Here is a 43287-nt window from a genome sequence, read left to right as displayed (position 1 = left end):
CGCGCGGTCTGCTCCGCAGACACGACGCGCCGCCGCTACGCGGCGGAACAGGAATTGCTCCGAAATTCCAAATTCCGGCTCCGCCGGAATGCCTGGCCAACTCCGTTGGCCAGGGCCCGAATTCGCTCCGCGATTCGGGAAAGGGATTCGCTCCGCGAATCCCTCGGGCTGGCTGCAAGCGGGGGCGACGCTCTCCTGACAGCTCATTCTTGACAGGCCGTCACTTACGAGTGATTCCACTGAGTCGTTCTAGTTCGGTCTCTCTGCTCGAATAGAGATCAACTTAATATCCGTAAGTTCGCCATGCAAGAACGTAAGGAAGAAAAAACCCTTCGGATTTTCTGAGAAAATCCCCTCCTCTGGGATCGCCTCTTACGGTCCGCCGCTCCGCCCGGGCGCAGTCGAGGCCGGCCAACCAGCCCGTTCTTGTCCGAGCTTCTGTACGCCCGGCTCAGGCTCCAATCAACCGCCCCTAGTATGGCGTCTGGCACTCTGTCAGAGACGTGGGGTAAGCACCGTCAGCTCGCAGGCTCGGGGACAAGGCTGTGCCGCAGGAAGACGCAGGACTCCCAGACTCGCCAGAGCCGGACGGTCCAGGACTTCTCCAGCTTGCCCTTCTGGCAGGCCAGCACCAGGCCGGAGCGCCCGGGTACCAGGTGGGCCCACCTGCTGTAGAGCCTTTTCAAGGTCACCGTGTGCAGCTCGACTGAGCAAAACCACCACGGGCCGGATGCGCCAGAGTTGGGTGAAGATGAGTTCCTCTGCGTCTGCCAGACGCCGCGGACACGGTCGCCTGGAGTGCATGCGCGGACCCACGCGTCGTGCCTGCTCCGGACGGCGGTGGACCGGTTTCCAGGCGGCCGGATACGTCCCACGATGCCTTCGCATTCTCTTTCTCCAGGACCGAAAAGGCCCGGGAGACACATGCTGTTCACTGAAACGCGTCCGGGCACAGTCACAGAAATAATCACATTCAGGTGAAGACCTCGACTAGGTTTCCTTCAATTAGTGCTCGGGCTCGGGCTCGGACACCACGACCCCCTACTTCCGCTGCCCCTTTCACTAGCGATCCTGCGCCCTCGACTGCCTTCTCTGGAAGAAATACACCCGAATATCGCTGACGACGGTGGTGGAGGGCCGGGGTACGGGTGCCGAGGCGGAACTTCCCGCCGCCCAAGCCCGGATCGCCTCGGCGGCGCAGTCGGCGAGGTCCTCCCTCGGGCGTCGGCTCGTGCGGAGGACCGGAGTTGACGCCGGATCAGCGTCTGCGGGGCCATGTGCTCCCGATTCCCGCAACGTGCAGGGCAAGGGCGGTCAGGCCGAGGAGCATGACGTTGACTGACGAGAACGTCTGATTGGTGCTGATGTCAGCCGCGTTGATGAGGAACGCGATGAAGAACAGCACTGCCGCGACTATGCCGAGCATGACAAGCCCCTCTCCGAAGGAAGTGAAGTCCGTATGCCCGGGTGCCGTCCCCGTAGACGCGGACGGCACCCGGAAACCGCACACGCCCGCCCCGGGCGAAGCTCGACGGCTTGGGCGAGTTGGGGGCGGCGAGTCCTCAATCAGGCGGGGACGTGGTGCGTGTTCGCCGCCGTCCTGCGCGGGGCGGCGTGGTGCGCGGGGCGGCCCGTCGCGGGAACGGGCAGACGCCGCAGGGACAATCCCGCGGTGACGAGGAGGCCGATGAAGACGGCCAGGAGGAGGGCGCACACCCACATCTGGCGGCTCCCGGGGATCTGCCAGGCCGTCCAGGCCAGGGACGCCGCCCACAGCAGCGCGCCCCCGGCGTAGAAGGAGCGGACGCGGTGCAACTGCCGCACGGCCCGCAGGAACTGGATACGTTCGGTCTTCGGTGCCATGCCGGGCCGTGTACCCCGAAGAACCACATTGGTGCGGCTCGGTGCTGCTCGGCCACGAACAGGGCTACGGCATCTGCTTCTTCCTGGGCGTCGGCGAGGACTCGGCTCCCGTGGCTACCACGTGATGATTCCGGAGTACCGTGATCACGGCGCCCAGGAAGAGGTGCCCGACAACGAGCACATCGCTCGGGACGCCGGTGCAGTCCTCGCCGGACTCAAGCGCCGGGCGTCAGTCGTGTCTTCCTCGGTGGGGCATCGGGCGGCGGCGCCCCGGTGGTGGTCGCCGGCGCCGAGGGCCGCTTGCCGGTGGCAGGGCTGCTCGTCATGTCCTCTGCGACCGCGTTGCGGCGGCGACGGCAGGGGCCCCGTCCGCCACGGCGCGAGAGGTTCGGCCGGAGCTGTGCCCTGGCAGGGCCGCCACGAGGCGCTGCCTCGGGGCGGCTCCCGTGAACCGGGTCCTCATGCCCGCAGTCCGTCCAGCGCCGTGTCGATCGCTGCCAGGGCCGCCGTCCTGTCGAGCCCTGCCCTCGACACGAGCGAGAGGCCCTGGACGATGTAGAGGAGGAGTTGTGCCTGGGACTCGGGGGAGCCGGTGTCCGTGACTTCTCCGGCGGCCTGTGCGCGGCGGAGCGCGTCGGCGACGATGTCGGTGAACCGGCGGTACGAGCGGGTGACGATCTCCGTGGCTTCGCCGTCCTGGGGGACGAGTTCGGCGGTCGTGTTGCCGACCAGGCAGCCCTGGGGCACGCCCACGTCGGAGATCAGTTCGTCCAGTCTGGCGGGGTGGGTGAGGATCTCCCGCAGGGCGGGCAGGAAAGGGCTGGTGTCGAGCGCGGCGATCAGGTGCCGCTCGTACACCTCCCAGTAGAGCCTGACGGCTTCGAGGTAGAAGCGGCGCTTGTCGCCGAATGCGCCGTACAGGCTGCCTCGCTCGACCGCCAGTGCGTCGACCAGGTCCTGGATCGACGTCGCCCCGTATCCCCGGGACCAGAAGAGTTCGAGTGCGCGCTCCAGCGTCCGTTCCTTGTCGAACTCGCGGGGGCGTCCGGTTCGTGCCACACCGCAGATACTACGACTTCTTGACTCGGCGTTCAAGAAGTCGTAGCTTCCGTTGCGACACTTCTTGAACGGCTGCACAGAAGTCGGTCGCTCGCCGGCCGGCACGAAGGGCGTAGCAATGGAATTCGCAGGCAAGACAGCTCTCGTCACCGGATCCGGTGCGATCGGCGGACTCGGGCGCGCCACGGCCGAGGTACTGGCCGCGGGCGGCGCCGACCTGATCCTGACCGGCACCGATCCGCAGCGCGGCGCGCAGGTGGTGGAAGACCTCCGCGCAGCCGGTGGCGGCTCCGCCGGGGCGGTGCGTTTCATCGCCGCTGATCTGTCCGACCCGGCCGGCGTGCGGCAGCTGGCCGAAGACGCCGGCCCGGTCGACATCCTGATCAACAACGCGAGCGTGATGACGTTCTCCCCGACCACCGGGCAGGACCTCGTGAGCTACGAGGCCGCCTTCGCGGTCAATGTGCGGGCGCCCTTCCTGCTCACGGCCCTGCTCGCGGAGAAGATGGCCGCGAGCGGCGGCGGCAGCATCGTCAACGTCAGCTCCACCGCGGCCGGCCTCGGCATGCCGGGGATGGCCGTCTACGGCGCCACCAAGGCGGCGCTCGAATCGCTCACCCGCACCTGGGCTGCGGAATTCGCCGGCTCCAACGTGCGGGTCAACGCCGTCGCTCCGGGCCCGATGCGCACCTCGAAGGTGGTCGCGGCGATGGGCCCGGACATGGGTGGCATGGGTCTGACCACCGCACTCAAGCGCACCTCCGACCCGGCCGAGGTGGCGCATGTGATCGCCTTCCTCGCCAGTGACCGGGCCAGTTACATGACCGGCGCGGTCGTGGCCGCCGACGGTGGCCGCACCGCTATCTGAAGAGGGACAGGACAATGGACCGTCTTGCAGGAAAGCACGCACTGATCACTGGAGGGACGAGCGGCATCGGCCTGGAAACGGCCCGCGAATTCCTCGCCGAGGGAGCGACCGTCGCCATCACCGGCCGCTCGCGGGAAAAGCTGGACGAGGCGGCCCGGGTGCTGGGCGGCCCGCTGCTGACCATCGCCAGTGACGCCGGCGACGTACCCGACCAGGCGGCGCTCGCGGCGCGCCTGCGGGAGGAGTGGCCGAAGCTCGACATCCTGATGAGCAACGCCGCCGACGTCACCCACCTCCCCATCGAGGCATGGACCGAGGAGGCGTTCGACAGGCTCGTCGCGACCAATCTGAAGGCGCCGTTCTTCCTGATCAGGGACCTCCTGCCGATCTTCTCGCCGCAGTCCTCGGTCATTCTCGTCGGCTCGGTCTCCGCGTACATCGGACACGACAACGCGACGGTCTACGGCGCGGCCAAGGCGGGGCTGCTCTCGTACACGCGAGGGCTGACCCATGAGCTGAAGGACCGGGGCATCCGCGTCAACGGACTGAGCCCGGGCCCGACGATCACCAATGCGTTCGCGTCCCTCGGCCCCGAGCGTCAGGCCGCCCTGTACGAGGAACTCCGGCAGACCGTGCCCTTGCATCGCCTGGGAACCGCCACCGAGCTGGCGAAAGCGGCGGTCTACCTCGCCTCGGACGAATCCGCCTACACCGCGGGGACCGTGCTGCGCGTCGACGGAGGCATCGGGCAGCTCGCGTACTAGGTTCCGTCTCCGGGTTTCCGGCGCAGCGGTGAACCACGGCAGGCGTGGGCGTCCGCCCTCGCTGAGCAGGTTGTAGCAGTCAGGACGGACAGGTCGGGTCCCCCCGGACCCGGCAGACGCCATGGGCGGACCCCCGACCTACCCGGCAAGGTCACGACAGCGGGAGTGACCGAATCCGCCGACACCAGGAATGCGCGGAGCCGACGCCGGAAACTGTGTGCCCCTGTGAATCGCGATCACGCAGACCGAGCAGGGATTCCGTGAAGGTCGCCGACTCGCGCCGCTCTTCAGGGGCGTCATCAGCCCGTCCGCAAGGACGAGGCGATCTGCCACCGCGACGGTCGCACTGCGGCTGAGGTTGCACGGGCTCCGGCAGACCAGGCCGCCCCGCCGGACGCGACCGGTAAAGGGACACACCACCGGTGCACCCCCGCCGCCCGCAACTGCCGGGGGTGCACCCGACGGAATGATCCCGATGATGTCCGCACCGCGGTACATCCCGTCCGAGGCGAAGAGCGGGGGGGCCACACCGGCGGTCCGCCTGCTCCCGGACCGTCGGTGTGCGGGACGCCACCACGTTTCTTGAACGCTAGATCCAGATACGCTACGATGAAGCCATGGCGAGAACCCGGGAATTCGACACCGAGGCGGCGGTCAGCCGCGCCATGAACCTGTTCTGGGTGCGCGGCTACGAGGCCACTTCGGTACGTGACCTGACCCAGGAACTGGGGATCGGGCAGGGCTCCTTGTACGCCGCGTTCGGCGACAAGGAGGGCCTGTACCGGGCGGCCCTGGAGCATTACCGCACCACTCTCGCGGCGGACGCCCTGCGCAGCCTGAAGGAGGGGGCCGACACCCGGTCGGCCATTCGCGGGATGCTGCTCGGCCGGATCCGGCTCGGCGCGGAAGGCGGCGGCAGGGGCTGCCTTGCCGTCAACGCCGCCTGCGAGCGTCTGCCGCAGGACCCGTCGGTCAGGCGCGTCGTGCGGGACATGCAGGACGCCAGCCGCGACGCGCTCGCCGAGGTGCTGCGGGTCGCGATGGAGCGGGGCGAGATCGCGGCGCGACAGGACCCGTACACACTGGCCGGATTCCTCGTCACGTTCCTCAACGGACTTCTGGTCTCCTCCAAGATCACCCCGGAGGTCCGCACTCTCGAACCCCTCGTGGAGGTCGCCCTGGCCGCCCTCGGCTGATTTTTTCACGCCCGCAAACTGTATCGTCCGATCCATAAAAGGCGGCGAGCCCCTGCAGTCCTGCGACGCCTGTCCCCGGCAATCACCGGAAGAACGCCCGCCGTTCCACGGCCTGCCCGGGCAGCCTCGGGGCCGCCGGGCCCCTTTCCGCCCGATGACTCTCGTCGGGTCTCCACAGACCACTGCTCTGCACACCCCTCGCGATCTGCAACCGAAAGGCAGGCGAACATGATCCTCGACCACCAGGGAACGCCCGTCCGTACGGGTCGAGCCGCCGTCAACGGCACGAGTCTGCACTACCGCACAGCCGGGTCAGGCCCCGCGGTGGTGCTCCTGCACGGTGTGCCCAAGACCAGCTACCACTGGCGCCACCTCGTCCCGGCACTGACTCCGCGCTACACCGTCGTCGTGCCCGACCTCCGCGGTCTGGGCGACTCCGCCCGGCCGTCGGACGGCTACGACAGCGCGACGATGAGCGACGACATCGCCGCCCTGATGGCCCACCTCGGGCACGAGACGTACGCCGTGGTCGGTGAGGACTGGGGAGCGGTGATCGGCTACCAGCTCGCCGCCCGCCACCGCGACCACGTCACCGCCCTCGTGTTCGCCGAGGCTCTGTTCCCCGGCTTCGGTTTCGAGGACCACACGGCTCTCACGCCCGAGAACGTCTCCAGCGGCATGCACCTGTGGCACCTGGGCTTCTACTTCCAGCCCGACGTTCCCGAGATGCTGATCACCGGGCACGAGCGCGAACTCATCACCTACATGATCAAGAACGAGCGCAGTCACCCCGACACCGCCACCCCCGACGCGATCGACGAATACGTGCGCTGCTACTCCATGCCCGGCGGCATCCGCGCGATGCTCTCCATCTACCGGGCGATGCTCGTCGACGCCGAACAGAACCGGCAGGCCGCACAGAAGAAGCTGGACATCCCCGTCCTGGCGCTCGGCGGGTCCGCGTTCATCGGCGACCGCAACGAGTCCCAGATGCGGCTCATGGCCCACGATGTCACCGGACACGTCTTCGACGCGGGCCACGACCTGGCGGAGGAAGTCCCTGAAGAGATGGCCGCGGTCGTCCTTCCGTTCCTGGCCGCGCATCTGTGACCAGGCCGGCGGACTGAAGCGGCCCGCAGGCCGGGGAACCTCCTGGCAGAGCAGGCCGGCCCGGACCCGCTTCGCCAGGAGGCCCATGGCTCGGGACGCCGTGGCGCGTCGGCAGCCCGGGACGCATACCGGTACAGAGATGCGTCCCGGGTGTGCAGGTGCGCGGCGACCCCCAAGCCCCTTGCTCTCAGGCCCTCTTCGGGGCGTCGTCGGCCTGCGGCGCTTTCGGAGCAGGGCGCCCTGACACCCGGAACACGAGCTCAGGACGCGGGGCCAGGCCGGTTGCGCGGGCCGTGGTGAACCGCTGCCGCGGCTGCGGTCCCCCTGCGGTGTCCTACGTCCTGGCTAGGGTGTGGCTGTGATCGATGACTGGAACACCGACAGAGTGCATCGCTTCCGCGCCGAGGCCGCGTCCCGTGGGCTGCCGGCGGAGGAGGCCGAGGAGTGGATACGGGCCGCCGTGCCGGGCACGTTCTTCACACAGGGCGGTGACGGACCGCTCGCGGCGCGGACGGGTGGTGATCCGGTACTCCCGGAAGACGCCCCGGACCCGTGCCACCCCCTGATCGCCCGCGTCGACTGCGCGCTGATACCCCAGGGCGCCACGGGACTCCCCCTGCCGTCAGCCGGCCACCTGCTGTTCTTCGCCGACCTGGAGCTGGGCCTGCATGGCCCGACGAGTGACGCGGTGTGCCACGTCCCGGCCGGGACACCGGCGGCCGTCCGGCGCGTGGACACCGGGTACGGGCCGTTCGAGTCGCAGGACATGCGCACGATGTGGCACCACTTGGCCCCGCCGATGCCGGAGAGCTTCGCGGAGGCCAGGTGGGACGCCCCCGACGACGAGGAGTACGAACTCGCCGAGGAGCTGCAGAGCGCCTGGACAGACGTGGGGGGCTCCTGGCCGACCTGGACGTTCGCACTCGGTGCCCACCCTGTCGTCCTCAACGACGACCCTCTTCTCCTCGCCAGGGACGAGGAGTCGGAGACCGGCGCCGCTGCGGCGGACACCGACGACTGGGTCCTGCTGGCCACCTGGCGTGGCGGTGAGCAGGACCGCGAGCTGGACTCGTGCGTCGTCAGCTGGATGATCCGTCGTCAGGACCTGGCGTCCCTGCGCTTCGATCGCGTGTACTGTCACGTCGACAGGGCGTGACGCCCCGCCCTGCCCGCAGCCGTCGGCCCCACACGCGGTCGAAGTGACGCCGAGGCGCGGGGCGGGACCGGGGGGTGTGACCTCCTGCCCCGTGCCGGGGACGCGGTGCGGCAGACCTGTGCCGGGACGGTGCTCAGGTCACGAAAGCGGGCGGGGCGCCTCTACTTCGCCGTACGGCTGTGTTCCCGTCCGGGCGTGTTGCCGGTGCTGAGTGCTGTCGGCGGGGTGACCCCGGTCGGCCGGGGCGGCGCCATCCGACGCCCCCCGGTGCTCGGCCCGGGAGTACGCCCTGGACGTCGCGGAGAACCCGGTGACGATCCTGTGCACCCGGCGCGAGGCGGGCAGGAGGTCACACCGCTGCTGTGCGGCTTCGACCCCACCGGAGAGGAGACGGACTGTTCCTGCGCGCAGGCCGGAAGGCCTACTCGTCGAGCGAGCGGACTGCCTCCGGGCGGGCGGTGTGGTCGGGGTGGCCTCTCGTGCGGCGCTTCTCCTTCAGCTCCGCCTCGTACAAGTGGGGCTTGCCCGCCACCAGCTCCTGCCGCGCCTGGGCCTCCACGTCCTTGAACGGCTGGTAGTAGGTGGCGTCGTAGGCCTCGATGATCTGGAACGTCCAGTGTCCGGGGATGACGTTGCGACCCAGGATGTCCCGTTCCACCCGCTCCGCCCATCGGTGCCGGCCGGCCTCCCGCAGCAGCGCCACAGCGCGGTCCAGCGCGAAGTCGGCGCCTCCCGTGAGCTGGTGGAAGGAGTAGAGGTGCCCGCGGGCGCGTTCGGTCGTCTCCAGCGCCTCCGACAACGCCCCCAGGGCGTGGACCAGGGTGTCCGACACACCCGGCGGGCGCTGGTGCGCACCGTCGGGGCCGTCAACGTGCTGAGTGCTCATACCTGACCTCTCCCCCAGTCGGCGGACCGCGCACCAGCGGTCGGCTCCCGGGCAGGGGGATTCCACCCGCGCGGCGCACATGTCCCGTGCACCGCGACGGCAGGTACGGGGCAGCAGTAGTGAAGACTCCTCCGGGCAGCGCGCTGGTGGTGCGGGTGAGCGCCGAGCCGGGCGTGGACGTCGAGGGGAGCCCGCTCTCGCCGCGGGAATTGCTCACTGCGGAGGAAGCGGTCGGCTTGCCGTGCAACTCCCGGTGGAACCGGGCGGCTTGAGCAAGGAAAGGTCGGATCGTGGCCGTTCCTTTAGCGTGGGACTGCGATCATGAGGGCTGCGCACAGCTCCTGGGCCGAACCGTCCGGGACCGGCAGGCCGTGCCGGCGACCGGCAGCCTGCTCCGGCCACGTCAGCGCCTCACGAGTGGTAGGTCGATGACCCGCGCATCAGGCCCCGGTGCCGTCATCCGCACCGCCGATCCTTCCCTGGAGCTCATATGCGAAGACCTCGCCCCGCATCCGGTGTGTCCGTGGCCGTTCTCGTCGTGGCGGGGGTGGTGAGCGGCTGGGGAACCGGTGCGGCGGCGGCTGAGCCGAGCCCGGCCGGGACGCTGTATGTGAATCACGACGGGGTGTGCAGCGACACGGCGGCGGGCTCGGCCAGCCTGCCCTTCTGCACGGTGCAGGCAGCGGCGGACGCGGTGGTGCCGGGGCAGACGGTTCGTCTCCAGTCGCCGGACGGCCTTCCCTACGTCGAGTCCGTGACCCTGACTCGGTCCGGCACCAAGGACGCCCCCATCACGTTCACCGGGGCCGCCCTCGTCCCCGGCGGCTCGCAGGCCGTCCTCACGCCGAAGGGATCCACGCCGGCGCTGACCCTCGAAGCGGTACACGACGTGCGCATCCAGTCGCTGGGGATCGGCGATCCGGGCACGGACGCGGTAGCGGTGACGGGCTCCACGGGCGTCAGTCTCGACCGGTTGTCGTTCCGTCGCCCGGTGCCGTCGGCCGAGGGCACCGGGACCGCGGTCAGTGTGGACGGCGCCTCCTCGGACGTGACTGTGTCACGCAACTGGATTCCGGCCGGGTACGCCTACGGCGTGCGGGCGCAGTCAGGAGCCTCGCGGGTCACCGTGACCACCAACGTGGTGACCGAGCCGCGGTGGGGCGGGATCGTGCTGACGGGAACGTCCGGCGCCGCCGTGACGAGCAACACGGTCGCCGCCCGGTGCGCCACCGGGATCTCGCTGGAAGGCGCGAGCTCGGGGACCGTGGAGAACAACGTGGTCACCACTGCGGCGGCGATGCAGACCGACAGTTGCCCGGCGCCCACGGCTCCGCTCTACTCCGTGTCCGCCGCCTCCGCTGACCAGGTCACCGGCGACTACAACGTGGCGGCGAACGGTGTGGGTGCCTCCGCCCGGCCGCGGCCCGAGTACGCGTGGGCCGGCACCCCCTTCACCACCGCCGTGTCACTGCACGACGCGACCGGGCAGGGCGCCCACGACATCGACGGGCTCAACGTGCCCACCGGCACGGCGCCGCCCGAGCACTCCGCGCTCATCGACTCCGCCGACGCCGACGCACCGGGTGAGCTCACCACCGACGTCGACGGCGCCCCGGTCGTGGACGACCCCCTCGTCTCCGACACCGGCAGAGGCAGCGGCACCGGCCCGACGGCTCATCCCGACCGAGGCGCCGTCGAGCGGCAGGACTCCATCACCGTCCCCGGCGACGACATGCCGTCGCCGTCTAGGGGTGTCGCGCCGTTCGTCACCTCGCTGAAGACCGACGACGCCACCACTTCGTGGGGGAAGTCCATCGCGACGTACTCGGTCGACTTCGGGGACGGGAGCGCCCCGGTGACCCAGGCACCGGGCGCCCCGATCACGCACACCTACACCACGCCGGGCGTGTACGCCCCGTCCATCACGGTGACCGACGCCGACGGCTCGAGCCGCACCGTCCGGTTCACGGCCGTCGACGCGGGTACCGCCACACCACCGGCCGCCTCGCTCTCCGGCGCCCTGGTCACCACTGCCTACGGGCAGGTGGACGCCGGGGACGCGTTGTTCACCGTCGCACAACCGGCGAACGCGTGGGAAGTCGCCCACCGGGTCCTGACGTTCGGTGACGGTGACTCCGAGAGCCTGGCCGACGGCCCCCAGAAGATCGAGCACCAGTATCCGGCAACGGGCTCGTACACCGCCACGCTGACACAGACCGACCTGCTCGGCCGCACCACCACCGCCAAGGTGACGGTGCACGCCGCGGACTCCTTCCTGCCCGTCACCGCGCAGCATGACGCCGAGAGAACGATCCCCGCCCACGGCGTGCTGAAGCTCTCCGCGGCCGCCGTGCACGCCGACTCCGAGGGCGTCGACGCGGTGCGCCTGCAGGTCGTCGCGAGCGGTGCCAAGGCGAGGGGCACCCTCACTCTCTACACCGACGGCACCACCCGGCCGGGCACCTCCACCGTCGGCTTCGAGCCCGGCCGGACGGTCTCCAACGAGGCCACGGTGAAGGTCGCTCCCACCGGTGCGATCGACCTCTACAACGGCAGTTCCGGCCCGGTGACCGTCAACGTCGCAACGCTCGGCCTCCAGTCGCACGCGCAGTTCGGCCGTACCTACCATCCCGCCGCGCCGGTGCGTCTGCTCGACACCCGCGGCTCCACCGGCGGCCACACCGGGGCGGTCGCCGGCGGCCACTCGGTCGCCCTGACCGTCTCGGGCGCCCACGGCGTCCCGGCCGACGCGAACGCCGTGGTGCTCAACGTGGTGGCGACCGCCACCAAGGGCTCCGGCAGCGTCACCGCCTCCCCCGCCGGCACCGTCGACTCCGGTGTGAGCGGCCCGTACTGGACCACGGGGCAGACCGCGTCCGCACAGATCGTCGTCCCCATGGTCCCGCTGATCGACGGCAAGGTCGTGCTCCGCAACAACAGCAAGTCCTCGGCGCACCTCGTCGCGGACGTGGTCGGCTGGTACGGCCCCACCACGAGCGGGGCGACGTTCCAGCCGGTCGGGCCGGTCCGGATCCTCAGCACCCGTACGGGGAGCGGCGGGAAGACCGCCAAGCTCGGCGCTCACGCCACGCTCAGACTCAAGGTCACCGGCGCCCACGGGGTACCGGTGAACGCGGTGAGCGCGGTCGACCTCAATCTCACGGTGCCCTCGCCGGCCGGCAGCGGCTACCTCGTCGCCTACGCCGACGGCACCACCCGACCGGACGTGCACTCGGCCGACTACAGCAGCGGACATCCGGCGGCCGGCGCCGCGCTGGTCAAGGTGGGCGCGGACGGCGAGATCGACCTGTACAACGCCGGTTCCACCGCCGTCGACGTCGACATCGATCTCCTCGGTGACTACGGCCTCAACACCGTGGGCTGACCGCACAGCACGCCGTCGAGTCCACCCACGGATGCCCCGGAGAACTCCGGGGCATCCGGCGTCTCACGTTCTCCCGCCGGTCGGGGAATCGGGGACGGCCTCTTCGAGGGACACCCCCGGCGGTCGCGGGGATCACACGGCCCCGCTGGGGTCCGGGACGGCGGGTCTTCGTCGCCCGCTTGCCGCTGGCCGGGCTCTCGCCGACGTCGTCGCCGTCACCGAGCGGCACCCGCAGAGCGCCGCCATCAACGCCCGTCGGGCACCCGCTTGGCCGTCAGGACGGATAGCTGATCACCGCCTTGCCGGAGAACGACCCCTTGTCGTCGATTTTACTGAAGGTGAAGTAGTACTCGCCGTCGTAGGGGGCGTCGAACCTGGCCCGCTGTCCGTCTTCGCACCGGATGGTGGCGTCGCTGAGTCTCGTGTCCCGGCCCCAGCGCGACCGCGAGAACAGCGCATGGAAGTGGTCACTGCTGGAGAACATGGTGCTCCGCCTGCACTTGGCCAGTGTGAGGGTGACGGGCCCCCGCTTCTGCTTCCAGGTCCGGGTCTCCATCCGGTACTGGAAATCGTAGGACCGCGTGACGGTCGCCGCTTCGGCCGGCACCACCTGCGCGAGGGTGTAGCCGGCCGCGCAGAGGACCGCGGTACTCAGCCGAAGAAGCCGCCGAACGGTCGAGGTGCTCACAGCCATGTCTGCCTCCCGACATCCGGTAGGTCACCGGAATCGCGTAGTACGCGCAGGTCCGTCGCTCAGCGCGTCGCTTCTGGCACCGCACTGTGCTGGACCTCGCACCCGCACCCTGGGCGCCACGCTCGCGAGTCAGTGGATCGAGTGAGCGGAGTGTCGGAGTTGACGCCCCGTCTCACCGTCCGCTGTGCGGCAGCTTCTTGAAGACCTGGACCATCTCCTCCCGGCCGAGCGGGCTCGGCGCCAAGGAGAACCCGCTCCCCGCCGGCCGCTGGGTGGCTGATGTCTTGATCCGCGTCATCACCGACTCCCTGGCCGCAGTCGAGAAGCGCATGGGCCGCGGCCCTTCTCGGGCTGTTCCGGAGCGTTGCACTGCAACTGGCCTCGTACGGACCCGTGATGCGCCAATGGAGACCGAAGTGCCCTGCCCGGCTCCCCACCGCGCGTGAGTCAGGGATGGAACCGCCACCGGCCCTCGGAAACGACATCCACCTCGCCGTCCCTGACGCGCACGGCCGTCTCGTCGTCGATGAAGTAGATCGGGAAGTCCGCCCGCGCGGCGATGCGATCAGCCCAGGCGTCGTCCCGCTCGGGGAAATCCGGTGAGTACAGGTGAGGCTTGAGGTACCAGTCGAAGAGGCTGAACGGGGGCTCCACGGTCGTCGCGCCGAGCACGTGGAGGTCCGTGGTGTCTCCGATGACGTCGGCGGAGTGTCCGGTGAGGTGACGGCTGAAGATCATCGACCCGGCGCTGAACCCCACATAGACCCGGCTCTCCAGTGCCTCCAGGAAGCCGTCGGCCAGGCTGTTGCCGGTGATGCTGCGTGCGAGGTGGTAATGGCTGCCGCCGCCGGCATAGATGACGTCGGCGTGCAGCAGCCGGTCGAGCACCATCCGCCGGGGCAGGCCGTTCAGTTCCAGGACGTCGAACTCCCGCCAGCCGAGGCCGTGCAACCGGTTCATGTCCGCGAGGAACCACCCGTGGTCTCCGGGCTCGGCGACCGACGCCGTGGGGATGTACACGACGTTCGCCGATGCGAAGGGCTTGCCCAGCATGTCCCGCAGCGCATCGCGCTGCGACTCGTTGCGCAGACCACTCGCCGTCAACAGAAAGTTCATCGGGCGAGCCAAACACGACTCACGCGCCCGCAACAAATCCAGGATCCATCCACACGGTCACGGTGATGGCATGGGCGCATCGGGGACAGGCAATCGCGGCGTGGCGGCCGTTCCGGGGTGGACTGCAGGTAGGTCGCGAACACGCTGAGGGGCCGGCCCGGTCACCGTGTGGCGGCCGGGCCGTCTCTTCGCCGTAGCGGGTGTGAACCGGACGCGGGCAGGCCCGCACGACGACGCAGAGGACCTGGCTCTCCGCCCCGGGCTCCGCACCGCGCGGGCGTACGCAATCCGGAGCGCCGCGCACCCCGGCACCCGGCTCACCCACCGCGGCGCGGGAACCACTCGGACGCCCGTCGACGTCGTGTTCCACGCCATTGCCCGCACCCATCGCCCGACGGCGCTCCGACACCGTTCAAGGAGGCATCGATGAACGCCCCCTGGGGTTTCACCGGCCCCCAGTTCCTCGGCCTGTACGCCGCCGGTTTCGCGGTCGCCGTGCTGCTCGGCGTGGCCGTACGGCGGGCAGTCCGCCGCTTCTCCTCCGCCACGGACACCAGCTTCGTACCGGACGTCTACACCATCGCCTGGATCGTCGGCGGGGCGCGCCAGGTGGTGAGCACCGCCATCTTCGCCCTCGTCCAGCGCGGCCATCTGCGCAGGGCCCAGGACGGCACCCTCATCTTCTGCAACAGCGTCCCCGACGAACCGGTGCAGCGGGCCGTCCTGGAGGCCGCGCGGACCAGGGAGGCCACCACCGCCACGCTGGTGCACGAGGCCGCCGGGCAGCTGCCGGAGATCCGCCGGGTCGGGGACGCCGCGCGCAGGCTCGGTCTGCTGCCCAGCCGCACACGCCGTCTGGCCGGGCGGCTGGCCGGACTGCCGATGCTGGTGCTGATCGGGGTCGGCATCGCCCGGGTGGTGAACGGCGTCCACCTGGGCCGCCCGGTGGGCTGGCTGGTGACCTTCCTGCTGGTCTCCCTCGTGGTGGCGGCGGTCTTCGTCTGCACACCGCCCCGGATCACCCCCGCGGGCTGGTACGCGGTACGCAACTCCGGAGGGTCGCGCCGCCCGGTGCCCTGGGGACCGGCCGCCGACGGTCCGAAGGTGCCGGCCTCGGTGGTCGCCATAGCCATGACGGGCTGGATCAACCTCCCCGATCCGACACTCCGCTCGTCCCTTTTCAGCGGCTTCTCCTCCTCGTCCTCCTCGTCCTCGTCGTCCTCCGGAGGCGGCTGGGGCGGCAGCAGCTGCGGTGGCGGGTGCGGTGGCGGCGGAGGAGGGTGCGGCGGATGACGGCGGCCCGGCTGGGTCTCGGCATCGTCCGGGGTCCAGGCGGGCGTCGGGGACGATTCTCGTGGGACCGCGCCTGTCCCCCGCCGCCCGCGCTCACGGAGCCGCCGGGTGACGCACCGGCGCACTTCGGACAACGTCACCTGGGACCGCAACCACCCAGCGAGCACGGCGAGTTGACCGTGGTCCCCTAGACTCGCTGCGGTCGCACACTGGCACGGACGCATGGTGAGTGGGGGCTTCATGAGGTACGCGGCGACGCGCTGTCGCACAAGGCGGGGACACGCCGCGGTGCTGACCGCGTGCGGGGTACTGCTCGCGGGCTGTTCCGGCTCGAGCGACGGCGCGCACCCGGCCGGCCCGAGCGCCTCCTCCCCCGCCGTGACCTCACCGGCCGGACGGCGCGGGACGGGTGAGGCCCCCGTGCGCTTCACGGTCGACCCCACGCGCGTCCCCACCACCCCGTCCGCCGCCCTCGATCTGGTCCGCGCCGTCACCGCGGGCCCGGACAGCTATGGTCCCGGCTACGTCAAGCGCCGCCCGTACGAGAGCGACCCGGCCGCCTGGCCCGTCCTCGGCACCGACTGCGTCTGGCGGCAGGAGTCCCTGCCGGGCGACGTCCTGGCCACCTTCACCCGCCACAGCCGGCTGCCCGCGGCGGGCGCGAAGGGCGAGGTCCGCGCCGCCGCCACCGTCACCCTGCACCGCACCGCCGCGCAGGCCGACCAGGAGATGGCCGAGACGCTGGAGGAGGCGCTGCGCTGCCCCGACCAGCAACTGCGTGCCACCGAGCGGATCAGCGGCCTGAATTCGATGGGCTCGGGCTACGGCACGAACGGCAACACCTCGGCCGACGACTACCTGATCGAGATGGGCACGTACGACGATCCGGCGCTCGGCAAGGGGTCGACGTACTACATCTGGAACCAGGTCCGGCTCGGTCCGGTGACGATCGCCGTCGTCGTCGAGGGCGGCAAGGGCTTCGGCCAGGGCGACCTGCTGACCGTCCAGGCACGGGCGGTGGCCGGGATGGAGACCGAGGTACGCACCGCACTGGGGGTCCGGAAGTGACCGACCGCTCCCTGCGCCCCTTCGACCCGTCGTTCGTCGGCGGCCACCGCCTGCTCGCCCGGCTGGGCGAGGGCGGCATGGGCGTCGTCTACCTCGGCCGCACGGAGTCGGGCGCGCTCGCCGCCGTCAAGGTGATCCAAGCCGAGTACGCGCACGACGAGGCGTTCCGCGCCCGCTTCCGCCGCGAGGCCGACGCCGCGCGACGCGTGGACAGCCCGTGGGTGGTCAAGGTCACCGGCGCCGGCCCCGACGCCGAACAGCCCTGGCTGGCCACCGCTTTCGAGCCCGGCCCCTCCCTCGCCGACGCGGTCGGCCGGCACGGCCCGCTGCCCGCGCGGACGGTACGGCTGCTCGGCAAGATGCTGGCCCGCGCGCTCGCCGCCGTGCACGACGCCGGTCTGGTGCACCGGGACGTCAAACCGGGCAACATCCTGCTCGCCGCCGACGGCCCCCGCCTCATCGACTTCGGGATCGCCCGCTCGCCGGACGACACCGCGATCACAGCCGCGGACCTCGTCGTCGGCACCCCCGGCTTCCTGTCCCCGGAGCAGGCCACGGCCGGCGGCGAACGCCTCGGGCCCGCGAGCGACGTCTTCTCGCTGGGATGCGTGCTGGCCTACGCGGCGACCGGCCGGCCGCCCTTCGGCGGGGGCAGCGTCGACGCCCTGCTCTACCGCGCCGTCCACGACAGCCCCGACCTCGACGGCGTGGACGAGGAGATGGCGGCCGTCCTGCTGCGCTGTCTGGCCAAGGACCCCGCCGACCGGCCCACCGCGGCCGAACTGGACGCCGCCCTGGTGGAGGACGCGCCTTCGGGCACCGCCGAGTGGCTGCCCGCCGGCATCGTGCGCATGGTCGCCGAACGGTCGGCCGCGATGCTGGCCCTGCCCGAGATCGAGGCCACGCTCGCCGAGGCACCGCCCGGGGCCGTACCGTCGCGCCGCAGGTTCCTCGCCGTCGCCTCCGGCGGTGCCGCCGTGCTCGCCGCGGGCGGGGGTGTGGCCGCCTGGGCCGCCCGCCGCCGCGACGGCGGCACCGGGAAGAAGCAGGCCGCCCCGCCCGGTTGGGCGCTCGGTGTGCAGGCCGACCTCAGCGGTGCCGGCCGGGCGGCCGGGCAGGCCCAGGAGCAGGGGGCACGGCTCGCGGTGGAGGAGTTCAACGCCCGCCGCGACAAACCGTTCACGCTCAAGCTGAAGACCTCGGACGACGCGGGCCTGGCCGGCCGTGCCGCCGCCGCGGCCCAGCGGCTCGTGGACGACCCGGACGTGCTGGCCGTGCTCGGATCGAGCACCGACGAGACGACCCAGGCCGCACTGCCCGTATACGACACGGCCCTGCTGCCCCTGATCAGCATGTCCGCCGGGCAGAACCTGTACCAGAACGTCCGCTCCTTCGTCCGTGGCCGTCCCCTGCACGGCACCGTCGCCATGAAGCTGGCCTTCCACCTGGAAGCGACCAGTGCGGCCGCCCCCGTCGGTATCCTGCTGGACCGTACCGCCGGTGACGTGTCCTGGCAGACCGTCCAGATGGTCAACCTCATCGTCCGGAAGTACGGCGACGCCACCCACCCCCGCGTCGTCCCCGCGGGCACGGCCGACTTCGGGCCCGTCCTGGACGACATGCGCGGCGCCGGCATCAGGGCGTTCGTCTACGCGGGGCCGTTGGAGGGGGCGATCCGGGCGGCCGAGGGGCTGGCCGGCTTCGACGGGCCGAAGTACGCGGCCGAACCCGCGCTCGATCCCCGGTTCGCCGCCGAGGAGAGCGCGGCGGGCTGGACGGTCGTGGCCGGGGCGATCGGGCCCGGCGCGGCTCAGGTCCGCTCTTTCGCCCAGGCGTTCCGCAAGCGGTACGGCCGCCCGCCCGGATTCTGGGCGGCCGAGGGCTACGACGCGGCGAACCTGCTGATACGGCAGCTCACCGCCACCAAGGGCAGGCGCCCGGCGCGCAAGGCGCTGGTCGCTCCGCTGAAGAACGCGACGTACCAGGGCATCACCCGCGACTTCGCCTTCGACCCGGAGCTCCTCCAGCTCAGCACCCCCGCCAGCTTCGTCCACCAGGTACGCGACGGTGCCTTCCACTACCTGGGACCCGCCCCGGACAGAGCGCCACAGCCGAAGGGCAAGTGACGGTGCGTCCGCTCACCGCGCAGGACCCGGAGTCGGTCGGCGGGTACCGCCTGCTCGCGCGGATCGGCGCGGGCGGCATGGGCGTCGTCTACCTCGCCCGTTCCGAGGGCGGTGCCCTGGCCGCCCTGAAGGTGATCCGCGCCGAACACGCCGCCGATCCGGGGTTCCGGGCCCGTTTCCGCCGCGAGGCGCAGGCCGCCGCGCGGGTCGACGGCCGTTGGACCGCGCCCGTCACGGCCGCCGACCCGGAGGCGGCCGAACCCTGGATCGCGACCGCCTTCGTCCCCGGGCCCTCGCTCGCCGAGACCGTCGCAGAGCACGGGCCGCTGCCCCCGGACACGGTACGGGCGCTGGGTGCGCGGCTCGCCGAGGCGCTCGCGGCCGTCCACGCGGCCGGACTGGTGCACCGCGACATCAAGCCGGGCAATGTGCTGCTCGCCCTCGACGGGCCCCGCCTCATCGATTTCGGCATCGCCCGCGCCGGCGGAGCCACCGCCCTGACCGCGACCGACGTGGTGATCGGGACGCCCGGCTATCTCTCGCCGGAACAGGCCCGCGCCCGCGACGAGGAGGTGGGCCCGCCCAGCGACGTGTTCTCCCTGGGCTGCGTCCTCGCCTACGCGGCGTCCGGCCGGCCGCCCTTCGGCGGCGGAACGGCGCCCGCCGTGATCTTCCGCACCGTCCACGAGGACCCCCGCCTCGACGGCATCACGGAGGACGGCCTGCGGAACCTGGTCGCCCGCTGTCTCGCCAAGGACCCGGCCGCCCGTCCGACCGTGGCGCAACTGCGCACGGAGCTCGGTGACTTCGGCAGCGACGACTGGCTGCCGGCCCGGCTGCCCGCGGTGATCGCCGAACGCTCGGCCCAGGTGCTGCACCTGCCCGAGCCCGAGCGGCCCGCGGCGCCCGGGACGCCGGTGGACGAGCCGCCGCCCGCGCCGAGCCGCCGGCGCCTGCTGGGCATCGGCGGCGCGGCTGCGCTCGTACTGACCGCCGGCGGCTCCACGGCCGCCTGGCTGACCGGCCGCGGCGACGGGCCGTCCACCGCCGCCTCCCGCCCACGCCGTACCGTCGCCGTGCAGGCCGACCTCTCCGGTTCCGGCAAGGCGCTCGGTACCTCGGTCGAGCGCGGCGTCCGGCTGGCGGTGGAAGAGTACAACGCGCGCGCGGACCGTCGCTTCGACCTGGTCCTCACGGTCCTCGACGACGCCGGAGACGCCGACCGGGCCGAGGAGGTGGCCCGGCGCCTCGTCGCGGACGGCCGCGTGTGCGCGGTGATCGGCCCCACGTCCGACGCCACGGCCCTCGCGGCCCAGGACCGGTACAAGAAGGCGTTGCTGCCGATGGTGACGGCCTGGGCGGGCTCGGACGCGCTGTACGCCGCCGTGGACACGGCGAATCCCACGTCGTCCGTGTTCCAGCTGCGCCCCTCCGACAGCGCGATCTGCGCGCCCCTGGTCCGCTATCTCACGAGCCTGCGCCCGGCCCGCCGCACCTTTCTCGTCGAGGACCAGGCGGCCGGGGACTACAGCTGGCTGATCGCCCACACCCTGGTGGCGAACCCTCCGTCCCACGGCACGGTCACCCGGCACCAGGTCGCCGCCGGCACCGACGACTTCGGCCCCGCCGTCGGCGCCGCCCTCGCGGCACGCGCACAGGCAGTCGTCTACTGCGGTGACTCCTCGCGGCGCGCCGCCTCCTGCGCACGCGCGCTACGGGCGGCGGGGTTCACCGGCACGCCCGCCGCGACCCAGGCCGTCCTCACACCCGAGTTCCTGCGGGCGGCCGGCGCGGCGGCCGAGGGGTGGGTCTTCTCGGCGACGTTCGTGGACCCGGCCCGTCTGACGCCGGCCGCCCGTTTCGTACGGTCGTTCAAGAAGCGGTACGGCGTCCAGAGCGTCGGCTGGGGCGCGGCCGAGGCCTACGACGCCCTCGGTCTCGTCGCGCACGTCCTCGACACCGTGGGAACGGGCCCTGTGGACTGGAGCAACCTCACCCGACGCCTGCGGACAGTGTCCTACCGGGGCATCACCCGGACGATCACCTTCCGGACCGGCACCGGGGAGGTGGTGGAGGAACCCGGACTGTTCCTGTGGCGGGTGGAGCACGGGACGCCGCTCTTCCTGGGCCAGTACCAGCAGGTGAGGGTCTAGCCAGGCCCTGTCGTCGAATTTCCGCCTGCCCCGCGACGCCTGGCACGCCCTCTCGCCGCACCGGACGAAAGCCCGGGTACGCCCGACGAGGACTTCCGCCGGCGGGTCCGGTCCTGCCGCTCGACATGACGCCCGCGCTGTTCCGGTGACGAGCGAAGGTCCTCGGCGCCCGCTGTCCGGCCCGCACGGTCGCACCCACCAGTGGCACGGCGCTCGCCGTGCTCATGCTGGCCGGAGTGGCTCGACCATGGGCCTGGCGTGGTCGGTGTCCGCAGGCTGCGAGGCATGGTGGTGATTGCTTCGGCGCTTCGGCGGTTCTCCGCCGGGAAGCGGGCCGGATCACTCGCGTCGTCGGTGCGGGTCATCTCGCCACCGGGCGGATGGCGGGTCATCTCGCTACCGGGCAAGTGTCAGACCGAGCGAAGTCGCCAGGCCTTCCGTCCCCTCGGCCGTCACGTGGACCACGCGCGGCGACGCTCCCCAGCGCACCCAGCCCAGCTCGAACAGCCGGGCCGTCAGCCTCGCGCCGAGTCCGTCGGCGAGGTGGTGGCGGTGTTCGCTCCAATCGACGCAGTAGCGCACTGCCGGACGGCGTGGCGGCAGCCGGTCGGTGTCGACACCCAGTTCGCGCAGCTGTGCCCGGCCACTGTCCGTGAGTTCGTAGCTGATGTCGCTGCCGTAGGAGGCGGGCCGGTCGCGCAGGGCTTCGTCGGGGCGGTGGACACCGTCGTACCCGGTCAGCACACCGCGGTCGAGCAGCGCGCCCATCAGGGCGGTGCCGAGTTGTCCGGCCAGGTGGTCGTAGCAGGTGCGGGCGCGGTGCAGGGCGCCCGCGCGGTTGCTCTGTTTCAGTGAGGTGACGGGCAGCGCCGGCGCGATCAGGGCCAGGGCTTCGAGAGCGGCGCAGACGTCCGGACCGGCCAGGCGGTAGGTGCGGTGCCGGCCCTGCCGTTCGACCGTGACGAATCGGCCCTCGACCAGCTTGGCGAGGTGCACGCTGGCGGTGGCGGCGCTGACACCGGCTTCGTCGGCGAGGACACCGGCGGGCAGGGCGCGGCCGTCGGCCAGGCACTTGAGCATCGGGGCCCGCGAGGGGTCCGCGATCAGCGCCGCGGCGCGGGCGATGTCGGTCTGCTGCTTGGGCGGCTCGTCCATCATCGACGCAGCGTACATCGACACTTTTACCTGTGACGAAGTATCCGACTTGCATGCTCTGTCCATGAGAGCAACGCACCTTGCCGCCCGCGGCGGACCGGCCACGAGGGCGGCGGCCGCACGGTCCACCGGCACCCCTCCGTCCACGCTCGTCATGGCTCCGCTGATCGCGCTCAGCCTCGGCTATTTCCTCGTCATGCTCGACGTCACGGCCGTCAACGTGGCCGTCCCCGACATCCGCGCCTCACTCGGCACCGGCGCCACCGCCCTGCAGTGGATCATCGACGGGTACAGCACTCTCTTCGCCGGTCTGCTGCTGCTCGGTGGCGCGCTCGCCGATCGCATGAGCCACCGCAGGACGTTCCTGGCCGGACTCGGCGTCTTCACCGCCGCCTCGCTGGCCTGCGCTCTCGCCGGATCAGCCCTCCCGCTGATCGCCGGCCGGCTCGCCCAGGGCGCCGGTGCGGCACTCCTGGTGCCCGCCTCCCTCGGTCTTCTCCAGGCCACCTTTCCCGATCGCGCGGTGCGTGCCCGCGCCGTCGCCGTCTGGGGCGCGGTCGCCTCGGTGGCCTTCGGCGCCGGACCCGTCGTCGGCGGACTGCTGGTCTCCGTCAGCGGCTGGCGCGCGGTGTTCTGGCTGAACCTTCCCGTCGCCGCCCTCGCGATCACCCTCACCCTGCGGGACCACCCGCCTTCCTCCCCGCCGCGGCACACGGCGACCAGGGCGGACCCGCTCGGCCAGCTCCTCGGTGTCCTGGGCCTCGTCGCACTGGCCGGCGGCCTCAACGAGGCGGGTTCACACGGCTGGACGTCGCCTCTGGTGCTCTGCGCGTTCGGTGTCGGCCTCACCGCCCTGGCAGCTTTCGCCGCCGTGGAACGCACCCTGGAAGCGCGTGTCCCCGCAGGGGGCCGGCGTGCCCCGCTGCTTCCGCCGTCCCTGTTTCACTCCGCTGTCTTCACCCGCACCGAACTGGAGCGCCGACCAGTTCGTTCCGACGCTCGGTGTGGGAGTTGTGGCTGTTCATGCAGGTCGGAGGAACGGGCAGACGCTTCACTCGATCGTGTGGGGATCTGACGATTACTCGCAGATTCCAGGAGTTCTCTCCGTAATTTCCTTCCTTGTGACGGATTCCGGGACTCGCCGCTTCTCGCTCATCACGGGCGGCGACGTAGCTGTGAAAGAGCGGCCTGGCGAGCACGTGCAGCCGGAGCCGGGCCTGGCTGACGTCCTGACGCTCCAGCGGCAGACCGCAGCGACCGCGTCCGTGGAAGCCGAGCGGGCACTCTTCCAGGACTCCCTCGCCGAGTACGTATGGGCCCGGGACGTTGCGGGCCTGTCACCGCGCACGCTGGAGTCGTTGGTCCAGCCGGTGCTGGAGATCTGCTCGTACTACGACGTCATGCCGTGGCACCTGACCTCGCGGCAGCTGGACAAGTACTTCGCGGGGCCGGGTAAGCGGCCGCGGCACACGACGGTCCGGTCGAAGATCAACCGGATCGACCTCTACTACGCCTTCCTGGAACAGCGCTACGCCGGTGAGATCCACCGCCAGTTCGGCGCGGTGGTCGAATCTCCCGTGGACGCGTTCAATCGGCCCGTCCACCGTGGAGACTTCGGACTTCGGATCCCGCCGTCGGCTCGAGCGACGAAGGAGTTCTTCGCCGCGTGGCGAGAGGCGCTGCCGCGGGCGCGGAAGTATCCGGTGGCGGTCCGGAACTACGTGATGTCGAAGCTCACGTACATCTCCGGGGTTCGGGCGGCGGAGCTGTGCGCGGTGCAGCTCGGGGACGTGCACTGGGAGAACGGACAGTGGGGACGGTTCCTGGTCCACGGCAAGGGCGCCGGCGGCTCAGGCCCCCGGGACCGCGAAGCCTTCCTCTTCGAAGAGGGCCGCGCGCTGCTGTGGTGGTACATCGAGGAGGTGCGGGGCGAGTTTCCCGATGACCCCTGCGACCCGCGGGCGCCGCTGTTCCCCTCCGAGCGGCTGGCGAAATCGCTGGCCGGCATGGACGGACTGCTTGCGCCGCCGGTGGTGCCCGACACCTTCCGGCGCGCGCTGAAGATGGCCTCGCGGGAGCATCTGCGGGGCCCGGTCGGCGAGCTCTTTCCGCATCTCCTGCGGCATGCCTGTGCGACCCACAACTATGAGGCCGGGATGCCGTTGTGGGACGTGCAGGTCTTGCTCGGCCATGTCTGGGCCTCCACCACGGTCGGCTATCTCGCGACCGCCAAGGGCGACCCGGAGCGGGCGAGCCTGGAGTCTTCCCGGCGAGCGGTTCGCCGGCTGAGCACGGAGGCGTGATCCCTTGAAGTGGAACCTGCGCTGGGCCGCGGCAAAGCGCGACATCTGGCGCCCGACCCAGCTGCAGGCGGCCTTCCGAGAGGTGGGGTTCACCCCGTCCTTGAGCAAGGTGGCCGCGCTGTGGTCGGGCAAGCCGGTCACCGTCCGACTGGACGACCTGGACAAGATCTGCGCCGCCCTCCAGTGCACGGTCGCGGACCTCATGGAAGCGGAGCCGGTGGCGCTGGCAGAGGGGCGCCCGGAGACCGAGCAGCGCGCCGTCGGCGAGAGCGGGCCTACACGTCCGGTTCCCAGGCCGGGCAGCGGCGGAGCCCGGCGCTCGCTGCCGCCGAACTGACCCGGTCGGCCGGTGATCAGGGGATTCGGGCTGCTCGGCTCATGCGGGGCGTGCGCGAGCTGGGGAGCGGTGAACGGAAAGGCCATGTGCCCCCGGTGCGCGTGGGCGTGGACCCGCGTGGCCTCAGGCAGGGACGGCTGGAGCCAGGCTCCGTGCCGGCGCTGCGCGTGGACCGTGCCGGTGCCGCGGACCGGGGTGTGCGCGCCCTGTCTCCTCGCCGTCCGCCTCGGGGAAGACGACGCCTGGGCTTGGGGCCAGCTCCATGACGAAGCCCTCGCGCCAGGTCGGCCGCGGCAGCTCGCCCTGGACATCGAGGGGATCTCCCTGCCCGAGACGAGGCCCGTGCGGATGCCCCACGCCAAGTCCGGAAGGCGAGCGGCCATCCCCGCGTGGTTACGGGCCCGGATTCCCCAGCCGGTCCAGGACGATCCCCGAATCTGCCCTGTCCAGGTTCCCGGGCAGCTGGGGCTCTTCCCGACCCCGGCCCGCCAGTTCGCCCGCACCCACGCGGCCCGCATCGCAGACCGCAGCATCCCCGGATTCGAGGCCGTCGCCGAGCAACTGCAGCAGATGGCGGACGAGCGCCGGGTACGCGCCCGGACCATGTGGATCTGGCGGCTCGAAGGCTTCGCCCGCCTGGCCCTGGCCGCCCGCGACCCCGACCAGCACCAGGTCGCCACCGAGGCCCTGAAGGATCTCCTCTACAACGGTCCGATCCTCGGCCAGGCCCTGGACCGTGCCGGTCTCCTTGCCCCGCCCCCACCGCGCCGGATCGTCCCGCCGCGGGGGACTGGGCCCACCCGCCAGGGCGGTCAGCGGGACCCTGAGCTGCGAGGACAGTGTGCGCACTGTCTGGCCTGGGCGAACGACCGTCGGGTCATGTGCGGGGCGTGCACCAGCTGGTGCCACGAGATCCGCAAGCGCGGTGGCAGCGAGGCCGAGTGCGACCGCTGTCACCGCACTCTGCTGCTCAGCGGCGCAATGTGCCGCATGTGCCGGATCATCGTCGCCGAAACCGAGGTCGACACCGACCAGATCGCGATGAAGAACGGCGTCCAGCTGTGGTTCGCCCGCCCCCACGCTGCCGGACTGGCCGTCGGACGCCTGCTGCCCGGCACTGCGTCGCTCCAAGGCCGCTTCGCCCTCAAGCGCCGCCGCGCCCGGGCCCGGGCTGCGTCCGCACGGCGGCTGTCCGAGCATCTCCTCGACCGTGCTCAGCTGGAACTCTTCCCGGCTCCGCCCACGCGACTGGTCCCGACTAGACACCACCAGCCCGCCCGCCCTCACCCCCGCGGCAGCCGCCCTCGTCGCGGACTTCACCTCGTACATGCGCGGCCGCGGATGGAGCACCCACTCCTTCAACGGCAGCACCCGAACCCTGCGCATCGTGACCGGCCACCTCGGCGCCGACGTTCCCATCCAGGAGAGCGACATCCGGGCCCTGGTCTCCACATACCCCAACCTTCACGGCGCCCGAGTCATCAACTACCTCCGCCTACGCGGCCTGCTCAACGCCCGTCCGCCCAGCGATCCGTGCACCGCGCGCGCCCGACACCACGCCACCGCTGTCACACAACCGGCCTTCTCCGCCGCCGTGCACACCTTCATCGACGTGCTCCTCGGCCAGGGCAGCACCTCCAGCCGGGCCCGCAGCCCCAAGACGATCGAGAACTACGTCGCCGCCATCCTGGACACGCTTGAAGCATGGATCGCCGACGGGCTCACCGACCCACGGGAGATCACCAAGAAGCACATCGAGGACGCCCTGGACCCGCTCCGCGGCGACAAAGCCCGCCGCCTGCACACCGCGCTGCGCTCCTTCTTCAGGGCCCTCAAGCGCGAACGCCTCGTCTTTCGCGATCCCGCCCGCAGCGTCTCCCTCACCAGCACTCGATCCGTTCCGACCGCGCTGCCCTCCGACCGCATCGCCGGCCTCCTCGACCGCCTTGACGACCCCCGCGACCGCCTCATGGTCGCCCTCGTCGCCATCTACGCCCTCTTCCCTGGACAACTCATCCACCTCCGACGAACGGATCTCGACCGCAGCAAGGGCCGACTGCGCCTGCGCCGGGCGGGACGCCTGGATCACGTCATCTACCTCGACGCCTTCACCCTGCGGCTGATCACAGCATGGGAACTCCAGCGCCACCGGCGCTGGCCCGATAGCTCCAACCCCCACTTCTTCGTCACCCGCAACACCGCCGTCGACGACTCCGGCCCGCCCATCAGCGCCGGCGTGGTCCAGCACCTCTTCCAGCGCGTCGGCCTGCCGGCCGGTCGGCTACGCGTGGACCGAATCGTCGACGAGGCACGTCACCCGGTCCGGCTGATGGAGCTCTTCGGCCTGTCCAACCTCTCCGCGACCCGGTACGTCCTGTCGGCACACCCAGACAGGAAGAACGGTCCTATCGCCCCGTGAGGGCCGAAGCCAGCATTTTTGATCCTCTGGTGTCATCGGGGGCGGTGCTCGGCGAGGTTGGACCGGTCATGACGACCGCCGACCTTGTTGTTCTCGGCGACGGTGTCGATGACGGTCAGCCGGATGCCGGGGAAGGCGTCGACATGCTTCTTCTCCGCGTCATTGAATCCTGCGGCGCCCGGTCGGGACTCCGCTGAGAAACCGTCTTTGAACCTCCCGCAAGGCCGTGTCGTCAGCTTCGGAGGACGCTGACGACATGCTCCCTTCCAGGATGGGGGGCGTCCTCGCAACCCTTCGGGGTGACGAGGTGGGGGCGACCCGCTTTGACCGAGGCATCCGGCCGATGGTGGCTGCTTGGGCCCCGAGGAGGATGGCGAGTTCTCCGTTGGTCCAGCCTGTGGCCGACAGGCGTTGGTTCGCATGCACATGCGGTCCTGTCGCACGTTTGTGGCCTAGCTGCCTGAGGCTCCTTGCGGGCCCTGATGCGCCGGACGAGGCATCGCATACATGGCCGGTGAGCAGGTTAGGTATTTCCGGACAGGCGTTGCGCGGCGAGAAAAATCATCGCTCTTTGCAATCGACCGCCTGCGGTCGGTGTTCGGCGGTAGCCTTCCATCGCCGGCGTGATGGTCCATCAGATCCACTGCTGGATCAGGTGCGTATCGGCATCACAGGCGCGGTCTGTGACTTCTCGGTTGCCCGTCGGCAGCCTCGTGCGGGCCCAGTAGGAGGGGAACATCGTGACATTCACACCGGGTAGGACGTACCGGATCCGCAACAAGGCGAGCGACGGTCTGGTCGTGACACCCAAGGGTTGGAGTTCGGGCGAGACCCAGCTTCAGATCTATACGCTGGCAAGCGTGGGCGACGGAAACCGCGCCAAGCAAGTCTGGCACGTGATGCCGCTGGACAACGACGAGGTCATGCTCATCAATAAGCGGACCGGCCTGTGCATGAACGTCCACAACAACAGCACGGCTCCATCCATGGGAGTCCAGCAGTACGACATCCAGTCCCCCGAAGTCGCCTCCTCCCAGAAGTGGATGCTCAGGCCCGCGACAAGCGGTTACTACACCGTCGTCAACAAGAAGAGCGGCCTGGAACTGACCCCCCAGAGTTGGGGCACCTCGCCGTCGACCAACCTCCAGCAGTACACCCCCGGCGGGCCCGATACGCGGGAACGGCAGTACTGGGCGCTGGAGATGGAGGACGAGTACCCGCAGATCACGGGACTCAGGCCGATCGACAGGGACCCCAACGACATCGGTGACGTCATCCGACTCACGGGCTTTACGGAGCCCCCGCGGGACACCACACCGGAGGTGTTGATCGGCCAGCTGGCCGTGCCCTTCTTCACGATCGGGGACTCCTCCCCTCAGTGGCAGGTCGACAACAGCCCATACTACATCCTCAAGCGCTACGGCTACTGGCAGAAGGTGTTCTTCTACGAGCACCCTGGCACCAGCAAGGTCACGAAGACGAAGAAGGTCACGGTCGGTCTGACCACGAGCACCGGCAAGACGGTAGAGGAGACGACCGGCATCTCGGTGACCGCTGAGGCGTCGTTCGCCTACAAGGGCTTCTCCGCTTCCCTGAGCACCACCTACAGCCGCGAGCTGAAAGTCACCACCTACACCGGCGAGGTGCACGAGCACTTCACCGAGGACACGATCGAGAGGGAGTATCAGGCCGACGGAGTAAGGATCGCCGAGTGCCTCTGGTACCGGGGAGACCGCTACACCGTGGAGCGCATGGACGGCACAAAGATCCTGGAATGGAACACCCTTAACGCGGCCGTCGAGGTGCTGGACGGCTACCGAGGCTGACGCTTCGCCAGAAGCACTAACGCCTGAAACACGCAGCGGCCGGGGTGGGGCGTGCGTTTGGAGCCGGGCCGCCCCACCCGAGGCGATCAGGACGGATCGGCCCTGAGAATCACGGCTCCAGTTCCAGACAGAGCCCGACTTGGAGCTTGTCGCGCCTCGGCACCGGACCAGGCCCTGGCGGGCCTCGGGAACGTCACACGCTCGGAGCAGTCGCCACGACCAGGACAACGCCCTTCATCAGGGCGAGGTAACCGGCTTCAAGCCGCTCGAAGTGCGGCCTCTGGACGTGGCGCTGCTGCATTGGGATGGATGGGTCGCCGGGTGAGCCGGCGGGCCATCAGGGTGATGGCCGCGAGGGTGAGCATCGCCTCGGCGTGCTGCGGCAGCGTCTCGTAGTCCCGCGCGTTCCGGCGGGCGTGAAGCAGCCACGCGAGTGACCTCTCTACTACCCACCTGCGTGGCAGGACCACGAATCCCTTGGCGTCCTTGGGCCTACTCACCGTCTTGACCGTGAGGTGGAGGAAGGACTTGGCCTAGGCGACGAGCGTGCCGGCGTAGGCCAGGTCGGCCCAGACGATGGTGATCTCGGGGTGCATCAGCCGCAGCCGGAAGAGGACTTCGCGCGCTGCGACGCTGTCGTGCATATCGGCCGGGGTGACCATCACGAACAGCGGCAGGCCCTTGGTGTCCACGACGATATGTCGCTTCCTGCCCGGGATCTTTTTCCCTGCGTCATACCCGGATGTGGAGCGCGGGACGGTGGCGGCGACCTTGACCGACTGTGAGTCGATCACCACCGCCACCGGGTGCGGGGAGGTACCCATGGTCCGCCGGATGCGGCGCCGCAGCTGGTCGCGGATGAGGTTGAAGATGCCGGTCGCGGACCAGCGGGTGAAGAACCCGAAGACCGTCTTGAAGGGCGGGTAGTCCTGCGGCAGGGCGCTCCACTTGCAGTCGGTGTCGACGATGTAGCGCAGGGCGTCGACGATCTCGCGTCGGGGATGTGCCTCCGGGCGGCCGCCGCGTGGGGTCCGGCAGGCTGGCACCGGCAGCAGCGGCTCGATGAGAGCCCATTCGGGATCGGTGGTGTCCGAGGGGTAGCGGCGCTGCCGCATTGCGTCCGCCTCCCGTTTTGTCAGGCGATCAGGTCGAGGGTGGACTCACGGAGTTGAGCTGGGCGACGATGTGGCGCAGGCGTTTGTCGTCGGGGTCCAGGGCGGCGTGCGGGGCGATGGTGCCGGTGATCAGGCGGCGGACCTCGGTGAGCAGGACGTGCACCCGGGCTGTCTCGTAGGCCTCCAGGTCATCGGGGTCGGCGGTGAACTGGTATCCGTCCGCGCGGGTGTAGATCACCGGTGGCCACCCCTTCTTCGTGATGATGTCGCGCATCATCGCCAGCCCCGAGCCCACCTGGCTGCGGGTGAGTTCGGTGGCCCGCATCAGCTGGGGCATGTGGAGTCCGGCCGGGCGGGCCTGCATGAGCACCCGCCAGATGGCTTCCGCGTGGGCGCGTGCCGCATCGCCCTGGCGCTGGGACCGGGGCACGGCTACTCGCCCCGCAGCAGTTTCGCCAGTTCCTCGTCCACGTCGACCTCGCCGGTGTCCACGGCCGTGGTGATCCACTCACAGGTGGCCCGTACGCGGTCGAGATTGCGGTGCACCGTTTCGCGCTCGTCCTCGGAGAACCGTCGCTCCCGAAGTGACGGCACGATCCGGCCCGTGGCCGCGACGAACCGCTGGCAGGCCCCGACCAGGTCCAAGAACTCCAGCGCGTGGTTGATCCGCCGCACCTCGGGTTCGAACGGCCCTTCGGTGCCAGTGAGTTGCTGCTGGTCTGCCTCGCGCGACTGGCGGGCCTGTTCGACTTGGGCGTGGTTGACCTGATGCCGGGCAGTGTTGTCGGTCATGGCCTTGAAGGCGACCGACGGGCGCCGCAGAAGATCGGTCGCCACCTGAGTAGCGACCTGCTCGTCGGCGACCAGGTCGTGCACGGCCTCGATCTTCTCCTGCACCGTCTCAGGTCCCGGCCCGTGGTAGCCCACCCTTTGCCGGGCCGTCTCCGGCGTCCACCGCCGCTTACCGGTTCGCACATCCAGCGGCGGGTTATTGATCGCCGCCCAGCGCTCCGCAGGATCCGAGATCGCGGCGAGTACCTGATGGGTGCTGAAGGCCACCCCTGGGCACCGGTGCCGCTCGGGCCACCGGCTGGCCACCCACCGGTACTCCTTGATCGTGTTGTAAGGCACGTCGATGTCCTCCGACAGCCGGTGCAGCCAGGCGGAAACCCCGAACAAGGTCGTCCCCCACGGACCGGTCGCCGTGCTCCTGCATCGGCACCACTTCCAGCGCGCCGTCGCCGATGATGAACGAACTCTTCGACAACTTCTCGGCCGCCTCGCGCAGTCGCTCCACGATCTGCTCGTACCGGTCCACGCTGACGTTGCCGACCTTCTCCGTACTGGGCACCACGCCCACCCCCTGCCAGGCCGGAGCACGGCCCCGTGGCCGTAAAAGGGGAAACTCCGGCCCGCCCGGTACTGGGCAGAATCCGGCCGCCACCCCACACCCGAAAGGCGTTTCACCACGGCGCGTGGAGCACCGGAAAGCTCTCCGCAAAGCCCTATGCCATACCGCTGAGACCCCACTGACTGGCGGGCCCGATGCGCACCAGGCCGTCCAACGAGGCGCGAGAACAAGATCACCCGAGGTTCAAAGACGGGTTCTGAGGTCGTCGGCCCGTTTGATGGCCGCGGTGATGCGCTTGCCCGCATTTTGTTCCCACAGGAGTGGGCAGTCGGCCTCTCGCGGGGCCTACCGCAACTGACTCGTCGCGGCACTGACGGTCAGCAGTGCCGCGACGACGCCACCGGGCCGAGGAACACGGCCCTAAGGAGCCAGTCAGGAGGAGGCGGCGTTTGCGGTATAGGTCAGCACCACGCATCCGTCGTTTCCACTGGTGCCCTTTCCAGCGGGCTCCTGCCGTGGAACGCTTCCTCCGGAATTGCCGGCGCCGTGCCCTCCGTAACCACCGCGGCCGGCGCCTCGGCAGGTGTCGGGGTACCGGGCGGGCTTGCCGCCCGACCCGCCTGTGCCGCGAGTGTTGCGGACTCCGTCCTCGCCACGCGTGCCACGGTGACCCGACAGGCGTTCGACGTCATCGCCCACGCACCAGCTCTCCTCGGCGGTGCCCTGCCCTGAGTCAGCGCCGCCGTAGCCGCTCTGGATGTTCCCGGATCCTTCTCCGCCCCAGCCGTGCCAGCCGTGCTTGGCAGACACCAGGACGGTGAATCTGTTGACCGCCACGCCGGTGGAGCTCCCGTCCCATCCCGAGCCACCGTTGCTGTACTTGCCGCTTCCGGCCTTGCCGCCGATGCCGCCCTCGCCGACTTCGAGGGACAGAGTCGATCCGCTTTGGACGGAGATGCGGCACGACACCAGGGCGGCCCCTCCGCCGCCACTGCCTCCACCGCCAGTCAATTCCCCCTCATTGTTGCCCCCGCCTCCGCCTCCGCCGCCTCCTGCTCCCACCGCTACGACATGGATCTCACTTACACCCTCCGGCACCGTGAAGGTATGCATGCCACCGGAGTCGAACGTCTTGACCTGAGGGGCAGGCGCGGCGGAGGCCGGGTTCAGCGACAGCGACGACGCTGCTGCCGCTGTGATGAGTGACGCCGCAACCGCGCACCGCAGCCTGGCAGATGGGGTGCTTCTCAAGTCAACCTCCTGAAGGTTTGCAAGGTCCCTTTACGGTCTCCCCCGTCCGCCAACCGATTGTGTGGTTCCCGGCATGGAGCACCGCGTTGAGTTATCTCTCGAAAGAACGTCCAACAGGGCGATGAGCCGTCACCCCCCAGCCGGGCACACGCTGACCAGGGGGCACTGCTCTTGGCGCCGGTTGCTTAGCTGACGAGCTTGTCCAGGCAGTCGCGGTAGGCGTCGCGTGCCGGGCGCACCGCCTTGGCCGCCTTCGTCAGCTCGGTGCGTGCGGCGTCGAGGTCGGCCTGGCGGGCTTCGACGTTGGGCGCCTCGGTCGCGGAGCGCGCCTTCTCGGCGCCCTCACGCAGCGCCTTGACGTGCTCGGTTGCCACGTGGCCCTCAGTGTCGCCTTCATCCTTGAACGCCCGGTCGGTCGCGTCGGCCAGCTTCACCGCGGCCTCGGCACTGGCAACGGCATCGTGCTTCCAGACGGCCTCGTCGAGCACGGACTGCTCGGATTGGATCTTGTCGGCGACACGGAGCGATCGCTCTGAGCGCTCCCAGCGCAAGCGGTTCTCCAGCCCCTCTGCGAGCTTTCCGAGGTGGTCGACCTTCGCCCGGTCGGCCTTGGCCCGGTCAAGGGCCTGCTCGGATGCCGTGACCTTGGCCTCGGCGTCCTCGTGGTGGTTCTGCGCGTCGAGATACGCGATGTTCTTCTTCGTGCACGGCGGGGCCTGAGGAGCGGCGAACGCCTGGGACGGTGCGAGAGCGGCCAAGGCGGAAGCAGCCACCAGGGCGGCGGTGGCTGCGGGGCGGATCTTCACGGAATGGTCCTCCTGATCGGCTGGGCGAATTCGCATCGTGATCAACGGCGTCACCCGCCCCGAGGAAGCGGCCTCCGGGCACGAAGAAACGTTCCCGAAGAAACTGGTCCTTATGTGGGCCCGCCCCCGACCTGTGCTGTGCACGCGTCACCCATACACGACGGCGGGCGCTATCGCGGCGCCCGCTCACTCGGGCTCGCCGTCGTAGTCCTCATCGAGGCCGGGTGCGTCGGGGTCGCGCAGCGGGCGCAGGGTGCCGCCGGCGGGGACGGAGGCGGTGAAGCTGTAGCGGCCCAGCACGTTGAGGTTCTTGTGCTCGAGTGGGGAGAGTCGGGCGATGTCCTCGGCGCGGATACACCGGCAAGCGCATCGGGAGGCGCACCACCTGGCGGCGATCGCCGCCAGGGTCAGTGCCCCGGCCTCGATCAGCTCGGACCGTTCGCCGAGCGGCAGACAGCAGACGGCCGCACGGTTGTAGCGAGCGAACCCACGTCAGGCTCTACCTTGTAGAGGAAGATCGGCGACCGGTTCCCCAGAGGAGTCCTCCGAGATTCGGCGAACCCGTCGGTTTCCGGTCGTCGGCCTGCTGATCAGCCTCGGCTATTACGGCATGCTGTTCCTGATCACCCTGTACTTTCAGCAGGAGCGTGGTTTCAGCGCGCCGGCCACGGCCTCGCCCTGCTGCCGTCGGTGTGCACGGGGCTGACGGCCGCCCCGCTGCTCAGCCGGTTCACCGCCCGCACCGGCCCGTACGTGCCGATGACCGCCGGCCTCGCGCTGGGCGCGCTCGGTTTCCTCGGCTGGCTGCCGGCCTCCTCACACCCCGTATCCCGTGCTGTTGTTCGCCTTGATCGCCACCGGGCTCGGCCAGACGCTGACGGCGCTCGCCGCCACCGCCGCGATCATCGACGCCGCACCCGCCGGGGGCGCGGGCATCGCCTCCGCCGTCTTCAACGTCGCCCGGCAGATCGGCAGCGCCGTCGGAGTGGCCCTGTTCGGCACGTTCACCGCCACGGCATCGGACTTCACCGTGGGACTGCGGCTGTCCGCCGGCCTCGCCGCGACCGCCTTCGCGGCCGCAGGCGTGCTCGCACTGAGCGCCCGCCGCCGTGCCGGCCGCCCCGCCACGGAAGAAGCGGCACCGCTCTGACGTCCGGCAGGCTTGCGAGAAGCACATCAGGAACCCCGTGAGAACCTTCCACAGAACAGGACACTCGACCATGGCGAACCCGACGGAATCCACGCCGACCGAGCCGGGCCGTCCCCTCACCGCCGAGGTGCTGCACTACACGGCCTTCCCCGCCGGCCCGACCGGCGGCAACGGAGCCGGGGTCGTCCTCGACGCCTCCCGCCTCGACGACGCCGAGATGGTGGCGATCGCCGCCGGACTCGGCTATTCGGAGTCCGCCTTCGTCACCGCCGGACCCGACCCGGACGACGGCCGGTCGTTCACGCTGCGATTCTTCAGCCCCCAGGCGGAAGTGGGCTTCTGCGGCCACGCCACCGTCGCCACCGCGGTGGCGCTCGGCGAACGCCTCGGCGAAGGTGAGTTCGGCTTCCACACGGCCGCGGGCCACGTGCCCGTCACCGTCCATGAGGACAACGGCACACTGAAAGCCACTCTCACCAGCGTCGAGCCCTACGTGCACGACGTCGCACCGGCCGATGTGGCGGAGGCCCTGGCGGCGCTCGGCTGGCGGCCCGGCGAGCTCGATGCCGCGCTGCCTGCGCGCATCGCCTTCGCCGGCGTGCGCCACCTGGTGCTCGCGGCAGCGACCCGCGAGCGACTGGCCGACCTGGACTACGACTTCGACCGGCTCCTGAAGCTGATGCGGCGTCTCGACCTGACGACGGTGCAACTGGTGTGGCGGGAAGCGCCGAGCGTCTTCCACGTCCGGGATCCGTTCCCGGTCGGCGGCGTGGTGGAGGACCCCGCGACGGGCGCCGCGGCCGCGGCGTTCGGCGCCTACGCCCGCGACCTGGCCCTCGTCCCGGCGAACGCGAGGCTCACCCTCCACCAAGGCCACGACATGGGCCGCCCGTCAGTGCTGGAGGTCGGCCTGCACGCCGGCGATGCGCGGATTCGCGTCACCGGAGCGGCGAGCGGCATTCGGCAGGACCGACAGCTCCGGGGAGCGGAGTGAGGAGAACGTGCCACCTCGTCCACGGCGGCGGCGACAGCGCCCACGCCGTCGCCGCCGCCGGGCAGCCCACTCGGGTTGCCGCACCTGCATGAGCACCGCTGCGATCTTGCTCATAAATGGCCGCCAGAAAGGTCTGTTGGACGTGGGTGACGCCCCGCCTCTCGAAAGGCGGTCGAGTGCCGCACGCGAGTCCGGACCTGCTGCGTTCCGCCGGTGAGTCCGGTGACACCACGCGTCCGGGGTGTGCGGCACCAGCAGATTCGCCGGGGTGAACGGGCCGAGGCGGTGCGTGCCGAACCGCGGCTCGAACCATTCCGCTGTCCGACCTGGTTCGGGTGCCGAGGTGGAGGAGCACCGGCATCCTGCCCACGCCTGACGCCCGGGCGAGAGCCGGACCGAGCGTCAGGCCGGCGGCGTGTCGAGTCTGACGGCCACGGCGTCGAGGACCCACTCCAGACCGGTCGCGAAGGATGCCTCGGCGTCCACGTCCGTGCCGTCGTGCACCGCCTTGGCCAGGGCCGGGAAGCGGCCCGTGGCCAACATCCTCGTCACATGCGGGCCGGAGGCGCGCTGCCAGTCACGCTTGGACAGGCCGGTGGCGCGCTCGGCCCGCAGGTTCGCGATCTCGCGCCTGATCGCGCCGGTGACATAGGCGCTGACCGTCTCCACAGCGCGCATGACGGTGTCGATGTCGGCGAGGCCGTCGAGGGCGGCCAGCGTGGCCTCGGTCACGGCGAGGCCGTTCGGGCCCAGGGCCGGGCGGCGGCCGAGCAGGTCGGCCAGCCATTCGTGACGAAGAGCGGTCCGCCTGGTGCGGTGGGCGAGGACGCGCAGCGCCTCCCGCCAGTCCCCGGGCTGCTCCTCGGGGAGGATCTCGGCCTGGACGTCGTCCACCATGAGGTCGAACAGCTCCTCCTTGGTGGAGATGTATCCGTACAGCCGCATCGGACCGGCGTTCAGCCGGGCGGCGACCTTGCGCAACGACACCGCCTCCAGCCCGCCTTCGTCAGCGAGCGCGACGGCGGCGGCGACGATCCGCTCCCGGTCGAGCGGCACGGGGCGAGGCGACGGCTCCGGCCGGTCCCACACAGTCATGGCGATATCGTACTGTTGCGATACGCCATCTCGTGTCGATACGGTGTATCGCCATGAGACGACGAATCGCGGTGGTCGGGGGCGGTCCCGGCGGCCTCACCTTCGCCCGCGTCCTGCACCGCCGCGGCCACCCCGTCACCGTCCTCGAACGAGATCCCGCTCCCGACGCCCGCCCTCCGGGCGGCGCGCTGGACCTGCACGAAGGGCTGGGCCAGCTCGCGCTGGGCAAAGCGGGCCTGCTGGCGGAGTTCCAGGCGCTGTCCCGTCCCGAGGGGCAAGCCATGCGCATCCTGGACACGGACGGGACCGTCCTGCGCGACTGGCGCCCCCGCCCGGACGACCGGGCCAATCCCGAGATCGACCGCGGGCAACTCCGTGACCTGCTGCTCGGCCCTCTCGACGTGCAGTGGGGCCGGAACGTGACCCAGGTGGTGCCGGGGACTTCGAACGGCGTACTGGTCCATTTCGCGGACGGGCGCCAGGAGACGTTCGACCTCGTGATCGGCGCGGACGGCGCCTGGTCCCGGGTCCGTCCGGCGGTGTCGTCCGCGACGCCGCAGTACACCGGCGTCACGTCGGTCGAGACCTCCCTCGACGACGTCGACACCCGCCACCCCGGCCTCGCCCGGTTGATCGGCGACGGTTCGGTGGCTGTGTACGGTGCGAACCGCTCCCTCGTCGCCCAGCGCAACAGCGGCGGCCACGTCAAGGTGTACGCCAAGTTCCGCGCGCCGCTGGACCGGCACCCGAACCTGGACGTGGCCGACGTCGAGGCGGTGCGATCGAGCCTGCTGGCCCTGTTCGACGGCTGGGCCGCTCCCGTCCTCGACCTCCTGCGCCACAGCACCGCTTTCGTCCACCGCCCCCTCTACGTCCTGCCCGTGTCCCACACCTGGAGACACGTCCCCGGGGTGACGCTCCTGGGCGACGCCGCCCACCTGATGCCTCCCTTGGGGGCGGGCGCGAACCTCGCGATGCTGGAAGGCGCCGAACTCGCCGAGGCGGTCGCCGCCGGCCCTGAAGACCTGGACGAGGCCGTCCGCGCCTTCGAGGAACAGATGTGGGCACGGGCCGGCAGATGGGCGAAGATCACGACCGCCGGTCTGGAACGCCTCGTGAGCCCGGACCCCGCCGAAGCCCTCGCCCTCTTCGACCAGGTCCAGCCTTCCTGACTGCCGAACGCGAGAGCAGCGGTACCGACAGGGAGGCAGGAGGCCACCGCTGTCCGTGCGGGACGGCGCTCCTGTCGTCAGGCGGACGGTGCGACGAGCCGTGGACACGCGCGGCGAACGGGTCCTCGCGGGCGCTCGCCGCCGCGTCACGGCGGTTGACGTCACGCCAGGCTGCGTTGGGCAGGAGGGAGTGATGTCGCTGTGCCTCCCGCGGCGGTGGCTGGTCGTGGAGCCTGTCGCATGCGATGGGCCAGGGCTGGGTGACCATGGTGTCGGATTCCTGCCGGACAGGACCCCGGAACGTTGGTTGGCTGACCGCATGATCACAGCGCAGACGGACAAGGCCCTCCTCTTCCGTTCCCTCCACGACTGCGCGAGCCCCCTCGCGCTCGCCAACGCCTGGGACGTGGCCAGTGCCCGAGTCATCGAGGCCGCGGGGGCTCCCGCAATCGCCACCACCAGTGCCGGGATCGCCTGGTCACTCGGTCATCCGGACGGGGAGGCCTCCTCTGCCGGCCACGTGGCGGAACTGGTCGCCCGTATCGTGGCGGCGGTCGAGACACCGGTCACCGCGGACATCGAAGGCGGGTACGGACAGGACGCGGCCGGTGTCGGTGAGACCGTCACACGGGTGCTGGAAGCAGGCGCAGCGGGCGTCAACATCGAGGACGGCACCCGGCCTCCGGCCGAGTTCAGGACGCGGCTGGCGGCGGCCCGCCGGGCGGCCGAGCGAGCAGGCGTCCCCCTCTTCCTCAACGCCCGCACCGACACCTACCTGTTCGGCCTCGGCGACCCCGCCACCCGGCTGAAGGACACCCTGGAACGCGCGCGGGGGTACGTGGAGGCGGGCGCCGACGGCGTCTTCGTGCCCGGCGTCACCGATCCCGCCACCATCGCGGAACTGGCTGCGGGCATCTCCGTACCGCTGAACATCATGGCCGGCCCCGGCGGGCCGGACGTGGCCGAGCTGGGCCGCCTCGGCGTCGCCCGCGTCAGCCTCGGCTCGGCCGTCGCCCAGGCCGCCTACGCCGCCACCCGCCTGACCGCGCAGCAGTTGTACGGCACCGGTGACTATCACTCGCTCACCGACGCCATCACCTTCTCCGAACTGAACGGCTTGTTCCTCGGCCGCCACTGACCGCAGGGCTCGGCACACCCCCTGGCGTGGATCACCCCGCCCGCCCGGGACACCGAGCCGGTCGGCCCCGACGATGCCGGAGGACGCGACAGGGACAGCAGGCGGGTCGCGCGGCCGAGTGGGCCGGCCGAGGGCCCGATGGCGAGCGGGCCGTGCGCGCGTCGGCGCACACCTCACGGTTGCGCGTCGGTGAGCACCTCACGGCCCCGCGCGACCTCGGCGGAGGGCTGATCGCGGGAACCGGCCAGGTCACAGCAGCCGGTCGACCAGCCCGTCGACGTACTCGGGGGTGAGCGGGACCATGCCGAACAGGACGCGGATGTACATCGGGGCCAGGATGTGGTCCAGCACGTCGAACACGTCGGGTGCGTCCTCGCCACGGTCGCGGGCGCGTTCGAGCAAGGACTGCAGCTGCCGGGTGCGTTCGGCGCGGAGGTCGGCGCCGGCCTGCTGTCCCTGCTGACCGCTGCTGGACAGGGCGACGGCCAGGTGCACCACCGCCGGACCGTCGGGTCCGGTGATCTCCCGGGCCACTTGGGCCGCGTAAGTGCGCAGGTCGCCGGCGAGGCTCCCGGTGTCGGGCATCGGCGACTGCGCGTTGAGGCGGGTGAGCGCCACGTCGGTGAGCAGGCTCTCCATGCTGCCCCACCGGCGGTAGATGCTGCTGTCGGCCACGCCCGCGCGGGCTGCGACCTCACCGACGGTGAAGTTGCCGTAGCCGCGCTCACTGATCAGGTCGGTGACGGCCTGGTGCACCTGCGCGCCGACGCGGGCGCTGCGCCCGCCCGGCCGCCGGGCTCGCTGTCGCTCGTTCATACCCCCACCTTAACGCAGTCAGCACTTGCGTTTGTGTAGCAGCCTCCCTATAGTCGCCTAACGCAGTCATCGACTGCATTAGCGCGCTCAGGGGCGTCGTCACTCGTGTCGACCGCGACCGGGCGCAACGGAGGAGCGAGGGGATTCCATGGCTGCATCGCATGCGACCGCAGGCGGTCGATCGAACCGGGCCGTGCTGCTCACGGTGACCTGCCTGGGCCAATTCATGGTTCTGCTCGACAACACGATCGTCGGAGCGGCCCTGCCCGACATGCAGCACCGGCTGCACACCGAGCTGACCGGCCTGCAATGGATCGTCGACGCGTACGTACTGCTGGTCGCCATGCTGCTGCTGTCCGGCGGTGTGTTCGCCGACCGGTTCGGCCGCAAGCGGGTGTACCTGACCGGCGTGGCGGTGTTCACCGCCGCGTCACTGCTGTGCAGCCTCGCGCCCTCGCTCGGCTGGCTGGTCGCCGGCCGGGTGCTGCAGGGCATCGGGGCCGCGGCGCTGAGCCCCGCCTCGCTCGCCCTGCTCGCCGCCGCCCACCCCGTGCCGCAGGAACGCGTCAAGGCGATCGGGTTGTGGGCCGGATTCAGCGGGATCGGTCTGGCCGCAGGTCCCGTGGCCGGCGGCGTGCTGACAGAAGCCTTCGGCTGGCCCGCCATCTTCGTGGTCAATGTGCCCGTCGGCGTGATCCTGCTGCTGGCCGGCCTGCGCCACCTCGGCGAGTCCCGCAACCCGAGTGCCCCCGCCATCGACATCCCGGGCACCGTGCTGTCCGTTCTGGCGGTCGGGGCGATGACCTACGGACTGATCGAGGGGGGTGCCCGCGGTTGGACCTCACCGGTCATCCTGGGCAGCTTCGCCGCCGCGGTGCTCCTCCTCGCCGGCTTCGTCGCCGTCGAAGCGCGTCGCTCCGCTCCGATGCTGCCGCTGCGGCTGTTCCAGCGGCGCCTGTTCACCGTGTCCAACACCGCCATGGTGGTGGTGGGGTTCGCGCTCATGGGCTCGTCGTTCTTCTTCTCCCAGTTCTTCGTCTACGTCCAGGGCAGCTCGATCCTGCGCGCCGGCCTGCAGACGCTGCCGGTGTCCCTCGCCATGGTGATCGTCAGCCCGTACGCGGGCCGGCTCGCCGCCCGGTACGGCTTCCGCATCGTGGTCACCACCGGTCTGGCCCTGGCAGGCCTGGGGCTGCTGGCGCTCGGCATGGTGCACGCCGACACGGGTTACTGGAACGTGTGGTGGCGGCTCGGACTCGCCGGCACCGGCTTCGCCCTGACCATGTCCCCCCTGACGGGAGCCGCCATCCAAGCGGTCAGCCCGCAGGAAGGCGGCCTCGCGTCAGGCATCAGCAGCACCACCCGGCAGATCGGCGCGGTGCTCGGCGTGGCGCTCCTCGGAGCCGTCGTCCGCACCCGGCAATCCGGCGGCGCCTCCCTCGAGACCGGCCTCGACAGCGCTTTCCTCGCTGCCGGCACCGTCACTGTGGCCACCGCCGTGGTCACCGGCCTGTGGCTGACGAGGTCCGAGCCCGTGGAAGGCTCCGCGGCCGCGCGACGTCTCGCCGGTCCAGATGCGGTCATCACCTCGAAGAAGGCACCCGTGAACGGCCGTTGACAGCAATGACCGTCCTGGCCCACGAGGAGCGGCTGCGGGCCTCCCGCCGCCCGCCCACGAACGCGTGGTGTTCCTCAACGACCGTGGGCCAGGAGGGCTGACGGCCGCCGGGCCGGTTCACCGACAGGCAGGCCGGCACCCGGTGCCGAGGCCGGTCAGACCCAGATGGACAGGCGGGTGGTGGTGGGAGTGGCGTCACAGAAGTAGCTGACCGCCTGGCCGCCGGCCACATAGGCCTTGCCCGCTGCGTCGCAGGCGGCGGCGCTCGGGTACATGCCGACGTAGACGTACCCGGCGGCCTGCGCGGTCGGAGCGAGCAGCAGGGCGGCCGCGGCCAGCAGTCCGGTCAGGCCCAGGGTTGACATCGCTTTGCGCATGGGTGTGTTGCTGCCTTCCTGTTCCGGTGAGGAGCGCTCCGGTCCTGGTGATCCGGTGCTCGGTGAGCAGCTTCCTCCACAGGCGGACCGAAGAGCAATGGTCTGGACCAAACCGATTCGACCAGAAACCGTCGGAGCCGAGGGCGAGTTGAGGCAGCTGATCGGCCGCCGCGAACTCCAGCGGCAGTTCGCCTCGGAGTCGGCGAACAGGCCGTTCAGCGAGCTGACCGCCGGAACGAACCAGCAGCTTCCGTAGCCCCCTCCCCGGGGGCGGCCCGGTCCCCGCAGTGGGGCGGGGCCCGGTCCGGTTCCGCACGCACGGCCACGACGCCCTTCGGGGCCGCACCCCACACGTCAGCGGGTGAAGCCCCTGCCGCTCTTCGCCCCCGCCGGGGCCTGGCGTCCGATGGGTTGTGGCGCCTGCGCGCCAGGCGTCACAACAGGCCGGGTGCACTCTCCCGGGCGGGTTCCTTGTCCGCCGGGTGATCTGGACCGGTGGGCGGGGCGGCGGCACGCAGCGCCGCTTCGACCCGGCGGTTGCTGGTCATGGATGCCGTGACGGCCGTCATCGTCAGGAGGAGGACGGCGGCGGCGTAGAGCGGGGTGCGGATGTCGCAGGTGGTGGCCAGCCAGCCGCCCAGGAAGGTCCCGACGGGGGCGGCGCACGTGGCCAGCATGCGGGAAGTGGAGGCGACCCGGCCCATCAGGTGGGCCGGGACGATCGCCTGCCGGAGGGAGGGCCCGAGCACCATCGTGGCGCCCATGCCGGCCCCGCAGACGGCGAGCGCCAGTCCGGCCGCGTACGGGTCCGGGGCAGCGGCAAGGCCCAGGACGGCGAGCCCTTCGGCGGTGGCCGTGCAGGTCAGCGCGGTGCCGGTGCCCAGTCGCCGGCCGAGGCCGGAGGCGATGCCTGCGCCGAGCAGGCCGCCGGTGGCCTCCGCCGTGAGGAGCAGGCCGAAGCCGTAGGTGTCGATGCCGAGGCGGTCGTGGGCGAAGAGGGCGAGGACGGTCTCCACGGCGAGGAAGGCGATGTTCCCGACCGCCGGGCGGAGCGCGAGCCCGAGCAGCACCCGGTCCCGGAAGACGTACGAGGCGCCGGCCCGCGCCTGCCGAAGCAGCGGCTCGCGGACCTCCGGCGCGGGCCGGGGCGTGGCGGGCAGCGTACGGACGAGCAGCGCGGAGAGCAGGAAAGACATCGCGTCGGCGAGCAGCGGAACCGCCCGCCCGAGTGCGAGCAGCGCACTGCCCGCGGGCGGCCCCGCGAAGCCGGACATGGCGGTCTGGGCGCCGCGCAGGCGGGAGTTGGCGCGCTCCAGGAGCGCGGGGTCGCGGCGGAGCAGATCCGGCAGGTAGGCCGTGGTGGCCGTGTCGAAGAAGAGTCCGCCGAGGCCGAGCAGGAAGGCGACGGCCGCGAGCAGCGCAATGCTCAGCACGTCGAGCACGGCCGCCGCCGCTGGTGGCGCGCGCCGTGTCCGCGACCCACATCGTGCGGCGGCGGTCCCAGTGGTCCACCAGCGCACCGCCGAGCACGCCTAAGAGCTGCGAACAAAAGGGGAGTCCGATCAGCTCGCGGCGTCCGGTGCGTGCGATCGCAAGGCGCCGGAAGGTCCTTGTAGCGGAGCTACCA

37 protein-coding genes and 3 pseudogenes are annotated in these 43287 nt (G+C 70.8%); 21 read left to right on the top strand and 19 right to left on the bottom strand.

The window, feature by feature from the left end; translation table 11 throughout:
• Positions 1-518: 518 nt before the first annotated feature.
• The 4 genes from ABZ719_RS31950 to ABZ719_RS31935 all read right to left on the bottom strand — a co-directional run bounded on the left by ABZ719_RS31950 (position 519) and on the right by ABZ719_RS31935 (position 2922).
• Complete coding sequence (locus tag ABZ719_RS31950) at positions 519-692, bottom strand: hypothetical protein (RefSeq protein ID WP_366728637.1); 174 nt, start codon at positions 690-692, stop codon at positions 519-521.
• 566 nt (positions 693-1258) lie between these two features.
• A complete protein-coding gene (locus tag ABZ719_RS31945) occupies positions 1259-1426 on the bottom strand; it encodes a hypothetical protein (protein ID WP_366728636.1) in 168 nt (55 codons plus the stop codon).
• Between the two features lie 140 nt (positions 1427-1566).
• Positions 1567-1863, bottom strand: coding sequence for a hypothetical protein (locus ABZ719_RS31940; protein ID WP_366728635.1), 297 nt, complete (start codon positions 1861-1863; stop codon positions 1567-1569).
• Between the two features lie 459 nt (positions 1864-2322).
• Positions 2323-2922, bottom strand: coding sequence for a TetR/AcrR family transcriptional regulator (locus ABZ719_RS31935; protein ID WP_366728634.1), 600 nt, complete (start codon positions 2920-2922; stop codon positions 2323-2325).
• 118 nt (positions 2923-3040) lie between these two features.
• On the opposite strand from ABZ719_RS31935, the gene ABZ719_RS31930 reads away from it, so the two are divergent.
• From ABZ719_RS31930 to ABZ719_RS31910, 5 genes are all read left to right on the top strand, one after another.
• Positions 3041-3790 (top strand): SDR family oxidoreductase, encoded by a 750-nt coding sequence (locus ABZ719_RS31930; RefSeq protein ID WP_366728640.1) that lies wholly within the window; start codon positions 3041-3043, stop codon positions 3788-3790.
• Between the two features lie 14 nt (positions 3791-3804).
• Positions 3805-4554 carry an SDR family oxidoreductase gene (locus ABZ719_RS31925; protein ID WP_366728633.1) on the top strand — a complete coding sequence of 250 codons (750 nt, stop codon included), beginning with the start codon at positions 3805-3807 and terminating at the stop codon, positions 4552-4554.
• 617 nt (positions 4555-5171) lie between these two features.
• Positions 5172-5750, top strand: a complete 579-nt coding sequence (locus tag ABZ719_RS31920) for a TetR/AcrR family transcriptional regulator (RefSeq protein ID WP_366728632.1) — start codon at positions 5172-5174, stop codon at positions 5748-5750.
• Between the two features lie 228 nt (positions 5751-5978).
• Positions 5979-6860: an alpha/beta fold hydrolase gene (locus tag ABZ719_RS31915; protein WP_366728631.1), complete on the top strand. Its 882-nt coding sequence runs from the start codon at positions 5979-5981 to the stop codon at positions 6858-6860.
• A gap of 358 nt (positions 6861-7218) precedes the next feature.
• Positions 7219-8016 carry a DUF1963 domain-containing protein gene (locus tag ABZ719_RS31910; protein ID WP_366728630.1) on the top strand — a complete coding sequence of 266 codons (798 nt, stop codon included), beginning with the start codon at positions 7219-7221 and terminating at the stop codon, positions 8014-8016.
• A 421-nt stretch (positions 8017-8437) separates the two neighbouring features.
• Here the strand turns inward: ABZ719_RS31910 and ABZ719_RS31905 are convergent, their stop codons facing one another.
• Positions 8438-8902, bottom strand: coding sequence for a hypothetical protein (locus ABZ719_RS31905; protein WP_366728629.1), 465 nt, complete (start codon positions 8900-8902; stop codon positions 8438-8440).
• 523 nt (positions 8903-9425) lie between these two features.
• On the opposite strand from ABZ719_RS31905, the gene ABZ719_RS31900 reads away from it, so the two are divergent.
• Positions 9426-12287, top strand: coding sequence for a PKD domain-containing protein (locus ABZ719_RS31900; protein WP_366728628.1), 2862 nt, complete (start codon positions 9426-9428; stop codon positions 12285-12287).
• A gap of 274 nt (positions 12288-12561) precedes the next feature.
• Here the strand turns inward: ABZ719_RS31900 and ABZ719_RS31895 are convergent, their stop codons facing one another.
• From ABZ719_RS31895 to ABZ719_RS31885, 3 genes are all read right to left on the bottom strand, one after another.
• Positions 12562-12981 (bottom strand): hypothetical protein, encoded by a 420-nt coding sequence (locus tag ABZ719_RS31895; protein WP_366728627.1) that lies wholly within the window; start codon positions 12979-12981, stop codon positions 12562-12564.
• A 172-nt stretch (positions 12982-13153) separates the two neighbouring features.
• Positions 13154-13312, bottom strand: coding sequence for a hypothetical protein (locus ABZ719_RS31890; protein WP_366728626.1), 159 nt, complete (start codon positions 13310-13312; stop codon positions 13154-13156).
• 116 nt (positions 13313-13428) lie between these two features.
• Positions 13429-14097 (bottom strand): Type 1 glutamine amidotransferase-like domain-containing protein, encoded by a 669-nt coding sequence (locus tag ABZ719_RS31885; RefSeq protein WP_366728625.1) that lies wholly within the window; start codon positions 14095-14097, stop codon positions 13429-13431.
• 426 nt (positions 14098-14523) lie between these two features.
• On the opposite strand from ABZ719_RS31885, the gene ABZ719_RS31880 reads away from it, so the two are divergent.
• The 4 genes from ABZ719_RS31880 (at position 14524) to ABZ719_RS31865 (ending at position 20737) form a co-directional block, all read left to right on the top strand.
• Positions 14524-15390 carry a TIGR04222 domain-containing membrane protein gene (locus ABZ719_RS31880; protein ID WP_366728624.1) on the top strand — a complete coding sequence of 289 codons (867 nt, stop codon included), beginning with the start codon at positions 14524-14526 and terminating at the stop codon, positions 15388-15390.
• A gap of 288 nt (positions 15391-15678) precedes the next feature.
• Positions 15679-16458, top strand: coding sequence for a hypothetical protein (locus ABZ719_RS31875; protein WP_366728623.1), 780 nt, complete (start codon positions 15679-15681; stop codon positions 16456-16458).
• Positions 16455-18584, top strand: coding sequence for a bifunctional serine/threonine-protein kinase/ABC transporter substrate-binding protein (locus ABZ719_RS31870; protein WP_366728622.1), 2130 nt, complete (start codon positions 16455-16457; stop codon positions 18582-18584). Before ABZ719_RS31875 ends, ABZ719_RS31870 begins: the two co-directional genes overlap by 4 nt.
• Positions 18585-18586: 2 nt before the next feature.
• Complete coding sequence (locus ABZ719_RS31865) at positions 18587-20737, top strand: ABC transporter substrate-binding protein (protein WP_366728639.1); 2151 nt, start codon at positions 18587-18589, stop codon at positions 20735-20737.
• Between the two features lie 396 nt (positions 20738-21133).
• Here the strand turns inward: ABZ719_RS31865 and ABZ719_RS31860 are convergent, their stop codons facing one another.
• Positions 21134-21895, bottom strand: a complete 762-nt coding sequence (locus ABZ719_RS31860; RefSeq protein ID WP_366728621.1) for a helix-turn-helix transcriptional regulator — start codon at positions 21893-21895, stop codon at positions 21134-21136.
• A 61-nt stretch (positions 21896-21956) separates the two neighbouring features.
• Here ABZ719_RS31860 and ABZ719_RS31855 point away from each other — a divergent pair, with 61 nt between their 5' ends.
• The 3 genes from ABZ719_RS31855 to ABZ719_RS31845 all read left to right on the top strand — a co-directional run bounded on the left by ABZ719_RS31855 (position 21957) and on the right by ABZ719_RS31845 (position 24532).
• Positions 21957-22967 (top strand): MFS transporter, encoded by a 1011-nt coding sequence (locus ABZ719_RS31855; RefSeq protein ID WP_366728620.1) that lies wholly within the window; start codon positions 21957-21959, stop codon positions 22965-22967.
• A 79-nt stretch (positions 22968-23046) separates the two neighbouring features.
• Positions 23047-24195 carry a site-specific integrase gene (locus ABZ719_RS31850; RefSeq protein ID WP_366728638.1) on the top strand — a complete coding sequence of 383 codons (1149 nt, stop codon included), beginning with the start codon at positions 23047-23049 and terminating at the stop codon, positions 24193-24195.
• Between the two features lie 4 nt (positions 24196-24199).
• Positions 24200-24532: a helix-turn-helix transcriptional regulator gene (locus tag ABZ719_RS31845; RefSeq protein WP_366728619.1), complete on the top strand. Its 333-nt coding sequence runs from the start codon at positions 24200-24202 to the stop codon at positions 24530-24532.
• A 393-nt stretch (positions 24533-24925) separates the two neighbouring features.
• On the opposite strand, the gene ABZ719_RS31840 is transcribed toward ABZ719_RS31845, so the two are convergent.
• On the bottom strand, positions 24926-25732 hold the full coding sequence (locus tag ABZ719_RS31840) for a hypothetical protein (RefSeq protein ID WP_366728618.1): 807 nt from the start codon (positions 25730-25732) through the stop codon (positions 24926-24928).
• 10 nt (positions 25733-25742) lie between these two features.
• On the opposite strand from ABZ719_RS31840, the gene ABZ719_RS31835 reads away from it, so the two are divergent.
• From ABZ719_RS31835 to ABZ719_RS31825, 3 genes are all read left to right on the top strand, one after another.
• Positions 25743-26951, top strand: a complete 1209-nt coding sequence (locus ABZ719_RS31835) for a site-specific integrase (protein ID WP_366728617.1) — start codon at positions 25743-25745, stop codon at positions 26949-26951.
• Positions 26948-27148 (top strand): hypothetical protein, encoded by a 201-nt coding sequence (locus tag ABZ719_RS31830; RefSeq protein ID WP_366728616.1) that lies wholly within the window; start codon positions 26948-26950, stop codon positions 27146-27148. The genes ABZ719_RS31835 and ABZ719_RS31830 overlap by 4 nt, the downstream gene beginning before the upstream one ends.
• A 543-nt stretch (positions 27149-27691) precedes the next feature.
• A complete protein-coding gene (locus ABZ719_RS31825) occupies positions 27692-28777 on the top strand; it encodes an RICIN domain-containing protein (RefSeq protein WP_366728615.1) in 1086 nt (361 codons plus the stop codon).
• A gap of 257 nt (positions 28778-29034) precedes the next feature.
• On the opposite strand, the pseudogene ABZ719_RS31820 reads toward ABZ719_RS31825, so the two are convergent.
• From ABZ719_RS31820 to ABZ719_RS31800, 5 genes and pseudogenes are all read right to left on the bottom strand, one after another.
• Positions 29035-29892 (bottom strand): annotated as a pseudogene (locus ABZ719_RS31820) (IS5 family transposase).
• A 20-nt stretch (positions 29893-29912) separates the two neighbouring features.
• A pseudogene (locus ABZ719_RS31815) lies at positions 29913-30322 on the bottom strand (RacP protein).
• Between the two features lie 2 nt (positions 30323-30324).
• On the bottom strand, positions 30325-31071 hold the full coding sequence (locus ABZ719_RS31810) for a DUF6192 family protein (RefSeq protein WP_366728614.1): 747 nt from the start codon (positions 31069-31071) through the stop codon (positions 30325-30327).
• Between the two features lie 604 nt (positions 31072-31675).
• Entirely contained in the window at positions 31676-32212 is a 537-nt protein-coding gene (locus tag ABZ719_RS31805; protein WP_366728613.1) for a hypothetical protein, read from the bottom strand.
• 467 nt (positions 32213-32679) lie between these two features.
• On the bottom strand, positions 32680-33300 hold the full coding sequence (locus ABZ719_RS31800) for a hypothetical protein (protein ID WP_366728612.1): 621 nt from the start codon (positions 33298-33300) through the stop codon (positions 32680-32682).
• Positions 33301-34132: 832 nt separating this feature from the next.
• On the opposite strand from ABZ719_RS31800, the gene ABZ719_RS31795 reads away from it, so the two are divergent.
• Positions 34133-34450 (top strand): hypothetical protein, encoded by a 318-nt coding sequence (locus tag ABZ719_RS31795; protein WP_366728611.1) that lies wholly within the window; start codon positions 34133-34135, stop codon positions 34448-34450.
• Between the two features lie 70 nt (positions 34451-34520).
• Positions 34521-35444: a PhzF family phenazine biosynthesis isomerase gene (locus ABZ719_RS31790; RefSeq protein ID WP_366728610.1), complete on the top strand. Its 924-nt coding sequence runs from the start codon at positions 34521-34523 to the stop codon at positions 35442-35444.
• A gap of 402 nt (positions 35445-35846) precedes the next feature.
• Here the strand turns inward: ABZ719_RS31790 and ABZ719_RS31785 are convergent, their stop codons facing one another.
• Positions 35847-36539 carry a TetR/AcrR family transcriptional regulator gene (locus ABZ719_RS31785; RefSeq protein WP_366728609.1) on the bottom strand — a complete coding sequence of 231 codons (693 nt, stop codon included), beginning with the start codon at positions 36537-36539 and terminating at the stop codon, positions 35847-35849.
• A 53-nt stretch (positions 36540-36592) separates the two neighbouring features.
• Here ABZ719_RS31785 and ABZ719_RS31780 point away from each other — a divergent pair, with 53 nt between their 5' ends.
• Both ABZ719_RS31780 and ABZ719_RS31775 read left to right on the top strand, forming a co-directional pair.
• Positions 36593-37711 (top strand): NAD(P)/FAD-dependent oxidoreductase, encoded by a 1119-nt coding sequence (locus ABZ719_RS31780; protein ID WP_366728608.1) that lies wholly within the window; start codon positions 36593-36595, stop codon positions 37709-37711.
• 319 nt (positions 37712-38030) lie between these two features.
• Entirely contained in the window at positions 38031-38849 is an 819-nt protein-coding gene (locus ABZ719_RS31775) for an isocitrate lyase/phosphoenolpyruvate mutase family protein (RefSeq protein ID WP_366728607.1), read from the top strand.
• A 249-nt stretch (positions 38850-39098) separates the two neighbouring features.
• Here ABZ719_RS31775 and ABZ719_RS31770 read toward each other — a convergent pair whose 3' ends face one another.
• Positions 39099-39665 carry a TetR/AcrR family transcriptional regulator gene (locus ABZ719_RS31770; RefSeq protein ID WP_366728606.1) on the bottom strand — a complete coding sequence of 189 codons (567 nt, stop codon included), beginning with the start codon at positions 39663-39665 and terminating at the stop codon, positions 39099-39101.
• Positions 39666-39813: 148 nt separating this feature from the next.
• On the opposite strand from ABZ719_RS31770, the gene ABZ719_RS31765 reads away from it, so the two are divergent.
• A complete protein-coding gene (locus ABZ719_RS31765; RefSeq protein ID WP_366728605.1) occupies positions 39814-41283 on the top strand; it encodes an MFS transporter in 1470 nt (489 codons plus the stop codon).
• A gap of 155 nt (positions 41284-41438) precedes the next feature.
• Here ABZ719_RS31765 and ABZ719_RS31760 read toward each other — a convergent pair whose 3' ends face one another.
• Both ABZ719_RS31760 and ABZ719_RS31755 read right to left on the bottom strand, forming a co-directional pair.
• Positions 41439-41660 (bottom strand): hypothetical protein, encoded by a 222-nt coding sequence (locus ABZ719_RS31760; RefSeq protein ID WP_366728604.1) that lies wholly within the window; start codon positions 41658-41660, stop codon positions 41439-41441.
• Positions 41661-42094: 434 nt separating this feature from the next.
• Positions 42095-43287, bottom strand: a pseudogene (locus ABZ719_RS31755) (MFS transporter); the annotation flags it as partial.

Origin of the sequence: Streptomyces sp. NPDC006743 (assembly GCF_040703815.1) — a bacterium.
Lineage (GTDB): Bacteria > Actinomycetota > Actinomycetes > Streptomycetales > Streptomycetaceae > Streptomyces.
This window is presented reverse-complemented; position numbering and strand designations above follow the sequence as displayed.

Bases quoted from the DNA above. Each gene is read 5' to 3' on its own strand.
- ABZ719_RS31945 (WP_366728636.1), bottom strand. From the start codon at position 1,426: ATGCTCGGCATAGTCGCGGCAGTGCTGTTCTTCATCGCGTTCCTCATC.
- ABZ719_RS31940 (WP_366728635.1), bottom strand. From the start codon at position 1,863: ATGGCACCGAAGACCGAACGTATCCAGTTCCTGCGGGCCGTGCGGCAG.
- ABZ719_RS31930 (WP_366728640.1), top strand. From the start codon at position 3,041: ATGGAATTCGCAGGCAAGACAGCTCTCGTCACCGGATCCGGTGCGATC.
- ABZ719_RS31925 (WP_366728633.1), top strand. From the start codon at position 3,805: ATGGACCGTCTTGCAGGAAAGCACGCACTGATCACTGGAGGGACGAGC.
- ABZ719_RS31920 (WP_366728632.1), top strand. From the start codon at position 5,172: ATGGCGAGAACCCGGGAATTCGACACCGAGGCGGCGGTCAGCCGCGCC.
- ABZ719_RS31915 (WP_366728631.1), top strand. From the start codon at position 5,979: ATGATCCTCGACCACCAGGGAACGCCCGTCCGTACGGGTCGAGCCGCC.
- ABZ719_RS31905 (WP_366728629.1), bottom strand. From the start codon at position 8,902: ATGAGCACTCAGCACGTTGACGGCCCCGACGGTGCGCACCAGCGCCCG.
- ABZ719_RS31895 (WP_366728627.1), bottom strand. From the start codon at position 12,981: ATGGCTGTGAGCACCTCGACCGTTCGGCGGCTTCTTCGGCTGAGTACC.
- ABZ719_RS31890 (WP_366728626.1), bottom strand. From the start codon at position 13,312: ATGCGCTTCTCGACTGCGGCCAGGGAGTCGGTGATGACGCGGATCAAG.
- ABZ719_RS31885 (WP_366728625.1), bottom strand. From the start codon at position 14,097: ATGAACTTTCTGTTGACGGCGAGTGGTCTGCGCAACGAGTCGCAGCGC.
- ABZ719_RS31880 (WP_366728624.1), top strand. From the start codon at position 14,524: ATGAACGCCCCCTGGGGTTTCACCGGCCCCCAGTTCCTCGGCCTGTAC.
- ABZ719_RS31860 (WP_366728621.1), bottom strand. From the start codon at position 21,895: ATGATGGACGAGCCGCCCAAGCAGCAGACCGACATCGCCCGCGCCGCG.
- ABZ719_RS31855 (WP_366728620.1), top strand. From the start codon at position 21,957: ATGAGAGCAACGCACCTTGCCGCCCGCGGCGGACCGGCCACGAGGGCG.
- ABZ719_RS31840 (WP_366728618.1), bottom strand. From the start codon at position 25,732: ATGCTCGGACAGCCGCCGTGCGGACGCAGCCCGGGCCCGGGCGCGGCG.
- ABZ719_RS31790 (WP_366728610.1), top strand. From the start codon at position 34,521: ATGGCGAACCCGACGGAATCCACGCCGACCGAGCCGGGCCGTCCCCTC.
- ABZ719_RS31785 (WP_366728609.1), bottom strand. From the start codon at position 36,539: ATGACTGTGTGGGACCGGCCGGAGCCGTCGCCTCGCCCCGTGCCGCTC.
- ABZ719_RS31780 (WP_366728608.1), top strand. From the start codon at position 36,593: ATGAGACGACGAATCGCGGTGGTCGGGGGCGGTCCCGGCGGCCTCACC.
- ABZ719_RS31775 (WP_366728607.1), top strand. From the start codon at position 38,031: ATGATCACAGCGCAGACGGACAAGGCCCTCCTCTTCCGTTCCCTCCAC.
- ABZ719_RS31770 (WP_366728606.1), bottom strand. From the start codon at position 39,665: ATGAACGAGCGACAGCGAGCCCGGCGGCCGGGCGGGCGCAGCGCCCGC.
- ABZ719_RS31765 (WP_366728605.1), top strand. From the start codon at position 39,814: ATGGCTGCATCGCATGCGACCGCAGGCGGTCGATCGAACCGGGCCGTG.
- ABZ719_RS31760 (WP_366728604.1), bottom strand. From the start codon at position 41,660: ATGCGCAAAGCGATGTCAACCCTGGGCCTGACCGGACTGCTGGCCGCG.